The following is a 57671-nucleotide window of genomic DNA, read 5'->3' as shown; positions in this document are numbered from 1 at the left end:
CCAGACCGATGATCACGATCAGACCGTGCCGTTCCGCGAAGTGCTTCGCGGAATTGACTCGCCAGCCCTGGTTACCGATGGCCAATGTTCCCCCGTAGTCGACGACCACGGCCACGCACCACAGCACGGTCTGCGTGGCCCCGTCCATGGAGCCGGCGGCGAGGAGCAGAGCTGTGGAGCCTGCCATGGTCCCCGCGAACAGGAGCACTTGCCGTCGCAGATGCGGATCACCGCGACTGGCAACAACGAATTGTGCGACATGGACTGCACGCAGCACGAGATAGGCGCATGCGACGACCGTCGGCCCGCTCAGGCCGCCGGGCAGGTCGGTGAACGCTTCGGGGATAACCAGGGCGATGATGAACATCGCCGCCATAGCGGCGAGCATCGCCGCCCGGGTCACGCCCTCGTCGGCCTTGACGACGTTGGCGAGCCAGGAGTAGTCCACCCAGCACCACCAGACGATCGCAAGGACGAGGAAACCGTGGAGCACTCCGGTACCGGTCAGGTCTGAGGAGATGAGCTTCGTGATCTGTGTGAGAGCGAAGACGAAGACCAAGTCGAAGAAGAGCTCCAAGTTGGTAGCAGCGCTCTGCTCGACCACGTGCTCGACCCGCAGGCCACGCTTTCGTTTCGCCCCTTGACCTTGACTCACGCCATCGCCTTCCACGTCGCTCCGCCCGCAGCAACGACCGTGGAAAACAGGCTGACCGGGGCCCGCACCCATGCCGATGCCTCATGATGACCGCAGCAAAGGGTGCCCCATCCAGTCTCAAGAGTGGCCGCCGCGCGCAACATTTACTCCCAAAATAGTGAAACGGTCAACTTTTCCATCGATGAGCTCTCCGCCGGTGTCCCAGGTGTCACCGATGCCGTCGTCCTCCGGAACGCCGATGTCCGGCATCTCCTCGGCAAGGCGCTCGTCCAGACTCTCCTCTCGCTGTTGCTCCGCTGCCGTGACGCCGGCGTGCTCCACGCCCCAGGGCCTCTCAGGAGGGGAGCAGCCCTCGTCCAGGCTCTGGTCGCCGCCCCGGAAGTCCAGGGTGTCCAAGGCGTCAACACCCCGGCGTCGTCCTGCATCTCAGAACCGTCCGGCTGGTAGACCTCGTCCCCCATGGCCTCATCAGCCATTGGCGCTCCTTCGTCGCTCCCGCCGGCCGCGGACGACAGGCGTCCGGTGAGCCGACAGGGTTCCAGCTCGTCGCACGTTCCGCCGTCCTCAATGGGCCTGCTGACGTCGCAGCAGGTACTTGTGCCGGCCCATCAGCACGAGCTCGCCGTGCTGGTTGTGGATGGTGGCCGACGTGATCACGACACCGTTGTCGCCCTGCTGCTCCAGGCCTCCGTTGCATTACCTCGGTAAGCGGTGCACGAGGCCGCAGAGGCGGCGGATCCCTGCACTCGAACCTAGGACCTGGTCACGGGTGCGGCTTGTCCGGGAGCGCACGGCCCGTGGTCCGCGAAGGAACCCGGCGACCGGAGGGCTGAGACGGGTGCGCTATCGGGCACCAAGCGGTGCGCTGGAAGGCAAGCCGCTCGGCTACGAGCACCTGCGCCACCACGAATTCCGGCACACGGGACTGACCTGGTTCGCCGACGCCGGGGTCCAGGTTCACGTCCTTCGTAGAATCGCCGGCCACGGATCGCTGATGACCACCCAGCGCTACCCGCACCCGGACGTACACAAGATCACGTCCGCTGGCTCAGCGCTCTCCGCGCACCTCAGCGCGCTACGCGCGCCACGCTCCCTGCCGAGCCCGATCGTGGTCACCCGCTGACGTCAGTCAGGGACACGGGTCCCCAACTGGTCCCCTAGAATGATCAAGGACCGGTTTCGGATTTCTCCGTAACCGGCCCTGACCTGCGACTGTCTCCAGTCGGGACGACAGGATTTGAACCTGCGACCCCTTGACCCCCAGTCAAGTGCGCTACCAAGCTGCGCCACGTCCCGCTGCGATTCCCCCCGGTGTTTTCGGGTGGCCGCGCAGGACAAACATTACCTCACTCCGCGGACCTGATTGACGTCCGTGCCTGATGGGCGCGGGTCGCGAGCGCTTCGGCGCCGCACACCGTGGCCAGTTTCTGGGCCAGGGCGAGCTCGCGCGGGGAGCGGATGGCGATGCCGTAGTCGAGACGGGCCAGGGCGTGTTCGTACGCGGACGGGGACGCCTCCAGGTGCCGAACCGCGTCGGCCAACAGACGGTGGGCGTCCTCGGGGCGGGCGAACAGGGCGACGCAGCGCAGAGCCTCTCCGATCGCGGTGTTCGTGCCGAAGCGTTCGGCGTGCACCCGGGCCGAGGTGGCGAGCTGGGCTGCGCGGCCCGGGTCTTCGTCGGCCAGGGCGCGCGCGAGGTCACCCGCCCATGGCGCCCAGATGCTGTTGAACCGGCCGCGCGGCTCAAGAGCCTGTCCGGCTGCTTCGAGCTCGGCGACGGCTTCCTTGGTACGGCCTTCGGCGAGCAGGAGACGGCCACGGACGCTCGGTGCGTCCGGCATGACCATCGCGCTGGGATAGGGCATCCCGAAGTTGTACCGGTCAGCTATCGTACGGGCCTCGGTGACCCGGCCCCGGGCCAGCAGCGTGTCGATGAGCAGGCAGGCGGCGATCCAGTTGACGGGCAGGCCGCTGCCCACACGGTCGGCAAGCCGCAGTCCTTCGCGCAGGAAGCCCTCCGCCTCGGCCAGCCTGCCGCGACGCCGGTGGACGAGACCGAGGAGGGTGTGGGCGAAGGCGAGGTGCGCGCCGCTCCAGCCGGAGATCTCGAAGGCACGGACTGCCTCGCTGAACAGTGCCTCGGCCCGGTCGAGCTGGTCGGTGAAGGCGTAGGTGATACCCACCGTGGTGGGGAACTCGAAGCCCCATTCGGTGTCGGTCCACCCGAGCCCGCGGGCCGGGCGACCGTCGACCAGGGCGCGTTCGCAGAGATCGACGACGAGCTGGGAATCCTCGCCCCGGAGCATGGCGTCGAAGGCGCGCAGCGTGAGCAGGGCGCGTTCGGCGTTGTCGCGGCCGGTGAGGTGGTCGGCGTTGCCGGCGAGCCTGCGGGAGCGGCCGGGGCCGTCGTCCTCGGCGGCCTGCATGCCCTCCCACAGGAAGTGCGCGGCCTGGAGCCGCATCCGGCCCGGTCCGGGGGCGGTGCGCCCGGTCTCGGCGGCGAGAGCCAGTGCCGCTTCCTTCAGCTGGTTGTTGTGGGAGAGGGCGGCGGCGAGCCGGAAGGTGGCGTCGACGCGCACGTCGTCGGCGAGTCCGGGCAGATCGAGGGCGGCCCGAAGATGCTGGACAGTGGTGGGAGGGGAGCTGAGCAGCGTCGCGCAGCCCAGCTCGTACAGCAGCGTGGCCCGCACCTGGGGGCGCGGCGGTTCCTGCAGGGCGCGTTCCAGGCAGCGGCGGGCGGCTTCGGGGGCACCGACCGCGAGATGCTGGCCGGCTGCCTCGCGGAGCTGCTCGACCAGTTCCGGGTCGTCGTCCGGGTGGACTTCCAGGAGGTGGCGGGAGGCCGCGGCGGTGCCGAGTCCGGCGCGGGTGATCGCCCAGGCGGCGCGGCCGTGCATGGCGGTGCGGGTGGCCGGCGGGATGGAGCGGTACACGGCGGTGGCGATCAGCGGGTGGACGAACTCCAGTGGGTCGAAGCCGCTGACGATACGGGCGTCGCGCAGCCGCGCGGTGCAGTCGGCGGCCTCCGCGGGGCTCATTCCGGCGAGGGTGGCGGCGAGGTCCTGGGAAATGTCGGTGCCGAGGACGGCGGCGGCCCAGGCGAACCGGTTGGCGTTGGTGCCGAGCCGTTCGAGCCGGGCGACGAGTCCGCTGCCGCGGGCCGAGGCGCCGAGTTCGCGCAGCAGCCCGGCCGACTCCTCAAGGGGGGCCAGTTCGCGGTCCTGCACCTTGGCGACGAGTTCGACCGCCTCGTACGGGTTGCCGCCGGTGACGGCCCACACCTCGCGGCAGAACGGGTCGTCGGTGTGGTCGCCGAGAATGGCCCGGACCAGTTCCGCGGTGGCCTCGGGGGTGAGCGCGCGCAGTGCGACCCGAACCTGGGCGGGGTGGCTGCCGCCGTCCCCCTCGCGCGCCGATAGTTCCTCCGGGCGGTGCGCCCGGACGACGAGGACCGGCAGCTCGCCGAGGCGCGCGGTGAACGAGGCGAGCCAGGCAAGGGATTCGCCGTCCGCCCAGTGCGCGTCGTCGATGATCAGCAGCGGCGGACGGTGGCTCAGCCGGGAGGCGAGCTGTGACACGACGTGGTCGAGTCCGTCGCGCACACCCTGCGGGTCGGCCTGCGGGCCGCTGGGCTCGGCAAGTCCGAGGGCGGGTGCGGTGATCTCGAACCACGCGCCGAACAGATCGCGTACCTCGTCGGGCGGAAACTGGTCGAGCGCGGGCTGCAGGAGTTGGCGTACGACGTGGAACGGCACGGATGTGACCGTCTCGCCGCCGCGTGCGGACCAGACGGTGCAGCGGTCCGCGGCCATGGCCTGCACCTCGGTGAGCAGAGCTGTCTTGCCGATGCCTGCCTCACCGCTGAAGATCAGCAGCCCGCCGACTGCCTGGGCGCCGCAAAGGGCATCCACGGCTTGTGCGGCGGCAGCGAGTTCCGGTTCGCGCTCGTACAGCGGCCGGGACGGTTTCATGCCTACCCTCCCCTAGTGATACGGATTACTGCCGAGACTAATCGTGCGCGGGGGCCCACAGGCAGTGGTTCGGACAGTTCGCCGCAGGTGCGGGGCACAATCGACGGGTGGACGAGACTCGCAGGGACCGCGATACCGAGGGCCGGGCGCGCAGTGCGCGCCCCCGTGACGGGCTGGGGCGCCCCCTGCCGTACGGGGCGCCGGGGGTGGAGCGGCAGCCGGAGGGCGTGGCGCGCTCCCCCGAGGAGACGCTGTTGGAGGCGCAGCGGCTGCTGGACGCGGGGATGCCGTTCCACGCGCACGAGGTGTTCGAGGACGCGTGGAAGTCGGGCCCGGATGCGGAACGGGAGTTGTGGCGTGGGCTCGCGCAGCTGGCGGTGGGGCTGACGCATGCGGCACGCGGCAATGCGACGGGTGGGGCGCGGCTGTTGCGGCGGGGCGCGGCGGCCCTCTCGGCGTACGGGGAGGCGTCGGCGCACGGGATCGGGATCGATGCGCTGACCGGCTGGGCGGAGGAGTTGGCCGGGCGGGTGGAGGCGGGCGGCGGGCGGACGGTGGACGCGGCCGAGGAGGCGCCCCGGCTGCGGCGTGAGGGCGGATGAGCCGGATGGCGACGTTCGTTTTCGGCAACCGCCGCGCGGAGCGGTGAACACGGCGCCGCGGAACTATTACCATCCCGCGTCATGAGCACTTCTGACCAGACCCAGTCCGTGGACACCCCGATAGCCACCCCCGTCGGCGACACGAACGGCACAGAGACCGACGCCGAGGTCGAGGTCGACGCCGAGGTCGAGGAGGCGGGGACCGGGGACCGCAGATTGACGCCGCGTCAGGCCAGACGGTTGCGGATCGTGCTCTCCTCGGTCGGCATGGCGGCGATGGCGGTCGTACTGGCGCTGCGGATCGCAAGCCGGTCGTCCGTCCTGGTGGTCGGGGTGTACGGGCTGGCGCTGATCCTGTGCGGGATCGTGATCGAGCTCAGCCGGAACGGCCGTACGCGCTTGGGAAGTTGGCTGCTGGCCGTCGGTCTGATGGCGGCGATCGGTTCGGACTGGCTGCTGATCCCCTGACGTCCGGTCGGTTCGGAGTGCTGTGATCCGCACGGTTCCGCCGTGCGGATCGACACGGTCGAGCCAGTCTGCGCGCAACCGGAACGGCCGGTTCGGTTCGGCGGGCAGCAGCAGCCGCTGTCGGTGGAGTAGGTGTCCGTCCTGGCCGACGGGGCCCTGGCACCTGGGCCGCTGATCCAAGCCGATCGGCTGGATCGGCTTGGTGTGGGTGGCCATCGTGACCGTACCGTTCCTGCTCCCGCAGTCGTCGCCGGTGACCATCGACTCCATGAACTACGCGTCGGTCGCGCTGGTCGCCGTGCTGGTCCTGGCCACCGTCCGGTGGTTCGTCGCGCGCCGTTCCTACAGCACGCCGTCGGCGTACGGGAACGCCCGCGAACAGGCGGAGATCGCCGCGGACATCGTCTGACACGACGGCTTCCGCGCTCTCCTCGGACCCTCCTGGAAGGTCCGGTCCAGGGGGGTCTCGTCATACCATGGGGTGCGGTCAGCGCAGCAGCAGCTGGAGTCCGCCGAGCACGGTCGCACCGAGCACCAGTCGCTCGAAGAGCTTCTGGTTGATCCGGTCCACACACTTCCGGCCGATGTACGCGCCCGGGACGACGAACAGCAGCATGGCCGCGTCCAGCAGCAACGACTGCGCGTCGATGAGCCCGAGGCCCACACTGAACGGCACCTTGGAGGTGTTGACGATCAGGAAGAACCATGCCGATGTGCCGAGGAAGCCGAGCTTCCGGAAGCCTGCGGACAGCAGGTAGAGCGACATCACCGGGCCGCCCGCGTTGGCGACCATGGTGGTGAAGCCGCCGAGCACCCCGTACGAACGGGCCTTGAGCCTGCCCGCCCCGGACGGGCCGCCGGACTCGTCCGGAGCCACCTTGCTGTCGGCCCCGGTGCGACGCCGCCAGACGGTGACGCCCGCCATGAAGAGCAGGATCGCGCCGATCGAGGTCCCCACGGCGTCGTCGTCGGCCCACATCATGAAGACGGTGCCCATCACCACGCCCACGGCGACGGCGGGGAACAGCCGCAGCAGCGTCGGCCAGTGGGCGTGCCTGCGGTAGGTGAAGACCGCGAGTGCATCGCCCGCGATGAGGATCGGGAGCAGAACCCCGGTGGACTCGCGGGCCGGGAGTACGGCCGCGAAGACCGCGAGACTGATCGTATTGGCACCACTGACGGCCGTCTTGGAGAAGCCGACGAGCGTGGATGCCGCGGCCAGCGCCGCCAGTTGCCAGAGTGTGAGGGTGTCCATGCCAGGAACAGATGCTAATCGCACGCACTTCCGAATCGCCAACCGGCTCCCCTGCTCGACGCCCACCTTTACATCGACTCATCCGATGTGTTGGCGCAGCGCACACATGACACTCGCATCAATTGCCGCTATTTACCGCCCAGTTGACCGCAGGAGGCCTTGACCCCGGATAGCAGCGTTGCAAGCGTCGGATGTCTTCGTGAGTGGTCTCCCCTGCCCCACGTCGAGGGTGAACGCGGCGGACAACCACATGGCCGTCGTCGTCGGCGGAGTGCGCAGCGACCGTCGCAGCATCCGCCCGCTGGGCGCGGGAGGGGGCGACGGCTGGGGCTGGGCCGCGTCCTGGCACCGCCCCGTCTTCACGTCGGGTGCGCCGATGGTGCCGGGGATGCGGGCGGAGAGCGTGATTGTGGTCCGCGGCCGGTACGAGTTGCGGGTGCACCGGGTGCTGGGTGCCCCAACCGGGGCGCGGGTGGAGCAGACGGGCTGGGCGACCGGTCCGGACAACTCCGTACGGTCCGAGCTGCACGGCCTGAGCGGCTGGGAGACCCGGGACGAGGTACGGGCTCCGCAGGGCACGGCGTACGCCCGGTGGGCGGTGGTGCCGAGGCTGGGCGCGGACGCGGAGGGAACGGTTCTGCTGGTGTCACTCGCGTCGCTGACGGCAGAGCCGGAGACGACGGCACTCGCGGCGGCGGTGAGCGGGGTGAACGTGGACGGCGACACGGTCGAGGTCGGCTGGGCGGACGACGGGTCGACGACCCGTATCGGCTTCGAACCGCTGACGGTCGAGCACCGCTGACCATCTGTCCGCCGGACGGCATCCTCGCCGTCCGGCGGACACCCCCTACGCGTCGACGCGGATCACGACCACCAGCGTGCGCGGACCGTGTACCCCCTCGACCCGTTCCAGCTCGATGTCCGACGTGGCCGACGGCCCGCTGATCAGCGTCGTCGGGCGCTCCGGCACCAATCGCGCCACCGCCTCCGGTACCCCCACCTCGACGGCCGACAGATCGACGACACACACATGCAGGTCGGGGACGAGCGACAGGGCCCGCCGCCCCTGGTCGGGCGAGCCGTCGAGGAAGATCGTGCCGGTCTCGGCGCAGCCGACGGCCGACGCGGTGACAACTCCGTCCAGCGCGTCGAGCCGGGGCGCCGGAATGCCGGCGGAGTCCTGCTGGACGTCACCGTCGTACGCGCCGAGCCACTGCTCGTCGAGCCCGGCGGGGACCCCGATCCTCCGCGCACCGAGCCCGTCCAGCACCTCCGCGATCACCTCGGCGGTGCGGGCGGCGGTGCAGGTGTGCACCTGCGCCTTGTAGTCGACGAGCCGGTCGGTGAAGAGTGCGAGTCGCTCGTCGTCGGGTAGCGTGCGGCCGGTCCGGTAGTCGCGCGGGATGGTGGTGTCCGGGGTGGGGGCGAGGGCCAGGGCGTCCCGGACCCGGCCGAGCACCGTGGCGCGAGCGGTCGTCACTTCTCCTCCTCCTGCTGGTTCCTGTCGTACTCGTCGGCGGCGGCCCGCATGGTCGCGGCGCCCTCGTCCGACGCCAGCCACGACCGGAAGGACTGCTTCGGCGGCGCCGCGGTGTCACGGCTGTCGCTCCATCCGCTGAACGGCGGCGGCAGATGCGAGATCTTCCCGTCCCGCCCACCGAGCACCCGGCCGAGCCCCGCCGCCTTCTGCGCGGCGGTGAACAGTTTCGGCCTCTTCATCACGCCGGCCGCCGCCTTCATGGCCAGCTTCTCGGCCGTCGTACCGGACTGTTCGGTGTGCTGGTGGCGCAGCTCGACCAGCAGCGACGGGATGTCGATCTTGACGGGACAGGCGTCGAAGCAGGCGCCGCAAAGGCTGGAGGCGTACGGCAGGGAGCTGTTGGGGTCGTCCTTGGCGGCGTGCATCCCGGCGAGCTGCGGCGTGAGGACCGCGCCGATCGGCCCGGGGTAGGTCGAGCCGTAGGCATGGCCGCCGGCCCGTTCGTAGACCGGGCAGACGTTGAGACACGCCGAGCAGCGGATGCAGTTGAGCGCCTCGCGCCCGATCCGGTCGGCCAGCGCGGCGGTCCGTCCGTTGTCGAGGAGGACCAGATGGAAGTCCTGCGGTCCGTCGCCGGGGGTCACACCCGTCCACATCGAGGTGTACGGGTTCATCCGCTCCCCGGTCGACGAGCGCGGAAGCAACTGCAGGAAGACTTCGAGGTCCTGATAGCGCGGCAGCACCTTCTCGATACCCATGACGGTGATCAGGGTGTCGGGCAGGGTCAGGCACATCCGGCCGTTGCCCTCGGATTCGACGACGGACAGGGTGCCGGTCTCGGCGATCCCGAAGTTGGCGCCGGAGACCGCCACCTTCGTCGTCATGAACTTCTCGCGCAGATAGGCGCGGGCCGCGGCGGCGAGATGGGCGGGCACGTTGTCGAGCCGCGGGTCGACGCCGGGGATCTCCTTGAGGAAGATCTGCCGGATCTCGTCGCGGTTGCGGTGGATCGCGGGCACCAGGATGTGTGACGGTCTGTCGTGGGCGAGCTGGACGATGAGCTCGGCGAGGTCCGTCTCGTACGGGGTGATGCCGGCCGATTCCAGGTGTTCGTTGAGACCGATCTCCTGGGTGGCCATCGACTTGACCTTGATGACCTCCGTGGATCCGGTCGCCCGGACGAGCCGGGTGACGATCTCGTTGGCCTCGACGCCGTCGCGCGCCCAGTGGACGGTGCCGCCGCACTCGGTGACCTTCTGCTCCAGCTGTTCCAGGAGCTCGGGGAGCCGGTTCATGGTGTCGGTCTTGATGGCCGAGCCGGCGTCGCGCAACTGCTCCCAGTCCGGGAGTTCGCCGGTGACGTTCAAGCGCTTGGCGCGGATCGTGTGGGTGGCTCTGCCCAGGTTGCGCCGCAGTTGTTCGTTGCGGAGCTCGTCGTGGGCGGCCGCGGGAAACGTCCGGTCGCCGCGCAGATGGCCCGTCCCGTACGGGGAGCGGGGCGGGGTGGCGGGCACGCCGAGGAAGGTGCTGCTCATCGGACGGCCTCCGTCAGGACGTACGGCGAGGTGCGGGTGGAGGAGAGGATCTGCGCGAGGTGCAGGGTGCGGGTGCCCGACTTGATACGGGAGAGTCCGCCGCCGATGTGCATCAGACAGGACGAGTCCCCTGCGGTGCACACGTCCGCCTCCGTGGTGGCGATGGTGCGCATCTTGTCCTGGAGCATCGCGGTCGACGTCTCCGCGTTCTTCACGGCGAAGGTACCGCCGAACCCGCAGCAGGAGTCCGCCTCGGGGAGCTCGACGAGGTCGATGGAGTCGACGGCGCGCAGCAGCTTCAGCGGCTTCTCACCGACGCGGAGCATCCGCAGGGAGTGGCAGGTGGGGTGGTACGTGACGCGGTACGGGAAGTAGGCGCCGACCTCGGTGACGCCCAGGACGTCGACGAGGAATTCCGACAGCTCGTACGTCTTGGCCTTGACGGTGGCGACGCCCGCGCGCAACGCCGCGTCGCCGTACCGTTCGGCGACGATCTCGTGCTGGTGGCGGACCGAACCCGCGCACGATCCCGAGGGCATGACGACGGCGTCGATCGACGGGTCAGCGAACTGCCCGGCGAAGTTCCGCACGAGGGGGACGGGCTCGCGCTGGTAGCCGGTGTTGACGTGCATCTGGCCGCAACAGGTCTGCTCCGGCGGGAACACCACGTCATGTCCCAGCCTGGCGAGCAGGACCGCGGTGGATTTCACCGCCTCGGGGAAGAGCGTGTCTCCCAGACAGGTGGCGAAGAGTCCGATGCGCATGGAGCCTCTCCGATCGATTCTGGCCTTTGTATGGTCAGACCATACTAGCCTCGGTCCGGAAGATGAAGGGGCCGCGACATGCGAGAGGGGCGGTGCGCATGCGCACCGCCCCTTGATCGCCCGACGTCCTGCGGGCTATTCGTTCTCGTCCACCAGTGTTCCGTGCAGGCTGCGGATGTGCCGCTCGACCAGATCGGCCGCCTTCGCCCCCTTGCCCGCGCGCACCAGTCGCAGCAGTTCGGCGTGCTGGGCGTTGAGCCCGCCTGCCGTGGCCGGCCAGTCCTCGGCCCCCTCCAGTGCCCGCAGGATCAGCGGACGTACGGACTCGCGCACCGCGGAGGTGAGGGTGGAGGTCAGTTCGTTGCCGGAGCTGCGGGCGATCTGGACGTGGAACCGGGTGTCCAGGTCGTTGAACTCGGAGACTCCGACATCCGGCTCCCCCATGCGCACGAGCAGGTGCTCCGCCTCCTCCAGATCCTCGGCGGAGGCGTGCGTGGCCGCCGCCTCGAAGCTGGATCGCTCCAGCACGACGCGCGCCTCCAGGACGTCCTCCAGGCTGTAGCTGCCGAGCGCGAAGTGGAGCCGCAGCAGCCGACCGAGGGCGTCGTCGGGGTTGCGCACGATCCGCGCCCCGGCATCCGGGCCGCGGCCGGGCTGGGCGACGAGCACCCCGATCGTCTCCAGTACCCGCAGCGCCTCACGCAGTGCGGATCGGCTGACTCCGAGCACCGGTGCGAGTTCACGCTCGGGCGGCAGCCGGTCCCCCGCCTTGAGCTCTCCCGCGAACACCCGCTCCTCGATGCTCTGGAGCACGAGCTCATGCGTACGGGACTGCCGTACGGGTTGCCACTCGACGGGCACCGTTCACCCCCTGCCTCGCTTTGCTCCCACTATGTCACACACACCATGTGGTCGGACCAAAGACTCGGCATACCTTGGCTGCTCCCGTTGCCTCCCGCCGCGCACGGGACGCGGACGGCCTCGGCTGCGCGACACCCAGTGCGTTCACGGCGATGTTCCGCCGGACGCCGGGCTCGACCCCTTCGGCATACTTCGCCGACGGGGAAGGAGCCCGGCTCGGCGGGTGAGGCCTCAGTAGGTGACGACGACGCGGCGGGCGGTCCCGTCGACGCGGATGTGCCCGCCGTACGGAATCACCACCTGCGGGTCCGTGTGGCCGAGGTCGACATCGAGGACGGCCATCGTGTCGGGGGCGTACTCGCTCAACGCGCGCAGGACCGCCTGTCGTTGCTCCGCACGGAACCGGTCCCCCTCCTCGGCGCCGAGTGGCTGTGCGAACGACCAGCACTTGGCCCGCCCCATGATCAGCGCGGGGAACTGCTGGAGGAGCCCACGCTCTCCCATGCCCCGCAGAATCCTGTAGACCTCGTCGGCAGAGGGCATCTCCTCGGACGTCTCCAGGAAGAGCACGCTGCCGGTGTACTCGTCGACCGGCCGGATCTCACGGTCGGCCATGAGCAGCCATGACAGGATCTCCAGGTTGCCGCCCCAGCCGGCCCCCTCGACGACCCGGTCGGCGTTGTGCCAGATCCAGCCGTCGGCGGGGCGCATCTCGGGCTCCGAGTCGAAGGTCCGCGGGTCCTGCCAGGGGCGGTTGACGTGGTCGGTCTCCTTGGCGGGAGTCAGTTCGTAGGTTCCCCGGGTGAAGAGGGCGGCTCGCAAGGAGTCGGCGGTCAGGGGGTGCATCGCGCCGGGGCGTCCGAGTTCGACCATCACCGACCCGCCGTGGTAACCGACGATGCCCAGGTTCCGGAGGAGGACCAGCAGGTTGGTGTTGTCGCTGTACCCGAAGAACGGCTTGGGGTTGGCGCGCAGGAGCTCGCGGTCCAGGTGCGGAAGAACGGTGATCTGGTCGTCACCGCCGATGCTGGCGATCACCGCCTTGATCTCGGGGTCGGCGAACGCCGCGTGGATGTCGGCGGCCCGCGCGGCCGGAGTCGATCCCATGGTGCGCGTCGCCGGATACTCCACCACTTCGAGGCCGAACTCCTCGCGGAGTCTGCGTAACCCCAACTCGTAGGGCAGGGGCAGGATTCCGGGCGGCCCGGAGGACGGGGAGATCACGGCGACGCGGTCGCCGGGGCGGGGCTTGTCCGGGTAACTGGATGTCGTCATCCAGCGAGCGTAGGACCAGCCCGTTCCCGGTGTCAGCCGGGTTTCGGCTCAGTCGGCGAACGAGCCGTGGCGGCCCGCGCGGGTGTGCCGCCGAGGAAGCCGTCCGGCTGGTGCCGCCACAGCCTGGCGCAGGCGCCGCGTGCTGAAGGAGACGACCGTCCCCTCGTACAAGCCTTCATCGCAGCATCCGCGTCCATGACAGGTCGCGGCGACGACCGAACGACGAGAGTGCGTTGACCAGCGGAGCGAGCCCCTCCCAGCACAAGGGCTACGTGAAGGCGTGCCGCGCATGGCCTCATCCCGCGCCTGGACACCGGCATGGTCCGCCGCGCACTCGGGCACGACCCCGTCGGCCTGCTTCACCGACGGGACAGCACCGACATGAGGCGGGCTCACTCGGCGAAGGAACCGTGACGGCCGGCGCCGCTACTGAACCGCTTCGCGCCGGCCTGTGTCTCCCCCGCGGTCAGCGGGACCATCCCGTGCCGGTACTCGGCCGCCAGGGCATCCGGCTCGGAGAGGCCGTGCTGTTCGCGCACGGAGAGTCTGTCGTGACGCATGCACAGCTGCGGGAACACGGCAATCTCCCGGGCGAGTTGTTCCGCCGCGCGGCGGGCCTCCCCGATCGGGACGAGCCGGTTGGCGAGCCCGATGTCGTACGCCTCGGTCGCCGGGACCGGGCGGCCGGTGAGGATCAGGTCCATCGCCCGGCTCTCACCGATCAGGCGCGGCAGCCGCACCGTGCCGCCGTCCACCAGGGGAACGCCCCAACGACGGCAGAAGACGCCGAAGACCGCGTCCTCCTCGGCGACGCGCAAGTCGCACCAGACGGCGAGTTCCAGGCCGCCGGCCACCGCATGGCCGGCGACCGCGGCGATGACGGGTTTGCCCAGCCGCATCCGGGTGGGCCCCATGGGTCCGTCGCCCTCGGCGAGGACCTTGTTCCCCCGCTCGGTACCGATTCCCTTGAGGTCGGCTCCGGAGCAGAAGGTGCCGCCCTCACCCCACAGCACGGCGACGGCCGCGTCCGGATCGGCATCGAACCGGCGGAAGGCGTCGGCGAGTCGGTCGGCGGTCGGCCCGTCGACAGCGTTGCGGACCTCGGGGCGGCTGAGAATCACCGTGAAGACGGGGCCGTCGCGCTCGATCCGTACGGCGGGGTGTTCGGTCGTCATCTTCCCTCCCACAGGGGGTCGCGCAGGGCTCGGCAGAGAATCCTACCGACCGGCGAGTACGGGATGGTCTCGACGAAGTGCACGGTCTTGGGCACCTTGTAGCCGGCCGGCCGGGCGCGCACATGGTCGCGCAGGGCCGCTTCGGAGGCCTCGGCCCCGGGGCGCAGCGTGACGAAGGCGGTGACGGCCTCGACCCAGGTGGTGTCGGGGGCACCGACAACGGCGCACTGCGCGGCCATCAGGTCGAGGTGGCCGGCCGGGTCGGGCCCACCGAGGCGCACGAGCTTGAACTCAGGTACAGCAGCGCGCAGTTCGAGGGCGCGTTCGGCGAGTTCCGGCCCGTACACCAGGAGGGTCGCTCCGGTGTCCTGGAGCATCCGGGTGTGTTCTGCGGCGGGTGTGCTGCGCGAGGACCTCACGGTCGACGACGAGTTGCTGCGTCTGTGGGCGGAGCGGTTCCTGGGAGCTCAGCCCTGAGGCTGCTCGCCCCGCAGATCGTGGACGTACCAGTTGAACAAGGTCCCGTCCGCCTCCGGGACCTGCTTGAGGTAGCTGAAGCCCGCCCGCCGCGCGACCGCCACCGACGCGCCGTTCTCCGGGTCCGCCTTGATCACTCCCTGCGTCGCACCGGCGGCCGCCGCGTATCCGCGGACCAGGGCGACGGCGCGCGTCGCCAGACCCCGGCCGCGCCAGTCGGGATAGAGGCCGTAGGCGATGTTGACCTGCCCGGGCGCCGGGCCCGCCACGTCGAACCGCAGGTCGATGCTGCCTGCCAGCACCTTCCGGTCCCCCACCCGTATCCCGAAGGCACGCAGGGGTCCGTCGGCGGCCCACTGTTCCATGCAGTGCGCGACGTACGTCTCGACACCGGCCCGGGTGCCGGGACCGCCGCTGAGCCAGCGCACCAACTGCTCGTCCTCGCCCGCCAGATGGGCGTCGACATCGTCCAGGCACAAGGCGGACAGGGTGACGACACCGTCCGACAGTTCCACGTCTCGCATGGTGCGACTGTCGGGTCCCCGGTGCCGGGCCCGCAATCGAATATCGCGCCGCACCGGCGGAGGCCGGACCCCGCGTCGGGATCCGGCCTCCGCCGGGTATGCGCGCCCGGCCGGCTCAGCCCGCCGTTCCGGCCGCTGCCGCGGCCTTCAGGGGGCGGCGGCGAAGCCGACGCGCACGGAACCGAGGCCCGAGATCCGGGCCTCGAAGGTGTCACCGGGTGCGGCGACGGCCATCGGGCCGAGCGCTCCGGTGAGGACGATGTCTCCGGCCCGCAGCAGATCGCCCATCGAAGCGAGCGTGGAGGCGAGCCGGACGGCGGCGTTCAACGATCCGTCGAGGCAGTCGGTGCCGCTGCCTTCGGAGACCTTCTCGCCCACCCGGGTCAGCGTCATCCGCACACCGCGCAGGTCCACCGCGCTCAGCGGCACCGGGGCTCCGCCGAGGACGAAGAGCCCGGATGAGGCGTTGTCCGCGACGGTGTCGACGAGGCTGATGTCCCAGTCGGTCACCCGGCTGTCGACGATCTCCAGGGCGGGCAGTGCGAAGTCCACCGCCCGGATCACATCGGCGACCGTCGACTGTGCGTGCGGCAGACCGACAGGGAAACGCCGGTACGGACACCCACCTGCGGGGTGGGTCTGTGCAGAAGGTGGAGGGGAACGGCGTCGGTCATCGCCTCGGCTCGCGTGTCCGGTCCGGCGTTCCACTCGGGCACGGCGCGCTCAAGAAGTCGGACACCACCCCGGTCTCTATCATGGGCAGGGAGAGGCCTGGGACGAGGTGGTGCCGGTGCGCGTACCCAAGGATTCCGGGTGCCTCGACACAGGGCCGGAAGACCCGCTGTCGGGGGCGTGCGCGGCGATCGCCTACGTGGCGGGCAACGGCGCGATCTCCCTGTGGAGCCCGCAGGCGCAAGCACTTCTCGGATACCCCGCGGAAGACGTCTGCGGAAGGCCGGCGGTGGATCTGCTGACAGCCCGGGAGGACCGGGAAGCGGCGGTGGCTGCCCAGGTACGGCATACAGCCGGGTACAGCTGGGACGGCGTCCTGAGCATGAGGCATCGCGACGGGCACGAGGTGTCGGTAGCGGTGCGCGTGCGGCCGTTGCTCGACAAAGAGGGCCGGGCCGGCTGGTCCGTCAGGGCCGCCGACGCGCGAGAGGCGGAACGGGAGGAGGTCGACCGCGCGATCCTGGAGGCGCTCTTCAGCCAGTCCCCGATCCCGGTGACCGTCATGGACACCGAGCTGCGGTACCTGTGGGCGAACGCCGCGGCGGGGCGCGTGACCGCCTTGCCCGCCGAGCGGCTCATCGGCCGGCGCATCGGCGATGACACACCGGACGCGGCCCCGACGATCGACCGGGTCCTGAGCCGGGTGCGGGACACCGGCGAGCCGGTGGTCGACTTCGAGGTGCACAGCCGCCTGGCGTCCGATTCGGACCGCGAGCACGTGTTCTCCGCCTCCTCCTTCCGGCTGACAGACCCGGTCGGCCGCGTCCTGGGAATGTGCCAGACGTACATCGACGTCACCGACGGCTATCAGGCCCAGCAGCGGCTGGCGCTGCTGACCGAGGCCGGCGCGCGCATCGGCACCACGCTGGACGTGGTGCGTACGGCGCAGGAACTGGCTGACGCTGCCGTTCCCGGACTCGCGGACTTCGTCGCCATCGACCTGCTGGAGGCAACGGTGCGGGGCGAGGAACCGGCCCCCGGGCCGGTGGCCGGGCACGTGCATGCCCACCGATCGGGACTCCGTTCCATACGCGAGCATGCCCCGGAGGCCGTGTTTACGGTGGGCGAGACCGTGGCGTTCCACCCGGACACGCCGCAGGTCCGGAGCCTGGCCACCGGGCGGTCGGTTCTGGTGCGGAAACTGGACGCCGACAAGTGGTTCGCCCACGACGCCCGGCGGGCCGAGAAAGTCCGCGAGTTCCGTTTCCACTCGTACATGGTGGTGCCGCTGCGAGCCCGTGGCATCACGCTGGGTGTTGCCACCCTCGGCCGCTACCAGGATCCTCGCTCCTACGACGAAGGGGACCTGTCCCTCGCCGAGGACTTCTCGTCCCGCGCCGCGGTGTGCATCGACAACGCCCGCCGGTACACCCGCGAGCACAACACCGCCCTGGCCCTGCAGCGCAGCCTGCTGCCGCACGACCTGCCCGATTTCCCCGCCGTCGGGACAGCCCACCGGTATCTGCCCGCTGCCGCCCACGCCGGAGCGGGCGGCGACTGGTTCGACGTCCTGCCCCTGTCGGGAGCCCGCGTCGCACTGGTCGTCGGAGACGTCACCGGCCACGGCCTGCACGCGGCGGCCGTCATGGGACGACTGCGCACCGCTGTCCATACACTGGCCGACCTCGACCTCTCTCCCGAGGAGGTCCTCACCCAGCTCGACAACCTCGTCATCCGTCTCACCGAGGAGGATCCCGACTTCGAGGGCGCCACCTGTCTGTACGCCGTCTACGACCCCATCTCCCGAGTCTGCACCTTCGCGCGCGCCGGTCATCCCCCACCCCTCCTGGTGCAGCCCGATGGCGCGGTGGAAATCCTCGACGACCTCCCGCCCGGGCAGGCCCTGGGACTGGGCGGGCTCCCCTTCGAAACTGCTGAACGCCGACTCGCGGAGAGCTCTGTCCTGGCGCTCTACACCGACGGCCTCATCGAAGCACCGGGCCGGGATGTCGACGCCGGGCTCGACCGGCTGTCCCGCACCATGGCCGGCCCCACCCGACCGCTCGAGCAGCTCTGCGATGCCGTAGTGGCTTCCCTGGTGTCAGAGCGCCGATCCGATGACGCTGCCCTGCTCCTTGCCCGCACCCGCGTCCTGGAATCAGGCCGGGTCGTCTCCTGGGAACTGCCGGCCGACCCCTCGCAGGTCGCCCACGCCCGCGCCCTCACTACCCGTCAGCTTGCCATCTGGGGCCTGGAACCACTTGCCTTCACCACCGAACTGATGGTCAGCGAGCTGGTCACCAACGCCATCCGACACGCGCGCGGCCCCATCGCCCTGCGTCTCATCCACACCGCAGCCCTCATCTGCGAAGTCTCCGACGGCAGCCTCAGCGCCCCGCATCTGCGCCGCGCGCGCACCAGCGACGAGGGCGGCCGGGGCTTGTTCCTGGTGGCCCAACTCGCCTCCCGTTGGGGCGCCCGCTACGACCGCGACGGCAAGACCATATGGGCCGAGCAACCTCTTTCTCCTGTCGGAGCACCGGTTCCGGCGATGTGACACTCCAACAGAGGCCCGTGTGACGCGGACCGCGCATCCACGCAACGGACGTACCCGCCGAGTGGTTGCCACGCAGTCCTCCGCACAGTCGGTTCGCAGCGGTGGTGGCCGCCGTCACCGCGTACACGGTCGCCGCCGTGTCATGTCCGAGGAACCCGATCTCGACGGCCTCCCCGACGAACTGCGCGAGCCTCTGACGAAGGCGCTCGCGAAGAACCCCGCCGAGCGAATCAGCGCCGAAGCGGCAGCAGAGGAATGCGCGCGGCTCCTGGCCCGCCAGGTGACCCAGGCCCTCGGCGCTGCCGCCGGACCGGAGCCGATGCGCATCAGCGACTTCCTCACCGCCGAGTGGAGCCTGCCCAGTGTGGAGGACCCTGTAAGCAGGTGTGTGGAAGCGCCCCGACACCACGCTCGCCGACACCGGAACCAGGGTGGAACCCGAGACCACGGTCGCGAAGGTGGAATTGTCCGACGGTGGTTCGGAAAACTTCGCCTCAGTGTCCCGGGGGAACCACACCTTCGGACTCGGCTGGTCCACATCACTTCCTGCACCCCGCCTCAAGGGCGACACCGCGGTCTACGCCGAAGCCGTCCCCGGCGGCGATTTGCATGTGACCGCACTGCCGCAAGGGTTCTCCGAGTCGCTCATTCTCCATGAGCGTCCGACCTCGCCGGTGGAACTGCGTCTCCCGGTCACCCTCGAGGGCATGCGCTTGGAGAAGACAGAGTCGCACCACCTACGTCTCGAGAGCGAGACTGGCACCCTGATCGCCAGTGCCCCTGCTCCGCGGATGTGGGGCAAGGGCATCAACCCGGAGTCCGGCGATCCCCGGCATTCGATGGACATCGCCACTTCCATCGAGGAAGACGCCGACGGCGCCGTTCTTGTGCTGAAGCCCAGCATGGAGTTCCTCACGGATCCCGATGTCGACTACCCGGTGAACATCGACCCCACCACCACGCTTGCAGCCTCTACGGACACCTGGGTGGCGACCAACTACCCCGATTCCCAGCGAGGCTCGACCGAACTGAAGGCGGGGACCTACGACGGGGGCACCACCAAGTCCCGCTCGTAGCCCAACTATGGCCTGCAAGTGCGGGCGGTGGACGAGACCGATTCGCTGAGCTGGCGACGTTTTCGTTCGGCCAACTTCGTCGACGGCTCCCAGGGTCCGACAGAACCCGCACTCACCGTGACCTACAACACCAAGCCTGGCTTGGCAGTCCCGGTGTCACCCGCCAGCGGCACGGTAACTTCGGACACCACCCCTACCCTCTCCGGAAAAGCCTCGGACGTTGATGGGAACACGGTCCGGCTGACCTTCGAGGTATGGGACAAAGACACCACCACCAAGATCGCCAGCGGGACCTCGGCCTTCGTCGCCCCGGGATCCAATGGCTCTTGGACCTCCAGCACGCTCGCAGCCGGCGTCTACAAATGGCGGATTGCGGTGTACGACGGGACCGACTGGAACGGAGGCTGGACCCCGTGGAACACTCTGACCATCGACACGTCAACTCCCGCAGCGCCATCAGTCACCTCCAGCGTGTACCCCGCCGACGGACTGTGGCACGGAAACGCCGGCACGCCAGGAACTTTCACCTTCTCTGACCCTGCGGGCACAGCGGTGACCGCGGAATACTCGCTGAACGGCGGGACAGCAGCCACTGCCGCACTCACCGCCGGCAAGGGGACCGTCACTCTCACACCGGCCAGTAAAGGCGTTCACGATCTTTCCGTAAGGGTAAAGAACGCGGCGGGAACCTGGTCGGAATCCGCAGAGTACAAGTTCTACGTAGGAAGCATCACCGGCCAACTAAGCACAGATTTTATTGCCGAAGTAGCTGAGGCCCACTTCGCGGAGTCGCTGCACCCAGACGACGACAGTGTCGAATTCGTAGAGCCGCCCACCGGCGAGGAATATCCGGAAGTTGACGACACTCCGGCAGGCTACCAGGACCAGCGCGATCCTGAAGTTGTCGAAACCGAAGAGTCCGCTCTCAGCCTTCCCACGGTAGAGCTCCCCGCGAACGCCAACGAAAGCATCATCGGCACTAGCGTAAGCGGAAATTCCCAGACCGTTGTAGACATGCCGACGGGAAGCTCGGCTCCTGCAGAGTTGGGCGCCACCGGCCTCATCGTGTACTCCAATACGCACACTGACGCCGATATTCTGGCGATTCGAACGGCAGTCAATTCCGTCGAGACATTTCACCTGCTGCGCAGCACTAATGCGCCGAAGAGTTACTCCTACAAGCTGCAGCTCCAGCTTGGCCAGACTGCCATCGAGACGGGCGAGAACGGCGTTCTCATATCCGATCAGTCAGGTCACGTGACCATAATCTCTGCACCAGTGGCTTCGGACGCCAAGGGGAATTCCGTTCCAGTTCCCCTCCGCCTGGTCGACGGCAATGTCAACGTCACACTGCAGCCAGATTCCGGACAAGTCATTTCTTATCCGGTGCTGCTCGACCCGAAGTATGCCACGAACTACATGACGGCATCCGAAAACTGGTACTGCCTGATGAATCCCATTGACTGTACCTGGGTGATGGACTCGGCATCAATTGCACTCAGCAAGTCCAAGGAGTGGTACGTAGGCAGCACGCTCTACCAGGGAATCGGTGACGCATTCCGCCACTGCTACTTGGACGCCGCATGGAAATCCGCATCAGCACCGAGGACGCCTACCAGTTCGCAACCCGACACGAGTCAGACTCGACCGGAAAGGACCGGGAAATGGACTTGAAGAACAATTCCATAGGCCGAGGGATCGGGAGGAGCAAAACAGGTCAGCACTGGCTGGCACGAAAGTTCGCGACGCTTGCCGGGCCGCCCAGAGGGACGGAAAGCTATGGATCCTCAAGGGCGGCAACCTCGTCAGGAGCAATAGGTGAAATCTAAAATTATCCGACGGATCGCTGCAGGAGTGATCTTCCTCCAGATAGCATATGTGGTGCTCGCGAAAATCGTGATTGCCATCATGCTCGAAGACACTTCTGCCATCGACCATACGGAACCCCCGACAGGCGAATCAGAATTCTATCGACTGGTGGCGTGGGCAGTCCTGATCGTGCTCCTTGCAGGCGCACTGCTGCTCGCACTTCCAAGGAAATGGGAGCGAGCCCCTCGATGGGGCAAATTCACGCTTCTAGGAACTGTCGCCCTCATCGAATGTTCAGTCATTGTTGGAGTTCTGCTGAACATGTTCACCCAGAGTTTCGGGCCCGACGTAGTCCTGAACATCGGCATGGTCGCACTCTCCGGCGTGGTTGCGTTCGCCTCGGCATCTGAGCTGTTCCAGGAACGTTCCGGAGCTGCGCGGAGCAGCGTCTAACCCAAGGGGTGTCCCGCAGCCCCGCGAGCAATGAGACGACCGGTCGCGCCCGCCAGGGTGTGCCAGTTGTTGACAAGAAGGCGCGCACCGCCAGCCCTCGACAGTGCGCAGTCTCTGAGGGTCCGACGCCCCTATTTTGGCGTCGGGCCCTAGCTGTTCTGCCCATGGAGGTTGGTGACAGTGATCACGGTCGGGTGTTCTTGAACGAGTGAGGGCCTTCCGGGTTCGGTGTGGATTGCGACATCGCCACCGACCAGAGAAGGCCCTCATGCCCCACCGTAATGCACCCCTGACCGAGACCGGCCGCCTGCGTCTGGCCCGCTGCGTCGTGGAAGACGGCTGGCCCCTTCGCCGGGCCGCCGAACGCTTCCAGGTCTCGCCCACGACGGCCCAGCGGTGGGCCGGCCGCTACCGCGAGGCGGGCATGACCGACCGGTCCTCGCGCCCGCATCACAGCCCGCGCCGGACCCCGACCCGTACCGAGCGGCGGATCATCAAGGTCCGCGTCCTGCGCCGCTGGGGACCCGCCCGCATCGCCTGCCTGCTCGGGCTGAACCCGGCCACCATGCACCGCGTCCTGACCCGCTGCAAGCCGGCCCGTCTGTCCCACCTGGACCGCGCCACCGGCCGTAACATCCGGCGCTACGAACACGCCGCCCCGGCGACCTCGTACACGTCGACATCAAGAAACTCGGCAACATCCCCGACGGCGGCGGCCACAAGGTCCTCGGCCGGCAGACGGGCCGCAAGAACCGCGCGAAGGCCGGGAGAGTTTCCTGCACAACGCCGTCAACGACCACTCCCGCGTCGCCTGCAGCGAGATTCAGAACGGCACCGCTAGACCCCGTGGTCCCCAACTGGTCCCCAAGAAACACGGAAAGGCGGTACCGGATTTCTCCGATACCGCCTGCGACCTGCGAAAACACAAGTCGGGACGACAGGATTTGAACCTGCGACCCCTTGACCCCCAGTCAAGTGCGCTACCAAGCTGCGCCACGTCCCGATGCTCGCCTGACCTGGACTTTCCCCCTGGCCGAACGCGCATGAGAACAATACCGCACTCGGGCGGGTGCTCACGAACCTCTTTCCGCCCTCTTTCCGCGCTTGACCTCAACCATGCTTGAGGTTGAATGCTGGGCCCATGACGATCAAGACCGCCGCCGCCGCGACGCACACGTACCGCGACCTGAACCGCCTGATGAGCCTGATGACCGGCGACGAGAAGCACGGGCCCGCCGCCACCTCCACCCTCGACGCCCTCTGGGTTCTGTACGACCAGGTGCTGCGGGTCACACCCGACACCGTCGACGCCCCGGACCGCGACCGGTTCCTGCTCTCCAAGGGGCACGGACCGATGGCGTACTACGCCGTCCTCGCCGCGCACGGCTTCCTCGACGAGGAGCTGCTGCCCGGATTCGGGGGGTACGAGTCGCCGCTGGGGCATCACCCGGACCGGATGCTCGTCCCCGGCGCCGAGATCGGCAGCGGTTCACTGGGACACGGATTGCCGCTGGCTGTCGGCAGCGTGCTGGGGCTCCGGGCGCAGGGGCTGATCGACCCCCGTGTATGGGTGCTGATCGGGGACGCCGAGCTGGACGAGGGCAGCAATCACGAGGCGATCGCCTACGCCGGTCCGGCCGGACTCGAGCAGCTGCACACCTTGGTGGTCGACAACGCCTCCGCCACCTTCGGGTGGCCCGGCGGCATCGCATCCCGGTTCGAAGCGGCCGGCTGGTCGGCCGAGACCGTGGACGGGCGCGACCACGAGGCGCTGTACGCGGCGTACACGGCACCGCATCCCGGGCAGCCGCGGGCCGTGGTCGCCCGCGTCTCCCCCAAGAACTGACCCCCACGCCACAGCACACCAGCGATTCAGCGATTCAGAGCGAGAGAGAACAGACTCATGGACACCATGCGTGACCGCTTCATCACCACCGCGTCGCGACTGCTGGACGAGGACCCCAGGCTGGCCGTGGTGCTGGCCGAGATCAGCCGGGACGGCTTCGACCGCGCCGAGCGCGCCCATCCGGACCGGGTGATCAATGTCGGAATCCGGGAGCAGTTGCTGGTCGGCGCGGGGGCTGGACTGGCGCTGGCCGGGATGCGACCGATCATGCATACGTTCGCCCCGTTCCTCGTGGAGCGGCCCTTCGAGCAGGTGAAGCTCGACTTCGGGCATCAGGGCGTGTCCGGGGTGCTGGTCAGCGCCGGAGGTTCGTACGACTGGCCCGCCGGCGGCGTCACCCATATGGCGCCCGGCGATGTCGCGCTGATGGACACCCTCGACGGCTGGACGGTGCAGGTGCCGGGCCACCCCGACGAGGCGGAGGCCCTGCTGCGGCAGGCTGCCGCCGGGGAGGACAGGGTCTACCTGCGGCTCTCGCTCCAGCAGAACGAGCGGGCCCGGGTGGTCGACGGCGGTACCGGGTTCACACCGGTGCGGGTGGGGAGCAACGGGGCAGTGATCGCCGTCGGCCCCATGCTCGACAACGTCCTGGCAGCGACGGACGGCCTGGATGTGACGGTGCTGTACGCGACGACCGTGCGCCCCTTCGACGCGGCGGGGCTGCGGCGGGCGGCCGGAGGCCGGGGGCCGGCGGACGTGGTGATCGTCGAGCCGTACCTGGCGGGCACGTCGACGGGCGCCGCCAACGACGCACTCGTCGATCTGCCGCACCGGGTGCTGGGACTCGGGGTGGGGAAGGCGGAGCTTCGCCGGTACGGACAGATGGACGAACACCTCGCCGCACACGGCCTGGATCCGCACGGGCTGCGGGAACGGATCACCGGCTTCCTGGGCGGCTGACCGGGGCAGGGGCGGCACGCGCATCCGCCGCCGGTGCCCTTCCGGATCCGCGCCCAACGCGTCCCACTTCCCGGTCCGGAAGCTGTCAGGCGGCGCCCTCGCCGTCGGCGGCGGCCCGGCCCAGCTCCGGATGGGCGTCCCGCAGCTTTCGGGGTGCCGCCTGGCGCCAGGAGTCGGCAAGGATCGCCGTCAGTTCGTCCACGTCGTCCAGTGCGGCGAGCCGCACCCGGAGCCACGCATAGGTGTCGTCGTGGCCCTCGCGGGTGAAGAACTTCTCTGATTCGGCGGCGATCAGCTCCACCCGGTCCTCGACCGGGCACTTCACGCCCATCGTCGCGTCGTCGTCGCCGAGCGCGGCGAAGATCTTCCCGGCCACCCGGAATGTGGGCTGCCCCCAGGCCAGTTTCTCGGCTGTGTCGGGCAGGGCAAGCGCGATCGTGCGGACGTCGTCGGCGGTGGTCATCCACGGTCTCCGATCCGGTGAACCAGTCAGGTGCGGTCGGAATCGACCGTAGCGCCCGGCACTGACAATCGCCCGGAGCGCGGGACCCGGCCGCCGCCCCGAGCCGTCCACAGCAGGGCCGCCCCCCTCACAGCAGAGCCACAGAGAGCCCTGCCGACCCATTGACCCGTGGAAGACGTGAACCTACTCTGAACGGCGTACTTCAGAAAGCGCTTTCTACATCCCGCAGTCGGCATCTACCGCACAGGGAGCGCCCATGAGTCATCATCCGTTCAGCAGACACCCGTCGCGAGGATTACCCTCATCCCTCCTCGCCCTCACCGCACTTCTCGCCCTGGTCCTCGGCCTGTTGGTGGCTTCGCCGCCTCGCGCCCACGCGGCCCCCTTCCGGGTCCTTGTCTACTCCGAGGTCACCAACTTCAGGCACGACTCGATTCCTGCGGGGATCGAGGCGATCAAGAAGCTCGGTACCGAGAACGGCTTCGACGTGGAGGCCACCGACGACTCGGCCGTATTCAATGACTCCGATCTCGCCCGCTTCCAGGCCATCGTCTTCAACAACACCAACTCCACGCCGCAGAGCGGCAACTTGCTGAGTACCGACGAGCGTTCCGCGCTCCAGAAGTACATCCGCGCGGGCGGCGGCTGGGTCGGGCTGCACGCCGCGTCGGCGAGTGAGCGCGACTGGGACTGGTACGAGGGTCTGGTCGGCGCGATCTTCGACCAGCATCCCGCCGTGCAGACCGGCCGGATCAAGGTGCTCGACCATGCGCACCCCTCCACCAAGGGCCTTCCGGACCTCTGGGAGCGTACGGAGGAGTGGTACAACTGGCGTACCAATCCGACCTCCAAGGTGCACACGCTCGCGCAGATCAAGGTGCGCGACGGCATCACCGGTCTGGACGAGGGCGTGGACCATCCGTGGTCCTGGTGCCAGAACTACGACGGCGGCCGCTCCTGGTTCACCGCGGGCGGTCATGCCGCGTCGGCCTTCCAGGAGGAGGGCTTCGTGAAGCATCTGCTGGGCGGCATCGAGTGGGCCGCGGGCGCCAAGTCCGGTGACTGCACGGCGACTCGGACCGGTTCCTTCCAGCGCACGGCACTGGCCACCAGCGACCTCGCCGACCCGTTCGAACTGGCCGTCGCCCCGGACCGCCGGGTGTTCTTCGCCCAGCGCACCGGGAAGCTCAAGGTCATCGACCAGCAGACCATGAAGGTCACGACAGCGCTGGACTTCGCGTACACACCGGAGATGACCAGTCAGTCCGACGGGTTGCTCGGTCTCGCGCTCGATCCGGGCTTCGCCACGAACAACCGGCTCTATCTGCTGCATTCCGACAAGACCGAGAAGCGCCTCAACCTCTCTCGCTTCACGGTCACCGGCAACACGGTCGATCCCGCCTCGGAGAAGAGGCTGCTGACCATTCCGACCTGGCGCGGCGAGGGCCGGGCCAACTCCCATATGGCCGGGTCGCTCGCCTTCGACAAGGACGGGAATCTGTACGCGGCGACGGGTGACAACACCGACCCGTTCGCGTCGGACGGTTTCAGCCCGATCGACGAGGGCGAGGGCCGCCGCGCCTGGGACGCCCAGGGCACGGCGGGCAATACGAACGATCTGCGGGGCAAGATCCTGCGCATCACCCCGAAGGACGACGGCACATACACCGTGCCCGAGGGCAATCTCTTCGCACCCGGTACGGAGAAGACCCGTCCGGAGATCTATGCGATGGGGATGCGCAACCCGTTCCGGATCACCACGGACCCGGTGAGCGGCACGCTGATGGTCGCCGACTACGGCCCGGACGCCAAGGCCGCGGTCGCCGATCGCGGGCCGGAAGGCACGGTCGAGTACACCCGGATCACCAAGGCGGGGAATTTCGGCTGGCCGTACTGCATAGGCGACAACACCCCTTTCAACGAATACGACTTCACGACGAGGACGTCAGGTCCGAAGTTCGACTGTGCGGCGCTCGTCAATGACTCGCCGAACAACACCGGGCTGCGGAATCTGCCGCCCGCCCAACCCGCGACGGTCTGGTACGCCTACTCCGCGTCCGCCGAGTTCCCGGAGCTCGGGACCGGCGGCGGTGGCCCGATGAGCGGTCCGGTCTACGACTACGACCCCGACAACACGTACCGCACCAAGTTCCCCGAGTACTTCGAGGGGAAGTGGTTCACCTACGAGCTGACCCGGCAGTGGTTCAAGACGTTCTCCTTCCAGCAGAAGGACCAGACATTCACCGATCCGCGGTTCGCTCCCGTCAGGGCCGGTGGACTCCAGTCGATCAACGGCGTCTTCGCGGACATGAAATGGAACCAGCCGTTCGATGCCGACTTCGGTCCCGACGGGGCGCTGTACGTCATCGACTTCGGGCTCGGCAGCGGCACCGGCCGTGGCGGCAGCAACGAGGGGGCGGGCATCTACCGGATCGACTACGTCGGTGACGGACGGCTGCCCGACGCGAAGATCACCGCGAGCCGGGACAACGGTCCGGCGCCGCTCACCGTCGCCTTCTCCAGCGCCGGTTCCGGGCTGCCGGACGGCCGACCGGTCACCTATGCCTGGGACTTCGACGGCAACGGCACCACGGACTCGACGGAGCCGAACCCCTCGCACACGTACCAGGCCAAGGGGCTCACCACGGCGCGGCTGACCGTCACCGGGCCCGGTGGCCTGACCGCGCAGGCGGTGCAGGACATCACCGTCGGCAACACCCGGCCCGAAGTGACGATCAAACAGCCGCCGAACGGGGGGATGTTCCGCTTCGGCGACACCATCCCGTTCACGGTGAAGGTGAAGGACAAGGAGGACGAGAGGAACGGACAGCCTATCGACTGCTCGCGGGTGGTCGTGCAGTCACAGCTCGGCCATGACACGCATCTGCATCCACTCGACAACTACACCGGCTGCGCGGGCGAGATCGTCACGGATGCCGGGGACAGCCACGGCCCGGGCCAGAATCTGTACTACGGGATCACCGCCCGCTACGAGGACAAGGGCGCCCCGGACGCCCCGGCGCTCACCGGCTCGACCTCACTGACACTGCGCACCGCGTTCCGTGAGGCGGAGCACTTCACGGCGACGGGCGGAGCCCACGACGGAGTGGTGGTCGGCAACAGGACCGACGCCTCCGGCGGGAAACGGCTGACGGAGATCGAGGACGGTGACTGGATCAGCTTCGATCCGGTGCATCTGAAGAACATCGACTCGGTGACGGTCGGCGCGGCCTCCGGCGGGATCGGTGGCACTGTCGAATTCCGGGCCGGTTCCCCCACGGGGCAGTTGCTCGGGAAGGTGACCGTGCCGAACACCGGGGACTGGGGCAAGGTCGTCTCGCCGACCACGGCCCTGGAGGACCCGGGAAGCAGCGTGAAGCTGTACGCGGTGTTCACCAACCCGGAGTGGTCGAGCGACAAGGCCGACCTGTTCGCCGTGGACTGGCTGCACTTCAACGGGTCCGGCGTCGAGAAGAAACCCGGTACGCAGGTCGCGGTGAAGGCGGACCCGGCCACCGGCACGTCACCGCTCGCCGTCGCGCTGAGCAGTGTGGTCAGGCCGGCGGCCGGGCGCACGATCACCTCCTACCACTGGGACTTCGGCGACAACGCCAAGCCCGCAGGGCCCGAGGGCGCGACGGCGACGCACAACTACGGCCGCAAGGGTGCGTACACCGCGCATCTGACGGTCACCGACGACCAGGGCGACACAAGCACCGGTTTCATCCGCATCGACGTGAGCTGAGCGGCGTCGGCTGAGAGGAGAGAGACGATATGCATGGCACACGACGTGCGTTTCTCGGTACGGCTCTGGGTGTCGCCGCGGCCGCCGGGCTCGGTGCGCACCCCGCGTCCGCCACGGAATCCGGGCGCTCCCGCCGCATCCCGCCGTCCGGGATCGGCATGCACCTGTACACCATGCGGACCCCTCTGGCGAGGGACTTCCGTGGCACGCTGGAGCGGCTGGCGGAGATCGGGTACGCGACGGTCGGGGTGAGTGGCCGGCACGGCAACAGCGCGGCCGACATCCGGCGGATGCTGGACGAAACACGGCTGAAGGCGGTCCTCGAACATGTCGCGTACGACACCGTGAAGGGCGCTGGGCTGCCGAAGGCGCTGGAGGACATCCATACGCTGGGCGGCAAGTGGATCGTCGTACCCAGTCTGCCGGGATCGCTGCACAATCCGGCCGGATACCGCGAGGCGGCCCGGGAGTTCAACAGGGCGGGACTGGCCGCCCGCGAGTCCGGGCTGAAGCTGCTCTACCACAATCACGGCACGGACCATCAGGTGGTGGACGGGGTCAGCCTGTACGACATTCTGCTCGCCGAAACCGATCCGGAACTCGTCGGCTTCGAACTGGATCTGTACTGGGCGGCCAACGGTGGCGCTTCGGCGCCGGGCGAGCTGTTCGTACGCCATCCCCGGCGCTTCCCGGCGCTGCATGTGAAGGACATGGCTCCGAACGGGGACTTCGCCGATGTCGGGTCGGGGGTGCTGGACTTCCCGGCGATGTTCGACACGGCGCGACGGGGCGGGGTGAAGCAGTGGCTGGTGGAGCACGACTCACCGGCTGATCCGTTCGCCTCGGCGCTCGCCAGCTATACGTACCTGTCGCGGCTGCGGTACTGAACGGACCGGCGCGCAGCGGCCCCGGAGAGCGTTCCGCCTCCCCGGGGCCGCTGTGTTCTCAGTGCGCGGCAAGCAGCTGCCCGTACCGGGCGAGGTCGCGTCCACGGTGGCCGGGAGCGGATTCGGGTGAGGCCGTAGGCCTTCTCGATGGCCGAGGAGTCGACAATCTGCGCCTCGGTGTACTGGTAGAACATCTCGGCGTACTCCGCCATGAAGACCTCGTCGAACGGGCAGACCGGTCGCGGCTCGTCGACGACGGTGATGTCGAGCGGGCGACCGGTGCGTTCCTCGATCATCGTGAAGATCTGCCGGGTGGTGGGCGCGGGCGCGGTGGGCAGGTGCCAGATGCGGCCGTCGCCGTCGGGGTGCTCGCCGGGTGTGGCGAGTCCGGCGGCGACATCGCCGATACAGGTGTAGCTGCGCGGCAGGTCGATGTCGCCGAGGCCCGGGACCTGTCCCTGATCCAGGGCGCGCCGGTGCCGGGCCATGTCGCACCGGCCGACACGCTGGACCGGGCCCGAACGGTGCTCGGGCCGTTCCCTCCGGTCTTCGCCGACGGGTCGCCAGGGGCGGGGGTGGCCGTGGTGGTGGACCAGATGGCGGCATGGGCCGGGGCGGACGTGGGTGTGGCCGGCTGGGGGGCCGCATATGTACCGGCCGCCGCCGGCGACGCCGGGATGCCGGGATGCCGGGGCGGGTGCCGGCGGGTGCGGTACTCGCCTGGGCGCAGCTGCACGGCCCGGCCGGTCTCGAGGCGGCCGGCCAGTTCGCGGGCATGGGGCACACCGGCGACCCGCTGCCGGCCGTGCAGACCGAGATGCCGGCGGACGCGTTCGCGCCGGTGTGACGCCGGGGCCGCACCGGGCGCCTTGCCGTGCGCGCCCGGGCGCCCTCGTGTGGTGGCGGGGCGGACCGTCCCGATCAGTCGTGGGCCGACGCCGCGCCGAGCAGATCGCGGATGTGGGACGCCGCATCCCGGAATTCAGGGCGACCCACCGTCTCGCCGTACTCCCGTTCCGCGTCCAGCCCCACCTCGATGATCTCCGTGATGGTGCCGGGCCGGGGGCTCATCACGACCACCCGGTCGGCCAGATAGACCGCCTCCGAGATCGAGTGGGTGACCAGCAGCACCGTGGTGCCGGTCTCCCGCCAGATGCGGTTCAGCTCCATGTTCATCTGCTCGCGCGTGAGGGCGTCGAGCGCGCCGAACGGCTCGTCCATGAGCAGCACCGGCGGTTCGTGCAGCAACGCGCGGCACAGCGCGACCCGTTGCTGCATCCCGCCGGACAGCTCGTGCGGATACGCGTCCTCGAAGCCACCGAGTCCGGTCATCCGGATCAGCTCGTCGGCCCGGTCGCGCGCCCTGGCCGCGGGCATCTTCCGGATCTCCGCCTGCAGCAGGATGTTGCGGCGCGCCGAACGCCACTCCAGAAGGGCGGCACGCTGGAACACGTAACCGATGTCGTGTCGTGGGCCCTTGACCCGTTCTCCGCCGAGCCGGACCTCGCCCGAGGACGGCTTCAGCAGTCCGGCGACCAGCTTCAGCAGCGTCGATTTGCCGCATCCGGACGGTCCGACCAGGGCGATGAACTCGCCCGGCGCCACGTCGAGCGAGACCTCGCGCAGCGCGGTGACATCACGGTTCTTGCCGCGGAACCGGACCGAGACGTCCGACACGCCGACGGCCGGGGTGACGGCGCGACAGGTGCTCGCACCGAGCGGGTCCCGAGGCTTCGCGTCCTGCTTCGGCATCGTCATCCCTTCAGCGCCGTCTTCGCGTCCCAGTACTCCGCGACGGACTTGGGCTTGCTGACCATTCCGGCCTCGGCGAAGACATCAATGGTCTGCTGCCAGTCCGCCTCGTCGTTGACCCCGGGCGCCTTGCCCTCGGTCGACGTGGTGTGCAGCAGCGTGAGCGTCGTCCTGAACTGCTCCGCCAGCACGGTCTTCGGCGGCAGCTGCTCCGACGCCCCGTCCATGGCCGCGACCGCGGGCCCGGGCGCCTTCTCCGCGGCGGACCATGCCTCGCTGACCGCCTGCACCATGCGCCCCGCCAGCTCGGATCTGGAGGCGAGAAGCTTCTGCCCGGCAAGCAGACCGTTGGAGTAGAAGTTCAGCCCGTGCTCGGAGAAGCGCAGATACGAGACGGGCTTCTTGGCCTTCTCCTGCATGGTCGGGCCCTGGTCGCTGGCGTAGCCGAGCAGTCCGTCGGTCTTCCCGGAGATCACCGCGGCGATCTTGCCCGCCGGGTCCGTGTTCTGGACCTTCACGTCCGACTGGTCGATGTTGTTCTTCTTCAGGAAGATCGGGAACGTCTTGGAGAGCGCGTCACCGGCCGTCCCGGCGATCGTCCTCCCCTTCAGATCGGCGGGTGACCCGATGCCCTTGGCGTCGAAGGACTGCACGGACGCGGGGGTGGTCTGCAGGAAGACGCCGAGGCTCTTGACCTGCACCCCCTGGTCGACCGCGGCCAGCAGCGCCGGGGTGTCGGCCCAGCCGAAGTCGGTCTGCCCAGCGGCGGTCGCCTGCACCGTCTTCTGCGAACCCTGGCCGGCCTGGATCGTCAGGTCGATGCCGTGCTTCTCGAAGATCTTCTGCTGCTTGCCGTAGTAGAAGGGCGCGTGTTCGCCGTACGGATACCAGTTGAGCGTCAGCGTGACCTTGTCCAGCTTCTTGCCCGAGTCATTGGTGGAGGTCGACGCGTCGTTCCCGCCGCAGGCCGTGGCCAGCAGGAGGAGAGGTACGACACCGATCAGGAGTCTGCGCGCGTGCATGGGCTGGCCCTTCTCGCAACGGGGTCCGTGACAGCAATCAATGGGTGGTGCTCGGTACGGGACGGGGTGGCGTTCAGTACGAGGTGGTGGCCGGCGCGTCGCGACGGCTGGCGTGCCAGGGGAGCAGGAGCCGCTCGGCGATCTCGACGGCAACGAAGAGGACGACGCCGATCAGGGACATCACCAGCAGCCCGGCGAAGAGCATCGGGGTGTCGAGGTTGCCGTTGGCCTGCAGGATCACATAGCCCAGCCCCTCGTTGGCGCCCACGAACTCGCCGACGACGGCGCCGGTCACGGCCAGGGTGACCGCGACCTTGAGGCCGGAGAAGAGATGCGGAAGGGAGGCCGGGAAACGGATCTTGAGGAAGGTCTGCCAGGGCTTGGCACCCATCGTCGCCGACAGCTGGAGCATCTCCGGGTCGACCGCTTTGAGTCCTGTGACCATGGAGATCACCACCGGGAAGAAGGCGATCAGAACGGCGATGAGGATTTTCGGCGCGATGCCGAAGCCGAGCCAGACCACGAACAGCGGCGCGATCGCGATCTTCGGTACGACCTGGGCGAACAGCAGAACGGGGTAGAGCGTGCGCTCGACGGTCGAGGAGTACACCATGACCACGGCCGCCAGCACGCCGACGGCCACGGCGATCACGAAACCGAGCAGCGTCTCGTACGTGGTCACCCAGCTGTGCTGCCAGAGATAACTCGTCTTCCCCGTGAGGACATCGAGCGTCGCACCGGGCGACGGCACGAGATACGGCTCGACCAGCTCGGCTGCCGAGATCACCCACCAGACGACGAAGCAGACCAGCAGCAGGGCGACGGGGCGCCAGCTCTGCTCGGCCGCCCGCGCCAGTCGCTCCCCCGTCGACGGCCCGGCCCGCCGGGCCACACCCGCCACGTCGGCGGGACTTCTGGTCAACGCGCCCTGACTCACGGTGAACTCCCTGCACTTCGGGGGGCAGTTGTTGAGAGCTGTGCGATCCTGCAATGACGGAGAAGGCGCTTTCAGAAAGCGCTTTCTGGTAAGATGCCGCCACGCTAATGACTGCCTGCACGCACGGTCAATAGGTCGTCCTGAAGTTTCGGGAGCCTGCCGCCACCGCGCCCTTGGGGGTCGAGTTGAGTGAACGCGTGAACCAGGGACGGGCGACGCCGGACCGTCCAGGAGCGCGCCGCACCGTCGCGGCCACGGCCCATGTGACGCTCGACGCCGTGGCCCGGGAGGCCGGGGTCTCACCGGCCACCGCCTCGCGGGCGCTCAACGGTACGGCCACGGTCCGCGACCATCTGCGGCAGCGGGTGCACGCGGCGGCGGACCGACTCGGCTACATCCCCAACGCGCATGCGCAGGCTCTCGCCAGTGCCGCCAACAACCGTACGGTGGGCCTCATCTGTCATGACGTCAGCGACCCCTACTTCGCCGCGATCTCCAGCGGTGTGATGCGGGCGGCAGCGGAACGGGGGCTGCTCGTCATGCTGGCCTCCACGTTCCGGGAGCCGGCGCGGGAGATCAGTTACGTCTCCATGCTGCGGGCCCAGCGCGCGCGGGCGATCCTGCTGATCGGCTCGGGCTTCCAGGACCGTGCGTGGGAGCGAGCGATGGATGCCGAGCTGGAGCCGTACGTCAGGGCCGGCGGGCGGGTGGCAGTCGTCAGCCGGCACCGCAGCCTGCGGGTGGACACCGTACAGCCGGAGAACCGGACGGGGGCGGCCGCACTGGCCCGGACGCTGGTGGGGCTGGGGCATCGGAGGTTCGCGGTGCTCAGCGGGCCGCCCGAGCTGACGACGGTCTCCGACCGGTTGGCGGGGTTCCGGGAAGGGCTCGCCGAGGCGGGCATCGGGCTCGACCAGGTGGTGGCGGGGGCGTTCACCCGTGACGGTGGGTACGAGGCGGCGCGGCGGCTGCTGCTTTCCGCGGCGCGGGCGCCGTCCCGGGCACGGCCGACATGTGTCTTCGCGGTCACCGATGTGATGGCGGTCGGGGCGTTGGCAGCGCTGCGAAGGGCGGGGTTGAGGGTGCCGGAGGATGTGTCGCTGGCCGGGTTCGACGACATTCCGCTGGTACGGGAGTTGTCGCCGCCCCTCACGACGGTGGCACTGCCCCTGACTCAGATGGGCGAGAACGCGATCGCGCTGGCGCTGCGGGAGCTGGGGGCGGCGAGGCGGGCCCGGGTGGTGCGGGTGGAGGGTGAGGTGGTGTTGCGGGACAGTACAGGGGCGCCGGGGGGTGGGGTGCGGTGACCGGGGCCGCTCTGTCCTCGATGGGCGGACGGGCTTGATCGTGCCGGGTGGACTTGAACCTCCGCGCGCCGCGCTGCGGAGAGCGCCAGCCCCGGCCCGTCCGGCGATCGAGGACGGCCCCGTCCGCCATGAGCACGGCAGGACTACGGGCACGAAGGTGCCGGACGGGCTGCGCGCAGCCCGTCCGGCACGGGTGGATCACCCTCGGCGGGACTCGACCTACGGGTGGATCAGGACCTGGGACAGGGCCACGCGGCCCGTTCCCGGCAGGGCGATCTTCACCGTGCGGGTCCGGCTGTCCACGTTCAGCACCGTCGGACGCAGCGCCCTGCCACTGACGTGGACCGTGCCGTCGTCCGTGATGACGTCGAAGTCCGCTGTCGTGGACGACGAGTTGTTCCAGATCTCGATCTGGCGGACATGCTTCGCCGCGCCCAGGTCGACCTGCCACCAGGCACCCGCCTCGGACAGCGTCCGGGTGTCCGTGGTGGTGTCGGCGTCGAGGGCGAGTGCCGCACCCGCGGTGCCCTCGGTCGAGGACTGGGTTGCGGTGCCCGTGCGTGCCAGGTCGGCGCGGAGCTGTTCGACGGGGCCGCCATGGGCGCCGGCCCGTGCGGCTACGGCGAGGGCTTCGGCCGGCAGCCGGTCCAGGCCGGTCGCGTTGTCCGTCATGACGGACCCCGTACCACCGAGCGCGGGCGCCGCGGTGTCGGTCCAGTTGCCGCGGGCGGTGTTCTGGATGCCGTAGTCCGCCCAGTTGGAGACCCACTTGTAGCCGATGCGGGTGATGACGTTGTTCTCGACGGTGATGTACGAGGACTGCTCGTCGAGGTAGATGCCGTTGCCGTCGCGCTCGGTGTTGCCGAAGGCGGAGCGGTTGATGTAGTTGCCGGAGACGACGGTGCCGGGCTGGGCGCCCTGGGTGTAGATCGCCCCGCCGTCGTGCTGCTGGTGGGCGACCTCCATGACGTCGGTGATCCGGTTGTTCGTCACCTTGTTGTCTCGCAGCACGGACTTCCGCGACTCGGGCTGGTTCCAGCCCCAGCCGACCGAGATCCCGGAGTACGGGAGGTGGTCGATGCTGTTGTGGTCGACGGTCAGCTCGGCCTCGTAACCGGCCCAGATGCCGACCGAGTCGGTGTACTCGACTCCGGAGCGGGTGATGGTGTTGTACGCGATCGTGTTCCGCTCCCCCGCGAGGGCCGCCGAGGGCATCGGCTCGGTGTCACCCACGTACACCGCGCCCGAGGACAGGTCGGTGAACGTCGAGCGGGTCAGGGAGCTGTCCTTGGTGCCCGCTTCGAGCGTCGCGCCCGCCCCGCCGAGGTGGCTGAACCGCGCGTTCTCGATGGAGATGTGCTGTCCGGCGCGGACGGTGACCGCGGCGGACGGCTTGGTGTAGAAGCGGCCCGCATGGTCGGCGGGGCCGGTGGCTCCGGTCAGGGTGAGACCGGCCTGCATGCCCGCGTAGCCCTCGTCGGTGCCGGGCTGGCGGTACGCCGCGTACGCGAAGCCGATCCCGCTGACGGTGACGTCGTGGGCGCCGTCGACGACGATCAGCTGTTCGGTGTGCGGAGTGATGGCCTGCGCGCGGTGCATGTCCTCGCCCTTGCGCGGCAGGTAGGTGACGCTGCGGGCCTCCGAGTTCCAGACGAACTCGCCCGGCTGGTCGAGGAGTTCGGGGGCGTTCTCGAAGAAGGCGACACCGCTGTAACGAGTGGAGTCGACCGTCGTGGTGTCCCAGGCGGGTCCGGTGCGGTTGGTACCGCTCGCGGAGTTCGTCCAGCAGGGCTGGGCGAAGGTGAGCAGGTCGCCGCTGACGCCCGCGATCCGGCAGTGGTAGTTGCGCCAGCGGACCCGGATGACGGCCTCGGCGTCCGTGGGGCGCTGCCAGTCGGCGATGCCGGTGGCCTTCGCACCTGTCATGCCGGTCTTCGTGGCGTCGCAGACGCTCGCCGCGCAGGCCTCGCCCCGGGCGCGGGTGGCACGCCTGCCGTCGACGAAGAGCTGACGCGGGGTGACGCCGGCCGGGACCTCGGCGGTCCAGGTGCCGTCGGTGTTCTGCGTCCATCCGGTGAGGGTGCGGCCGCCGGACAGGATGGGGCGCGCGTCGGGCGCCGCGGTCCAGGTGACGGTGTGTCCGTCCGTGCCGGAGTCGTCGGCGCCCAGCCGCAGGGGGGCGTCGAGGTGGTACGTGCCGCCCTTGAGGAGGACGCGGATGTCGCGGCCGGTCTCGGTGCGCGCCTGGTCGCGGGCGCCTTCCGGGGAACACGGGCGGGCGACGGTGCACGAGGTGCCGTGCCCGTCGGGTGCCGCGTACAGGGTGCGGGCACCTGGTGCGGCCTGGGCAATCGGGGCGGCGACCAGGGCGGCGAGAACCGCGGCGGTGATGGCTGCGGCGGTTCCCCGGATGACGTTCATCGGGCGGTTCATGCGGCGGCCTTCCAGTCGGGGTGTCCGGGCATGGGCGGGTTCACGGCTCCGAAGAGCCAGTCGCGCAGGAACGGGTCGAGGGATGCGTCGCCGGTGATCTTGACGGTGTGGGCGATGAACTCCTCGCTGGTGTAGGTGGAGTCCTTGAACCGCTTGACCCACTCCCGCATGACCTGGTCGAACTTCTGCTGCCCGATCTGGAGACCGAGGGCGTACAGGACGAGCGCGCCGCCGTCGTAGATGTTGGTGCCGCCGAGCGCCTTGGGCCGTCCGGGCGGGCCGTCGGCGGCGCGGACCGCGTCGAGTTTCTCGTACGTGGCCTTCATCTTGTCCGCGGAGACCGACCAGCCGCGCTCCTCGCCGTACAGCCCGGCGTAGTACACGGCGGGGCCCTCGTTGAGCCACGCCTGCTGCCAGTCGTTCGGGGTGACGGAGTCGCCGAACCACTGGTGGGTGAGCTCGTGGACCATGGTGGTCTCGTAGCCGGGCTGGCCGTTGGCGTTGAGCTTGAACCAGTTGGTGGAGAAGAGGGAGAGGGTCTGGTTCTCCAGGGCGTCGGTGTAGCCGTCGTAGATGTGGAGGCCGTACACGGAGAACGGGTAGCGGCCGAACTTCTCCTCCAGCCAGGCCAGATGGTCGGCGGTACGGGCGACGATCGGGCCGTACTTCTCTTCCTGTCCCTGCGGGACGATGTGCCGCAGCGGCAGTCCGCGGTGGCTGGTGCCGTACAGATAGGTGCCCTTGACGACGGCGATGCCGATGAGTTCGGTCGCCATCCGCTCGCGCAGGGCGAAGTGCCACACGGTGGAGCCGTCGGCGCGCGGGGTCCTGTCGAGCAGTTCGCCGTTGGCGGTCGCGACATAGCCCTGCGGCGCGCTGATGTGGAAGGTCCAGGTGGCCTTGTCGGACGGGGTGTCGTTGCAGGGCAGGAACGTGTCGGCGCGGGAGGACTGGGCGGCCGAGGCGAAACCGCCGTCGGTGCCGAACTTCCAGCCGGTGAGGCCCAGTCGGGGTGCCTTGCCGTTGCCGTGGTAGCGGATCTCGACGGTGAACGGCTGCCCGTCGTGCAACGCTTGGGCGGGGGTGACGGTGAGCTCCTGGCCGCTCTTGCCGGCCGACAGCGCCCAGGTCGCGGTGCGCCCGGCGACGGTGACGGAGTCGATGGTGTGCCCGTCGGTGTCCAGGTTGAACGCGGACAGGTCCTGGGTCGCCCTGGCATTGATCTTCACGACGGCGGTGAAGTCGTACGTCACCGGGGTGAAGTCGAAGGTCAGGTCGTAGTGGACGACCTGGTAGCCGCCGTTGCCGAGGGTCGGGAAGAGCGGGTCGCCGACGCCGTCGGAGCCGGGCTTCGGGTCGAAGCCGTGCGGCTGTGCGATGGCGGTCGAGCCGAGTGCGGGTACCGCGACGGCCGCTGCCACCGCCGCGCCGCCGAGTCTGAGGGCCGAGCGTCGCGTCGTCACTTCTTCCCCTCCTGGAAGGCGTCCTCGAACTCGCCGCGGGCCTGCTCGCCGCCCTTGGCCAGGTAGTCCTTGACGAGCTGGTCGTAGGCGGACATGGGCTTCCGGCCCGCGATGATGTCCTTGAGCGCGTCCTGCTTGAACGTGTAGAGGCTGCCGGATCCCTTCGAGTCCCAGGTGGGCGAGGAGTATTGCAGCGTCGGGTCCTGCTCCATGATCGGAATCATCTTGGTGAAGGCGTCGTGGACGTGGCGCACGCCCTGTTCCGAGTCGGCGCTGAAGATGGCGGGGACGGCGGAGGCCATGAACTTCCACGGCACGGTGACGTCCTGGGTGCCCTGCTTGGTGAGGGCCGGGTTGCCCTTGGCGTCCCGCGTGAAGTCCTTGCCCTCGACGCCGTAGTTGATGAGCGTGTACTCCTCGCTGCCGAAGGGAGACGCGGCGAAGTCGGCGAGTGCCAGGATCTCCTTGACCCGGTCTCCGGACGCCTTCTTGATGTGGGTGTTCTGCAGCTCGACGTTGTCCATCCAGGCGATGGCGTCCTTGCCGAACGGGACGAACGGGCGAGGGTCGTACTTCTTGTCGATCGCCTTCATGGAGGCGATGTAGCCGACGCCGGGTGCCAGGTAGGTGGGCATGCCGTCGTAGACGTAGGCGCCCTTGCCGTTCTTGAACATGTCCGTGTACTGGGCCTTCTGCGCCCCGGACATCTGCAGGGTTCCCGGATAGAAGCAGCCCGCCTTGTACAGCTCGCGCGCGGTCTCCACGGCCTTGCGGTACTCCGGGGTCTCCAGGTCGGTGGTGAACTTGCCGGTCTTGGCGTCGAGCCGCCAGTAGTAGGGCGCGCCCGCGGACATCGCGAGCATGGTGGTGGCGCCCGCGATGATCGCGTACTGGTCCTTCTTGGGCCGGGTCAGCTCCTTGCAGACCTCGACGAACCTGTCGAGCTCCGAGATCTGGGCGAGGTCGGTTACGCCGACCTCTTCGAAGAGGTCGTGGCGGTAGAAGCCGGCGCCGCCTGTGCCTGTGCGCGCGATCGGGATGCCGTACAGCTTCCCGCCGAAGATGGCGGCCTGCCAGGCGCCCATCGGGATCGCTGCCAGGTTCGGGTAGTCCTTGATCTTGTCCCCGGCGAGGTACGGAGTCAGGTCGGCGCACTTGGCCTGGAGGAAGGGCGCCTTGTTGTCGACGCCCCCGACCTCGGGATACATGAAGAGATCCGGCAGGCTGTCGCTCGCGACCATGGTGGAGAACTTGGTGCCGTAGTCGTCGGCGGGGACGGCGGTGATGTTCACCTGGCCGCCGAGGAGCTTCTCGATCTCCTGCCAGGCGGCGTTCTTGCCGCGGGCGGGCGGCGGCGGGGAGAAGGTCTCCATCGTCGCGCTGATCGGCTTGGCGCCCTTGAGCGGGGTGCCCTTCGTGGCCCGCAGCGGCTTGGCCGGGTAACTGAAGTAGCCCTGCGGAACACCGGCGGCGGTGCCCGCCAGGTCGGGCTTGAGGCCGATGTTGCGGACCGCGGTGTCGGGGAGCAGTGAGGCGCTCTTGGCCTCCGCCTTCGCGGTCGTGCCGCCGTCGCCGCAGGCTGCGAGCAGCGGGGCGGCGGCCAGTCCCAGACCGACGCCCGCGCCCATGCGGAAAAGTGATCTGCGGTTGATGGGGGTGGAGCTCGACACCTGAATCTCCTTGGGATAGGGGAAGGAAGGAGTGGGGGGCGGTGGCTGCGCTCAGCCCTTGATGGCGCCTGTGAGCACGCCCTTGGTGAAGTAGCGCTGGAGGAACGGGTAGACACAGAGGATCGGTACGACGGCGATCACCAGAACCGCCATCTGTACGGCCTGCTGCGGTGCGAGCACCTCGCCGGCCGAGGCGGCGTTCAGGCTCTGGCCCTGGAGGACATAGGTGCGCAGCACCATGGGCAGCGGCCACTTGTCGGAATCGCCCAGGTACAGGAGCGAGTTGAAGAAGGCGTTCCAGTACGTCACCGCGTAGAAGAGGCTGATCACGGCGAGGACGGCCTTGGAGAGCGGCAGGACGATCCGTACGAGGACGCGGAAGTCTCCGGCCCCGTCGACCTTCGCCGCGTCGTACAGCTCTTCGGGCAGGTTCATGAAGAAGGACCGCAGGACGACCAGGTTGAAGGCGCTGACCAGGGTGGGCATGACGAGCGCCGCGTACGTGTCGTACAGCCCAAGTCCTTTGACCAGCAGGAAATTGGGGATGATGCCCGCGTTGAAGAGCATGGTGAACAGGGCGGTCATCAGGATGAAACGGGATCCGGTGACATCGCGGCGGGAGAGACCGTACGCCATGCCGACGGTGACGAGCAGGCTGGCGAGGGTGCCGAACACCGTGATGCCGAGGCTGACCACGAGCGCCCGGGTGACGACTCCGCCGGTGAAGATGGTGCGGTAGGCGTCCAGGGTGGGGTGGTCGGGCCACAGGACCAGTCCGGAACTGCGGATGATGTCGATCTGCGAGGCGAAGCTCGTGCCGATGACGCCGAGCAGCGGATAGGCGACGGCGGCGACCACGACCACGATGGCGAGACCCTTGGCGGCCTGCCCGACGCGGGTCGGCTTCTCCATCCACGGCGGACGGCCGTCGGACTGCTTCTTGCTCCGGGCAGTCTTCTTCGCCGGCGCCGTGGTGGGTACGGACGTGGCGGGCGGCTTCTCAACGGTCAGCACCGCGGTACACCCCTTCGTGGCCGAGGCGGTGGGCGAACTTGTTCGCGCCCAGAACGAGTGCGGTGCCGATGACCGCCTTGACGAGTCCGACGGCGGCGGCGACGCCCCAGTCGTTGTCCTTGATGCCGTGGTAGTAGACGTATGTGTCGAGGACCTCACCGGCGTCCGGGCCGACCGCGTCGCGCTGGAGCAGGATCTGCTCGAAGCCGACGGAGAGGATCTGCCCGAGGTTGAGTATCAGCAGGAGGATCAGGACCGGTGCGATGCCGGGAAGAGTGACGTGCCACAGGCGGCGCCTGGGACCGGCGCCGTCGATCGCGGCGGCCTCGTACTGGCCCCTGTCGATGCCGAGCAGCGCCGCGAGGATGATGATCGTGCCCCAGCCGGCGTCCTTCCAGGCCACCTGGAGGGTCAGCAGCCAGGGGAAGGCGTCGGGGTCGCTCATCATGTCGTAGCGGGGCAGCCCCATCCCCCCGAGGACATCGGGCAACAGCCCGGCGCCGCCCAGGATCTGCTGGAAGATCGAGACGATGATGACCCAGCCGATGAAGTGCGGCAGGTAGACGACGCTCTGCACGAAGCGCCGGATCCGTTCGCTGACGATGCTGTTGAGCAGCAGGGCGAGGGCCACCGGGATCGGGAAGAAGAACACCAGCTGGATGAGGGCGATCTCCAGGGTGTTGAAGGTCGCGGACCAGAAGGCCGGCTCACCGAACGCGGCGGTGAAGTTGGCGAAGCCCACCCAGGCGCTGTGCATGTAGCCGAGGTACGGCTGGTAGTCCTGGAACGCCACGACATAGCCGAGCAGCGGAACGTAGTGGAAGACGATGAAGTACAGCAGGCCCGGCAGGGTCAGCAGCAGCATCACCCGGTCCCGCTTGATCCGCTGCCAGACGGTCAGCCTGCTCTGCGGGAGAACGGTCCGGGTCGACGAAGACGACGACGTTGCAGTCCTCTGTTGCCGTTTTGACCGCTTTTCCCGAGGCAGTGGGGGTGCTGTTTCAGCCATGGTGCGTCCTGTTCGGCCGGTTGGCGCGTGGTGAGCCTTCTGCGGCCGCAAGTTAGTAAGCGGTTAACCCCAGCGTCAAGAGATCTGGAGAATCGGCTCCGTTACGCGGGACTCTCACGGTCAAATCCTGGGGGATGAACCAGCAAATTAACCACGAAACGGGTTAGTTGACCGAGGGTCATGCTTGACGGTCGGGCCTCGGGGTACCTAGCGTGCCGGTCATTCCATAGAACACGCTTACTGTCCGGAGGCAGGGTGCGAACCACCGAAGAGGCACCGGCTCATTCCGGTACCGACGCTGCGGAACTGCCCCCGAGGCGGCCGCGCACGGTCCTGGTCATGAGCCCCGGACTGCTCGACGACGTCTTCCCACCGCCCGTACGGACCCGGCTGGAGGAGTCCGCAGATCTCCTCGTCCCGTCCGCGGTCAGAGATTTCGTCGCGCGGGAGGCCGCCGCGGCGCTGGCCTCGGCCGAGGTCCTGCTCACCGGCTGGGGCTGCCCGCCCGTCGACGCCGCCCTGCTGGACCGGGCCCCACAGCTCCGTGCGGTGATCCACGCGGCCGGCACGGTGAAGACCTTTCTGTCGCCGACGGCGTTCGACCGCGGGATCGTCGTCTCCTCGGCCGCGGCGGCCAACGCCGTACCAGTCGCGGAGTACACCCTGGCGGCGATCATCATGGGCGCGAAACGGGTGTTCCCGCTGGCCGAACTCTTCCGCACCCGACGGACCCACCGCACCGGCGCCGACCTCGACCGGCAGCACTGGCTCGGTACGCACGGACTGACCATCGGCGTCGTCGGCGCGTCCCGGATCGGCCGCCGGGTCATCGAACTGCTCAGGATCCTCGATGCCGAGGTGCTGCTCTACGATCCGTACGTCGACGCCGACGAGGCCGTACGGCTCGGGGTCACCCCGACCGATCTGGACACCCTGGTGGCGACCAGCGATGTCGTCACCGTGCACGCGCCCGACACACCTGAGACCCGTGGGCTGCTCGACGCGCGCAGGATCGGCCTGATGCGCCCCGGCACCCTGCTCGTCAACACCGCGCGCGGCCCCCTCGTGGACACCGAGGCGCTGACCGAGCACCTGGTCAGCGGGCGGCTGGACGCGGTTCTGGACGTCACATTCCCCGAGCCCCTGCCGGACGGTCACCCCCTGTGGGACCTGCCGAACGTCTTCCTCACCCCGCACCTGGCGGGCGCGCAGGGCAATGAGGTGGGGCGGCTCGGGGCGCTCGCCGTCGACGAGCTGGTGCGGTACGCGCAGGGCGCGCCGTTCGCCCATCCGGTCCACCGGGCCGACCTGGGGAGGATCGCGTGAACCCCACCCGCGCCCAGGCTCTAGGCTCGGCGTCACACAACAGTCACCAGGGGGTGAGCCGGATGCGCCGGCAGAGCACGGCCGCGGACGGACCGCGCAGGGCGACCGTCACGGATGTGGCCCGGCGGGCGGGCGTCTCGACCGCCACGGTCTCGCGCGTCATGAACCGCAACTACCCGGTCGCGGAAGCCACCAGGGAGCGGGTCGAGGCCGCGATGCGCGAGCTCGGCTATGTCGTGAACGCGCACGCCCGCGCCCTTGCCGGCGCCTCCGGCCGCACCGTCGGCATCATCGTCAACGAGCTCATCGACCCGTTCTACGCATACATCGCCCGAGGCGTCGAGCGGGAGGCCGCGCTCGGCGGGCGGCTCTGCCTGGTGTGCTGCGCCCAGGGCGACCCCCAGCGCGAGCTGGCCTTCGTCGAGTTGATGCACGAGCGCAGGGCCGACGCGGTGATCGTGGTCGGCGGCAGCGTCGCCGACCACGGCTACACCTCGGAGCTGGCCCGCCGGGCCCGCGAGCTGGACGCCGGCGGATCGAAGCTCGTGCTGTGCGGCAGGCCGCCACTGGGGGAGCAGGCACCGACGGCCGCGGTCGAGTACGACAACGAGGGCGGCGCCTTCGCCATCACCGACCATCTGCTGATGCAGGGGCACGAAAGGATCCTCTACCTGGGCGGCCCGCCGAAGCTCTCCACCACCCGCGACCGGCTGGCCGGACACCGGCGGGCCCTGGAGCTGCGCGGGGTGACACCGGACCCGGAGCTGGCCCAGCCCGGCACCTTCAGCCGGAACTTCGGCTACCGGCGGATGGCGGAACTGCTGCGGGACGGGCTGGACTTCACCGCCGTCTTCGCCGCCAACGACATCGTGGCGGCGGGCGCGGCCCAGGCGCTGGAGGAGGCCGGGGTGCGGGTGCCCGAGGACATCTCCCTGGTGGGGTACGACGACATTCCGGTCGCCCAGGAGCTGCGGCCGCGGCTGACGACCGTTCATGTGCCACTGGAGGAGATGGGGCGGCAGGCCGTGCGGCTGGCCGTCGGCGGTGGGGACGAGGACGACTGGCGCGAGCCGACCACGGGCGCACTGCGGCTCGGCACGCACATCGTGGTACGCGATTCCGTCGCGCCCCGGTCCAGTCGGGCCATCCGGATGTGACCGGTTACTGCACCACTGCCCGTAGTTGACCATAGTAAATAACAGTAACTTCCCGACTCCCCTTGCGGCTCGATAGCAACCGCTTACATGCTGACGGCGAGCTTCACCTGTTCCGCACGCTTCCGCGCATCAATTGTTTCTGCAGGGAGAGTTCCGCATGCGTCAGTCCTCTTTCTCCGCCGTCACGCCGTCGGCCGCCGCCTCCCCCGTCAGCCGCCGTTCGGTTCTCGCCGCCGCGGCAGGCGTCGGAGCGGCAGTCACGCTCGGCGCCACCGCCCCCTCCGCCCGGGCAGCCGGTACCGCTGCCGCGGACACCGCACAGCCCGTCAAGGTGAGCATGACCGCGCGGCCCGCCGCCGAGGTGGAGCGGCTGCGGCTCGGACAGGCCCTGCGCGGCTCCGAGTTCCAGCCCACCGGCCTGTACGTGCCGGCCGCCACCCCGCTCTCGTTCACCGTCCAGCCGAACGACGGCCTGGTACCCACGCTCTGGATCGGCGCGTGGGACTACTACGGCGAGATCACCGAGCCCCGCAGCTACCCGCTGACGGCGGGAGCGAACACCGTGACCGACCCGCACGGCGGCCCCGTCTATCTGACCCTGACGGGGAACGGCGAGCGGGCCGGTGTGGTGTTCCGCTCCGGCGCAGTCCCGATGCCGGTCTTCACGCTGGGCAGCACCTCCGAGGCCGACTTCCAGCACCAGCTCGACACGCTGACCACCTCGCCGTACGTCGAACTCCACGCCCCGCACACCATCATGACCCTCACCCGTGACGGCGCGCTCCTGTACCGCGGCGAGGACCATGCGGCGCTGCTCGAACTGGTCGAGACGATCATCGACTCGCACGCCCGGATCAGCGGTCTCGACGGTTCGAAGCCGGTGCACCGGCGCAAGGCGGGGCCGTACCACTTCACCGAGGTCAGCAAAGTGCCGAGCGGTGTCGGCGCGTACGCCACGCACGGCTACAACGGCTTCCCCCGCGCCTATCTCGACCGGGCCACCACGGTGGAGGGGCTGCGGACCCGCGGCTGGGGTCTGTACCACGAACTCGGCCATCTGCACCAGCAGATGGCGTACAAGCCGGGCGGTCTGACCGAGGTCACGGTCAACATCTACTCGCTCGCCGCGCAGCGCACCCTGAAGCAGCCCTCCAACCTCCTCACGGTCGATCCGAAGACCGGGCTCACCTATTTCCGGTCCGCCCAGCTCAAGTTCGGCACGGCGGGGCTGACGTACGAGAAGTCCTTCAGCGCGTACGAGAAGCTCGTCCCGCTGCGCCAGCTGGAGCTCGCCTTCGGTGACGACTTCTGGCCGCGCCTGCACAAGCTGGTGCGCGAGGAGAACCCGCAGTCGGACTACACGGAGACCGACAAGCGCTACCGGGCGCTCGCCACATATTCCAGCCGGGTCTCCGGCTACGACCTCACGGACTTCTTCGTGAACACCTGGGTGTTCCCGATCGACGCCGTCGGCACGGCGGAACTGGCCGCGCTGAACCTGCCGAAGCCGCCCGTCGACCCGAGCACGCTCACGGACTGACCACAGGCGAAAGGAGACACCCATGAACCTCAGCAGGCGCACCCTGCTCGCCGCGACGGGCGCCACCGCGGCCGTCGCGGCCACCTCCGCCACGACACTCGTCGCCACGGCCGGCGTCGCACAGGCGCAGCCCGTGGCGGCCGGCGAGAGCGCCGGGACCGTGGGTTTCGACGCGCTCCTCCAGCGTGCCGAAACCCTCCTGACCGGCGGCGCGTTCGACCCGTCCGACCCCGACGTCGCCGCCGCGGTCGCCATCCTGGACACCACGGCGAAGGGGCTCTGGGAGACCCTGGACCGCAGCGCCGGACGGACCGCACTCTGGCCGGACCTCTCCCCGGTCACCGAGCCCGGCAACTTCGGCCAGAGCTACACCCGACTCCGTACGCTCGCGACCGCCTGGGCCACCCCCGGCACCTCACTGGCCGGCAGCGAGGAGGCGGCGGACGCCCTCGTCGCCGCGCTGCGCTTCACGTACGACACCGCCTACAACCCGGCCAAGCGCGAGACCGGCAACTGGTGGTTCTGGGAGATCGGCGCCCCGCGGGCTTTGATGGACTGCTCCGTCCTGCTGCGCGGGCGTCTGCCCGCCACCGATCTGGCGGACTATCTGGCAGTGGTCGACCGGTTCTGCCCGAACGCGGACCGTCGCACCAACTCCCCCACGCTCGCCGAGACCGGAGCCAACCGCACCGACAAGGCCGTCATCGTCGCGCTGCGCGGGTTGCTGGGCCAGGACGCGGCCAAGCTGGCATCGGCCCGTGACGCGCTCTCCGACGTGCGTGACTCCGGACGCAACAGCCTCTTCCGGTACACGGGTTCGGGAGACGGCTTCTACGAGGACGGATCGTTCGTCCAGCACGACGTGGTCGCGTACACGGGCACGTACGGCACGGTTCTGCTCGGCGGAGCCGCCTATCTGCTGTCCCTGCTCGCGGACTCCGAGTGGGCGGTCGCCGACCCGCAGGTCTCCGTGATGTACGAGGCAGTCGAGCGGACCTTCTCGCCGGTGGTCTTCGACGGGCTGATGATGGACGCGGTACGCGGCCGGGCGATCTCCCGGGAGCGCGCCGGTGACCACCGGGACGGTGCGGCGACCGTCGCGGCGATCCTGCTCCTGGCGACCGGCGCACCCGCCGCGTACGCGGACCGCTGGCGCGCGCTGGCCAAGGGCTGGCTGACCCGCAACCGCACCACCCCGTTCACGGCTCTCGCCACCCTTCCCCAACTGGCCCTCGCCAAGGCCGTGCTGGCTAACCGGAGCATCCCCGCCGGGGCGCGCACGACCGGTCACTTCGTCTTCGCCGACATGGACCGGGTGGTGCACCGGCAGCCCCGCTGGGCCTGCGCACTGTCGTTGTCGTCGAAGCGGATCTCGGCCTACGAGGCCGGCAACGGCGAGAATCTGCACGGCTGGTACACCGGCGACGGCATGACGTATCTGTACGACGGCGACGACCTGGGACAGTTCAGCAACGGCTTCTGGCCGACCGTCGACCCGTACCGTCTGCCCGGCACCACGGTCGACACCAGGCAGCGGACCGATCTCGGCACCGGCGCCGGCACCTCCACCTACCGGCCGACGAACGCCGTCGCCGGCGGAGCGGTGCTCCACGGCCGTTACGGTGCTTCGGCGATGGAGCTCGTCGGACCCGCGGGCAGCACCCTGCGGGCCAGGAAATCCTGGTTCCTGCTCGACAATGCGGTGATCGCGCTCGGCGCGGGTATCACCGCGAGCGACGGGCGCACGATCGAGACGGTCGTCGAGAACCGCAATCTCAGCTCGGACGGCACGCAGTGGCTGACGGTCGACGGCGCACGTCGGCCGGCGGAGCAGGGCTGGACGGAAGAGTTCGGCGATGCCCGGTGGGCGCATATCGACGGCGTCGGCGGCTATGTCTTCCCCGACCCCACTGCCCTTCAGGCGCTGCGTGAGGAGCGGACCGGGACCTGGCGGGCGATCAACACCGGTGCGGACACCGGCGGCAGCACCGACCCGGTCACCCGCCGCTATGTGACGCTCTGGGTCGATCACGGTGTCTCCCCCACCGATGCGGGCTACGCCTATGTCCTGCTGCCCGGCGCGTCCGCGGCCGCGACCGCCGTCTGGTCGCACGCGCGACCGGTCCGGATCGTCGCCAACGACGTCACCGCGCAGGCCGTGGAGGTCCGCAGGCAGGGGCTGACCGCGGTGAACTTCTGGGCAGCGGCCACCGCCGCCGGGATCACCGCGTCCGGACCCGCCTCGGTCCTGCTCCAGCGCCGGGGCCAGGACCTCTCCGTCGCCGTCGCCGACCCAAGCCGCACGCAGACCACGGTCACGCTGGAACTTCCCTTCCCGGTAGGCCGGGTGGTCGCCGCCGACCCCACCGTGTCCGTCGCACCCGGCCGCCGCCCCGTCCTCACCGTCACGGTCGGCGGATCGCGCGGTCACACGCACACCGCCACCCTCTCCTGAACACGCACCTGCGACCGGTCTTCCCCTCCTTCCTCCGGGAGTACGCATGCACCCTTCCCCCGCCTCGTCACCGTTCAGCCGCCGCAATGCCCTCGCCGTCCTCGCGTGCGCGGGCCCCGCGACCCTACTGGGCTCCGGGACCGCCTCGGCCCGTGCCCGTACCACCGCAGTCCGCGCGACGGCGTTCCCCTCGACGGAGACCGAGCGGCTGCGCCTGGCCACCACGTACCGCGGCAGCGACTTCATCACGACCGGGCGATACACCCCGGCCGGCGCCACCCACTGACGGACTGAGGAGCACCGCCCGCATGACCCCGCCCTTCCTGCACCTCCCCCCGACCGACCGGCTGCTGTCCTCACGGACCGGCTGGACGCGCGCGCACTGGGAAGCCTCGGCCGACCACATGCTCGACGCGCTCGTCCCGTACGCCACACCGGGCTTCGCGCAGTACCGGCTGCCCGGCCGGGCCAGCTGGTCGGGCGTGGTGTCGGACGGGCTCGAAGGATACGCACGCTCCTTCCTGATGGCCGCCTTCCGCATCGCCGGAGCCCGGGGGGACGTCGATCCGAAACTGATCGAACGCTACGCGCAGGGTTTGGTAACGGGCACGGACCCGGCCTCCGCCGAGGCCTGGCCCCGGCTCACCGACTGCTCGCAGCAGATGGTCGAGGCCGCCTCGATCGCCGTCGGTCTGCATGAGACCCGCCCCTGGATCTGGGACAAGCTGGACACCCGGGTCCAGGAGCGGGTCGTCGACTGGTTCTCCGGCTTCGTCGGCGGCCGCACCTGGGACAACAACTGGCGTCTCTTCCAGGTGGTGTCCGAGCAGTTCCTCGCCTCGGTGGGCGCCCCCTACAGCCGCTCCGACATCGAGAGCAATCTGGACAGGATCGAGGACTGGTACGTCGGGGACGGCTGGTACACCGACGGGGACGGCCGGAACTTCGACTACTACATCGGCTGGGCCATGCATCTCTATCCGCTGCTCTGGTCGCGGATGGCGGGCCCGGACGGCGACGGCGGCAGGACCGAGGTCTACCGACAGCGGCTCTCCCGGTTCCTGCAGGACTATCCGCACTTCTTCGGCTCCGACGGTGCGCCGGTCCACCAGGGGCGCTCACTGACGTACCGGCTCGCGGCGCTCGCACCCGTCTGGATGGGGGCGCTGGCCGACTTCACGCCGCTCGCACCCGGACTCACACGCCGGCTCGCGTCGGGCACCCTGCGGCACTTCGTGGAGCGCGGCGTCCCGGACGAGCGGGGGCTGCTGACCCTCGGCTGGTACGACACGTTCCTGCCGAGCACCCAGCCGTACTCCGGTCCCGCTTCCCCGTACTGGGCGAGCAAAGGCTTCCTCGGGCTGCTGCTCCCGGCGGACCACCCGGTGTGGACGGAGCGGGAACTCCCGCTCCCCATCGAGGAGTCCGACCAGTACACCGCGCTGCCCGCACCGGGATGGCTGCTGCACGCCACACGGCACGACGGCATCGTCCGGCTGATCAACCACGGCAGCGACCACAACCCGCCCGCCGCCACCGACGACACCACGGACGCGGACACGGGCGAGGAGGACCCGCACTACGCGAAGCTCGCCTATTCGACAGCGACCGCGCCCGAGTCCGCGCCGCATGCCGTGGCACGCGCCGTCGACGGCCATCTGGCACTCCTCGCTCCGGACGGCACCCCGTCACGGCGGCGCAGGATCCATCCGCTGCGCTGTGAGGACCGCGTCGCCTCGTCCTGGTACGCGGCCCGGCTGCCCGGCGACGACCGCGCGTACCGGATCGAGACGACAAGCGTGCTGCACGGCCCGTGGGAGATCCGGGTGCACCGGGTCGAGGCGCCGGAGGGCGCGGTCGTGCGGGAGGGCGGTCATGCGGTGGCGCACGCCGAGCGGCCGTTCTCCTCGTCAGGACCCGGCTGGGCGCTGACGCGCACCGCCGACGGTCTGACCAGTGCCGTGGTCGCCCTGTACGGCTGGGACACGGCGGCGGGCGGGACGTCCCAGGAGGCGGTGGAAGGGGCCGGCGTCGCGCGGGACGTGCAGTCCAACGCGTACGGGCCGCACTCCGCGATCCCGTATCTCCGGAGCGACCGTCATCCGGGCGGGCGGAGCATCCATGTCTCGCTGGTCGCGCTCTCCCGCGACACCGTCCATCCGCAGGCACTGCGTGAATCGGTGGTGGTTCGGGCCGATGCGCAGTCGGTGGCGCTGACCTTCCTGGACGGCACGACGGTCGAGGTCTGAGCGCAGACGTCCGAGCGTGCTCCCCGGCACGGGCGGCGGCTCGCACGTCCGAGGCACAGGTGGGGCGACGGATCAGAGCGCGATGCTGCCGTTGTCCTCCCGTCGGTGGATGTGGCCGATGAGTTCCTGCGCCAAGGACTTGATCGTGTCGAGACCGGCCTGCCCCCAGGGGCGGGGCACGGTGTCGACGGCGCAGACCGCCCCCAGCACGATGCCCGCAGGGTCGATGAGCGGCGCCCCCAGATAGGAACGGATGCCTATGTCGTCGACGACCGGATTGCCGGCGAATCTCGGGTAGTCGCAGACGTCCTCCAGGGCGAGCGCCTTCCGCCGTGCGACGACATGCGGGCAGTAGCCGTGATCGAGGGCCACGTACCGCCCGCCGCGGCCGCTGCCCGCGGCCGCAACGCCCAGGTAGGAACCGGTGTGTGTGCCGGTCGGTGTGTGCAGTCCGGCGAAGAACTGCCGGTTCGCGTCGATGAAGTTGACCATCGAGAAGGGCACATCGATCATTTCGGCCACCTTGTCCGCGAACGCGTCGAAGCCGGCGAACGATCCACCGGCCCGTTCCCCGAGCGTCGGCAGCCGATGAGCGCGGACGGGGGCGTCGCGGTCGACGGGGGTCGGCAGCAGCCGGCCGTCGATGCGTCCGTTCACGGGTGGGCTCCGAAGGCGGAGAGCGGGGCGGGGGCGGAGGTGGCGTCGATCAGATACTGAACCAGTGTGACCAGCGCTCCGGTACCCGAGTTCGCGATCCTGGCGTCGCAGAGGACGACCGGTACCTCGGGCGGAAGGTCGAGCGCGGCCCGCACCTCGTCGGGGCCGTAACGGTAAGCGCCGTCGAACTCGTTGACCGCGACGATGAATCCGATGCCACGCCGCTCGAAGAAGTCGACCGCGGGGAAGCACTCCTCGAGCCGCCGGGTGTCGGCGAGCACGACCGCTCCCAGCGCGCCCTGGGAGAGCTCGTCCCACATGAACCAGAAGCGCTCCTGGCCCGGGGTGCCGAACAGATAGAGCACGTGCTGCTCGTCGAGGGTGATGCGGCCGAAGTCCATGGCGACCGTCGTGGCGGTCTTCGACTCGATACCCTCAAGGCTGTCGACCGCCGCACTGACCTGGGTCAGCAGCTCCTCCGTGCTCAGCGGCGCGATCTCGCTGACGGCTCCCACGAACGTCGTCTTGCCGACGCCGAAGCCCCCCGCCACCAGGACTTTGAGCGCGACGGGGAAGCACTCGGAGCCTCCGGGGGCGTCGCCTCCGTCCGAGGTGCCGAAGCCGTCAGAGCTGTCGTCGTAAGCCATCGAGCACTGCCTCCAGCAGAGATCGGTCGGTGGGCGTGTGAGGGAAGGCGGGCGGATGCGCGGTGACTGCGCCGCAGTCGACCAGATCGGAGACGAGCACCTTGGTGACAACCGCGGGCAGCCGCAGATGTGCGGCGATCTCGGCCACCGAAGTGGGTCCGCCGCACAGCCCGAGCGCCACGGAGTGCTCGGGGCCGAGATGCGTCTGCGGATCGGTGCCGGTGGCCCTCACCAGGGAGAGCAGATCGAGCACGGCGGTCGGACGGGTACGGCCGTTGCTCACGGTGTACGGACGGATGAGCCGGCCCGCCGCGTCGTCGAGCAACGGCCCGTCCTGCGGGGCCGACACTCTCACAGCCCCGTGGTGGCTGATGCCCCGGCCGCCTGTCTGGCCGGAGTCATCAGATACGGCCGGACGCTCTTGACCAGCATCGTCATCTCGTATCCGAGCACCGCGGCATCTGCCTCGCGTCCGGCGAGGACAGCCAGACAGGTGCCGGAACCGGCGGTGGAGACGAAGAGCAACGTCGAGTCGAGCTCCACCACCACCTGCCGGACCTCCCCGTTGTCCCCGAAGCGCGCCCCGGCGCTGCGACCGAGGGAGTACAGGCCGGCGGCCAGCGCCGCCATGTGGTCGGCGCTGTCCGCGTCCATGCCGTGGAGGGACTTCACCAGCCCGTCGGCGGAAAGCAGGACCGCGTTGCGTGTGTACGGCACACGCTGTACCAGCCCGCTCAGCAGCCAGTCGAGGTCCGCGACCTGACCGGACGGCATATCGGTCGTCATGGTGCATCTACTCCTTCAAGGTGTTCGTTTCGAGGGGGCCCGGTTCGGGAGGGAGCGGGAAGGCGGTCGCGATGGTTCCCCGGACGGGCAGCGGTTCAAGGGGCTGCCGGGCCGGCGGTCCGGACGCGTCGAGGGCGCCGTCCGGGGGCTGTGCGGTGTCGGCGTCCGCGTCGCTCCGGGCCTCCGCGAGCTCGATGCCCCGCCGGAATGACGCCATCAGCCCCGGGTCGTGCAGGGGGGGTTCTGCGTCATCGGCCCGGGGGGCCGGGGCTTCGCGCAGCTGCGGGACCAGGTGTTCCTGGTGGGCGCGCCTGGGGAGTTGAGGCCGCCCCATGGTGCCGCGCACGGTTCCGGGCTCCGGCTGGAGGGCTGGAAGCGCGTCGTCCGGGCGCTGGATGCCGGGTCGGGCATCGGCTGGGGTGGGCCGGGTGACACGCTCGGCGCGCAGCGGCAGCGGCGGCCCCTCACCCTGCCTTCGCGGCTGCTGGGGCGTTTGCTGCAGGCGGAGCGGCTGACTGGGCACCTGGGCCTGCCGGTTCGGGCCCGGGCTCAGTTTCCGCTGGTGCGCGGTGTCGCCCTGGGTCGGTGGCCGGTGTACGGGCCCGGGCGGCGGGACCGGGACGGCGTCGGCCGTGGTGGGTGCGTCGGCGTCGGCGCCGAGCAGGGACTGCGGGAGTACCAGTACGGCCTGGGTGCCGCCGTAGATGTTGCTCTGCAGCCGGACCGCGATGCCGTGCCTGCGGGCCAGCGATGCGACGACGAAGAGCCCGATCCGGCCGTCCTGGAGCAGATGGGCGACGTTGACCCGGTCGGGGTCGGCGAGCAGGGCGTTCATCCGCTTCTGCTCGTTGCCCGGCAGGCCGAGCCCCCGGTCCTCGACCTCCAGGGCCAGCCCGGCGGTGACGTGCTGGGCTCGCAACAGCACCTGGGTGTGCGGGGCGGAGAACACGGTGGCGTTCTCGACGAGTTCGGCCAGCAGATGGATCACATCGGCCACGGCGTGACCGCGCAGGGTGCCGTCGATCGGCGGCACCAGTTTGACCCGCGGATACTGCTCGACCTCGGCGATCGCGGAGCGCAGCACCTCGGTCATGGTGACCGGGTTGCTCCACTGGCGCCGGGAGACGGCTCCGCCGAGTACGGCGAGGTTTTCGGCATGCCTGCGCATGCGGGTGGCGAGGTGATCGACCTGGAAGAGACCCTTGAGGAGATCAGGGTCCTCGACCTCGTGCTCCAACTCGTCGAGCAGCTGGATCTCCCGGTGGACGAGGGACTGGAGGCGGCGGGCGAGATTGACGAAGACCTCGACCCGCTGTTCCTCGCCGGAGCTGTTGCTGAGCCGGGCTGCCTGGACGACGGCGGTGACGGCCCCTTCGTGCGACCGGCCCATTTCCTGGGCGAGCAGGTCGAAGGCGTCGCTGCCGGGGGCGACGGGCCGCGGGGGGCGCCGCGCGGGCACCGGCCCTCCGTTGCGGAGCTGCTCCACCAGTCGCTGCAGGTCGGCCTGGCCCTGGGCACTGGCACGGCGCAGCGCCAGGCAGCGGCCGAGGACGGTGGTCGTGACCCGGTTGGCGCCGAGGAATGCGGCGACCACGGCGGCGGCGGCCAGCGCCCCGGATCCGCCCAGCGCGGTCCAGAGCTGGGTGGTCGGGCGGGCTCCTGTGGAACGGATCGTGTAGATGACGGCTGCGGCACCGCTCAGCACCGCGGCGACGGCCGGAAGCAGGGCGGTACGCAGGATCTGTGGGCGCATGCGGGCGTCAGGAGACGGCTGTGCGGCGCGCGGCCTGGCCGCGGCCGAGTGGGAACGGGCACCCGGCCGGCCGTGCCGCGCGCCCTCTCGGCGTTCCGGTCGCGCTTCAGGTGCGCGAAGTTGAGACATCAGCGTCCTCGGTACATGGGGCACCAGGAATCGGCGTTCATGCGGTGGCACCTACGGTGGTCGGTCAGGCTCGGGTCAACGCCCGGGCATGCTCGAACGATATGAGCACAGCGTTGATCACCGACCACACACAGTAGTCACCAATCGGGCTCCCGCGACAGGCAGTTGTCAAACTTGCCTGCCATCCGTCCCGCTCCGGTATGAACTCTCGTACAAGAGACCGATAACGCTGCATTGACATGGTCGCCCGGCAGCCGGACCGCCGGGGGGCAGTTCGGTCTGGACACACTTGCGGTGGCCGAAAACGAACCGGAACCGCATCCCGAGGGTGACCCGTTCGCAGCCGGCCACCCCAAGTCCCTGGAGCTGCGCCACGCTGCTCCTGCAGTCACGCAGCCACCGCTGCCTCACCGGCGAGACCGATGGCCGCAGTCAAGCCTCGACCGGCAGCGGACGCTCGGCGGATCCTGGGCGGTCCCTCGCCACGGGGCGCCCGCTGCCAGGTGGCTGCGGGCGCCCGGTGCGACTGCTGTCAGCTCACGTTGAGCGCCGTGTCGTCGATGACGAACGAGGTCTGGAGCATGGAGCCCTCGACGCCGGTGAACTTGATGGTCACGGTCTGGCCCGCGTAGCTGCTGAGGTCGAAGCTGCGCAGAGTGTAGCCGCCGGCGGCGTTGAGGTTGGAGTAGGTGGCGAGGGTGCCGAGCACGGTGCCGGAGCTGTTGAGCACCTGGGCCTTGAGGGTGTCGTAGGCGGTGCTGGTGGTGGTCTCGGCGGTGTCGATGTGGAGGTAGAAGCTGAGGGTGGCGGCGCAGCCGGACGGGATGGTGACGGACTGGGAGAGGGTGTCGGTGCTCGCTGAGCCGTAGCCGCCGAGCCAGGCCTTGTAGGAGCCGGTGCGGGCGGCCTCGCCGCTGCTCGTGGTGATGACACCGCTGCTCGCGGTCCAGGAGGTGTTGCCGGACTCAAAGCCGGGGTTGGCGAGCAGTTGGGCGGCGGTGCAGGTACCGGTGCCGCCGCCGCTGCCGGAGAGCCACTCGGTGGCGTTGAGGGCGAGGGTGGCGTTGGTGGCGCCGGAGTCGTTCCAGCCGTCGTACAGAGTGTTGCCGGACTGGCCGGTGCCGTCATCGATCGGCGAGCTGTCGCCCCAGAAGGCGACGCGGCCGCTGCCGAAGGTGCTGGTGGCGAAGAAGGCGCCGGTGTTGCCGGAGTACCCGGTGCGGTAGAGCAGGCCCTTGACGCTGGAGTTGTCGGCCGGCTTGAGGGTGGCGGTCGTACCGCTGGCGATGAGGCTCTTGGTCACCGTGCCGAAGGAGCCGTGCAGCACCGCGTTGGTACTGTCGGTGATCGCCGCCGGGTGGTCGGAGCTGATGCTGAGCGAGTCGACGGAGAAGCCGAACGGGTCGGTGCCGTCGACGGTGTTGTTGGTCATCAGGTCGTTGATGATCTCGACCGCGTCCTCACCGTCGCTGTTGCGGTCGGCGCCGGTGTGGTCGGAGATCAGGAACAGGCCGCCGCCGTTCTTCACGAAGTTCATGACGGCGGCCTTCTCCGCCGCGGTGAGCAGAACGTTCGGCTCGGGCAGCACGAAGGTGTCGAAGTTCATCAGGTCGGTTGCGCTGGTGGTGCCGTAAGTGATCGAACTGCCCGACGGCAGCGTCTTCAGACTGTACTTGCCGGTCTTCTGCAGGGCCACGCCCCAGGAGGAGAGGGCGCCGGTCCAGGAAGTCTCCGAAGTGGGGCTGGAGTTCTGACCCAGAGGGTCCGGCTGGCTGGTGCTGATGATCCAGTCCGCGTTGCCGGCCGTCTCGGCGTGTGCGTTGTCGAACAGCACGCGGTTGGTGGTGGCTGCGGTGGCGCTGGGGGCGGCGTGAACCGCCTGGACGGCGGTGCCGGTGGCGAGCGCGCCCAGGACGGCTATACCGCTGACGAGCCTGCGACGAGGGAACTTACCGGATCCAAGCATCCGCCATACCTCCGGGAGGGGTTGATCTACGAGGGCGCAGCCGCTGGGTACTGAATTCTTCGCGCGTAGAACAGTGACTGGGATGCGACCTGGGCAACAGACCGTTTAAGCGTACATGACAAACGGCAAACGAGTCCCCGCACTCGACGCAGGCCGGGCCTTGGGGCTCCGGCGGGGGACGACGCAGGACGGCCCGCCGGTACATCCGGCGGGCCGTCCACGGTGGGCGTGAGGTCCTACGGTTCGAGCGCCTCGATCAGGACCTCGGAGGCGCCTGCATCAAGCAAGGCCTGCCGGACCCGCTCCAAGTCCGCCGTCGCCGCCCGTTCGGCCTCGTCCGCATCCACGCCTGAGCCGTTGTCCCCGACGCTGTCACACAGCAGCTCCCAGGCCGAGGCGATCTCGCCGTCGGGACCGGACTCCACGTCCTCCGCCTCGTCGGGGAGGACGACCTCGATCTCCCATCGCTCGTTGCTGAGGAACTGCGGGGTCGAGTTGAAGATGCCCAACGCGTCCGCGGTCCGCTGGGCGACGGCGTCCCCGCTCATCCGCCCCATCACTCTCACAGTGAACTGCACGACCGTCTCACTCCGGGTCCGCCGTAACCGACAGTCTCATTGTCACTGTCGGCCCTGCTATCAGCTTCGCGAATGCTTGTTCGTCGCGTACCGCGAGGGCGGCCAGGCCACGTACACCTTCGCGATCCGCGGCAGCCATGTCCAGAGCGCCACGGGCAGCTTCGGTCGCGCCACATGCGCGGGCAGCCTCCCCGGTGAAGCTGGCCGCAACGCCGCCTGAGCTTGACTCTGTCGGGGATCTTGGAATCAGCGGTGTCAACCACGGCTGCTTCTCCAGGACTTCGGCCGGTGGATGTTGTGCTGGTCCAGGA

46 protein-coding genes, 2 tRNA genes and 7 pseudogenes (1 of these 55 running past the window's edge) are annotated in these 57671 nt (G+C 69.4%); 23 read left to right on the top strand and 32 right to left on the bottom strand.

All coding sequences use genetic code 11. The annotated features are described in order from the left end of the window. Positions 1–670 carry the 5' portion of a low temperature requirement protein A gene (locus AB0I23_RS33435; protein WP_359115037.1) on the bottom strand. It extends 575 nt beyond the left edge of the window, so the window shows 670 of its 1245 coding nt (coding positions 1–670); the start codon lies at positions 668–670; the stop codon falls past the left edge of the window. 153 nt (positions 671–823) lie between these two features. Then, a pseudogene (locus AB0I23_RS33430) lies at positions 824–1131 on the bottom strand (DUF5709 domain-containing protein); the annotation flags it as partial. Between the two features lie 404 nt (positions 1132–1535). Between AB0I23_RS33430 and AB0I23_RS33425 the strand changes: the two are divergent. After that, positions 1536–1778 (top strand): annotated as a pseudogene (locus AB0I23_RS33425) (tyrosine-type recombinase/integrase); the annotation flags it as partial. Positions 1779–1877: 99 nt separating this feature from the next. On the opposite strand, the gene AB0I23_RS33420 reads toward AB0I23_RS33425, so the two are convergent. Both AB0I23_RS33420 and AB0I23_RS33415 read right to left on the bottom strand, forming a co-directional pair. Then, positions 1878–1951, bottom strand: a tRNA-Pro gene (locus AB0I23_RS33420). 50 nt (positions 1952–2001) lie between these two features. Next, the gene (locus AB0I23_RS33415) at positions 2002–4626 is read right to left on the bottom strand and encodes an ATP-binding protein (RefSeq protein ID WP_359115034.1); all 2625 of its coding nucleotides are present in this window, start codon (positions 4624–4626) and stop codon (positions 2002–2004) included. 107 nt (positions 4627–4733) lie between these two features. On the opposite strand from AB0I23_RS33415, the gene AB0I23_RS33410 reads away from it, so the two are divergent. The 3 genes and pseudogenes from AB0I23_RS33410 to AB0I23_RS33400 form a co-directional block, all read left to right on the top strand. Continuing rightward, positions 4734–5228, top strand: a complete 495-nt coding sequence (locus tag AB0I23_RS33410) for a DUF309 domain-containing protein (protein WP_359115031.1) — start codon at positions 4734–4736, stop codon at positions 5226–5228. A gap of 81 nt (positions 5229–5309) precedes the next feature. Next, complete coding sequence (locus AB0I23_RS33405; RefSeq protein WP_359115029.1) at positions 5310–5696, top strand: hypothetical protein; 387 nt, start codon at positions 5310–5312, stop codon at positions 5694–5696. A gap of 151 nt (positions 5697–5847) precedes the next feature. Then, positions 5848–6105 (top strand): annotated as a pseudogene (locus tag AB0I23_RS33400) (amino acid permease); the annotation flags it as partial. Between the two features lie 78 nt (positions 6106–6183). Here AB0I23_RS33400 and AB0I23_RS33395 read toward each other — a convergent pair. Beyond that, positions 6184–6951, bottom strand: coding sequence for a sulfite exporter TauE/SafE family protein (locus tag AB0I23_RS33395; protein ID WP_266978567.1), 768 nt, complete (start codon positions 6949–6951; stop codon positions 6184–6186). Between the two features lie 217 nt (positions 6952–7168). Here AB0I23_RS33395 and AB0I23_RS33390 point away from each other — a divergent pair. Beyond that, a pseudogene (locus AB0I23_RS33390) lies at positions 7169–7753 on the top strand (DUF2264 domain-containing protein); the annotation flags it as partial. Between the two features lie 45 nt (positions 7754–7798). Here the strand turns inward: AB0I23_RS33390 and AB0I23_RS33385 are convergent. From AB0I23_RS33385 to AB0I23_RS33345, 9 genes and pseudogenes are all read right to left on the bottom strand, one after another. Then, positions 7799–8431 carry a LutC/YkgG family protein gene (locus tag AB0I23_RS33385; RefSeq protein WP_359115026.1) on the bottom strand — a complete coding sequence of 211 codons (633 nt, stop codon included), beginning with the start codon at positions 8429–8431 and terminating at the stop codon, positions 7799–7801. Next, complete coding sequence (locus AB0I23_RS33380; RefSeq protein WP_359115023.1) at positions 8428–9966, bottom strand: lactate utilization protein B; 1539 nt, start codon at positions 9964–9966, stop codon at positions 8428–8430. The genes AB0I23_RS33385 and AB0I23_RS33380 overlap by 4 nt, the downstream gene beginning before the upstream one ends. After that, positions 9963–10730: a (Fe-S)-binding protein gene (locus tag AB0I23_RS33375; protein ID WP_359115020.1), complete on the bottom strand. Its 768-nt coding sequence runs from the start codon at positions 10728–10730 to the stop codon at positions 9963–9965. The genes AB0I23_RS33380 and AB0I23_RS33375 overlap by 4 nt, the downstream gene beginning before the upstream one ends. Positions 10731–10865: 135 nt before the next feature. After that, positions 10866–11591 (bottom strand): FadR/GntR family transcriptional regulator, encoded by a 726-nt coding sequence (locus AB0I23_RS33370; protein ID WP_359115018.1) that lies wholly within the window; start codon positions 11589–11591, stop codon positions 10866–10868. Between the two features lie 231 nt (positions 11592–11822). After that, positions 11823–12866: a S66 family peptidase gene (locus tag AB0I23_RS33365; protein WP_359115016.1), complete on the bottom strand. Its 1044-nt coding sequence runs from the start codon at positions 12864–12866 to the stop codon at positions 11823–11825. A gap of 392 nt (positions 12867–13258) precedes the next feature. After that, positions 13259–14041 (bottom strand): crotonase/enoyl-CoA hydratase family protein, encoded by a 783-nt coding sequence (locus AB0I23_RS33360; protein WP_359115013.1) that lies wholly within the window; start codon positions 14039–14041, stop codon positions 13259–13261. Further along, a complete protein-coding gene (locus AB0I23_RS33355) occupies positions 14038–14418 on the bottom strand; it encodes an AMP-binding enzyme (RefSeq protein WP_359115011.1) in 381 nt (126 codons plus the stop codon). The genes AB0I23_RS33360 and AB0I23_RS33355 overlap by 4 nt, the downstream gene beginning before the upstream one ends. Before the next feature lie 90 nt (positions 14419–14508). Then, positions 14509–15042 (bottom strand): GNAT family N-acetyltransferase, encoded by a 534-nt coding sequence (locus AB0I23_RS33350; protein WP_359115009.1) that lies wholly within the window; start codon positions 15040–15042, stop codon positions 14509–14511. Between the two features lie 147 nt (positions 15043–15189). After that, positions 15190–15636: pseudogene (locus tag AB0I23_RS33345) on the bottom strand (fumarylacetoacetate hydrolase family protein); the annotation flags it as partial. A gap of 196 nt (positions 15637–15832) precedes the next feature. Between AB0I23_RS33345 and AB0I23_RS33340 the strand changes: the two are divergent. From AB0I23_RS33340 to AB0I23_RS33320, 6 genes and pseudogenes are all read left to right on the top strand, one after another. Continuing rightward, positions 15833–18271, top strand: a complete 2439-nt coding sequence (locus tag AB0I23_RS33340; protein WP_359115006.1) for a SpoIIE family protein phosphatase — start codon at positions 15833–15835, stop codon at positions 18269–18271. Positions 18272–18657: 386 nt separating this feature from the next. Next, on the top strand, positions 18658–19347 hold the full coding sequence (locus AB0I23_RS33335; RefSeq protein WP_359115004.1) for a hypothetical protein: 690 nt from the start codon (positions 18658–18660) through the stop codon (positions 19345–19347). A 27-nt stretch (positions 19348–19374) separates the two neighbouring features. Beyond that, positions 19375–21021: a hypothetical protein gene (locus tag AB0I23_RS33330; RefSeq protein WP_359115002.1), complete on the top strand. Its 1647-nt coding sequence runs from the start codon at positions 19375–19377 to the stop codon at positions 21019–21021. Beyond that, positions 20931–21176, top strand: a complete 246-nt coding sequence (locus tag AB0I23_RS41825; protein ID WP_436847042.1) for a DUF6973 domain-containing protein — start codon at positions 20931–20933, stop codon at positions 21174–21176. The genes AB0I23_RS33330 and AB0I23_RS41825 overlap by 91 nt, the downstream gene beginning before the upstream one ends. After that, entirely contained in the window at positions 21166–21609 is a 444-nt protein-coding gene (locus tag AB0I23_RS33325; protein ID WP_359114999.1) for a hypothetical protein, read from the top strand. The genes AB0I23_RS41825 and AB0I23_RS33325 overlap by 11 nt, the downstream gene beginning before the upstream one ends. Before the next feature lie 268 nt (positions 21610–21877). Further along, positions 21878–22433: pseudogene (locus AB0I23_RS33320) on the top strand (leucine zipper domain-containing protein); the annotation flags it as partial. 105 nt (positions 22434–22538) lie between these two features. Here AB0I23_RS33320 and AB0I23_RS33315 read toward each other — a convergent pair. Beyond that, positions 22539–22612 (bottom strand) — tRNA-Pro (locus tag AB0I23_RS33315). A gap of 138 nt (positions 22613–22750) precedes the next feature. Here AB0I23_RS33315 and AB0I23_RS33310 point away from each other — a divergent pair. Both AB0I23_RS33310 and AB0I23_RS33305 read left to right on the top strand, forming a co-directional pair. After that, positions 22751–23455 carry a transketolase gene (locus AB0I23_RS33310; RefSeq protein WP_359114997.1) on the top strand — a complete coding sequence of 235 codons (705 nt, stop codon included), beginning with the start codon at positions 22751–22753 and terminating at the stop codon, positions 23453–23455. A gap of 57 nt (positions 23456–23512) precedes the next feature. Further along, on the top strand, positions 23513–24415 hold the full coding sequence (locus AB0I23_RS33305) for a transketolase family protein (protein WP_359114994.1): 903 nt from the start codon (positions 23513–23515) through the stop codon (positions 24413–24415). A gap of 85 nt (positions 24416–24500) precedes the next feature. Here AB0I23_RS33305 and AB0I23_RS33300 read toward each other — a convergent pair whose 3' ends face one another. Further along, entirely contained in the window at positions 24501–24878 is a 378-nt protein-coding gene (locus AB0I23_RS33300) for an MmcQ/YjbR family DNA-binding protein (RefSeq protein WP_359114991.1), read from the bottom strand. Positions 24879–25134: 256 nt separating this feature from the next. Here AB0I23_RS33300 and AB0I23_RS33295 point away from each other — a divergent pair, with 256 nt between their 5' ends. Together AB0I23_RS33295 and AB0I23_RS33290 are read left to right on the top strand one after the other, a co-directional pair. Continuing rightward, positions 25135–28623, top strand: coding sequence for a ThuA domain-containing protein (locus AB0I23_RS33295; protein WP_359114989.1), 3489 nt, complete (start codon positions 25135–25137; stop codon positions 28621–28623). A 29-nt stretch (positions 28624–28652) separates the two neighbouring features. Further along, a complete protein-coding gene (locus tag AB0I23_RS33290) occupies positions 28653–29510 on the top strand; it encodes a sugar phosphate isomerase/epimerase family protein (RefSeq protein ID WP_359114987.1) in 858 nt (285 codons plus the stop codon). Positions 29511–29568: 58 nt separating this feature from the next. On the opposite strand, the pseudogene AB0I23_RS33285 reads toward AB0I23_RS33290, so the two are convergent. Next, positions 29569–29980: pseudogene (locus AB0I23_RS33285) on the bottom strand (epimerase); the annotation flags it as partial. Positions 29981–30195: 215 nt separating this feature from the next. On the opposite strand from AB0I23_RS33285, the gene AB0I23_RS33280 reads away from it, so the two are divergent. Next, positions 30196–30357 (top strand): hypothetical protein, encoded by a 162-nt coding sequence (locus tag AB0I23_RS33280; RefSeq protein WP_359114986.1) that lies wholly within the window; start codon positions 30196–30198, stop codon positions 30355–30357. A 74-nt stretch (positions 30358–30431) separates the two neighbouring features. On the opposite strand, the gene AB0I23_RS33275 is transcribed toward AB0I23_RS33280, so the two are convergent. From AB0I23_RS33275 to AB0I23_RS33265, 3 genes are all read right to left on the bottom strand, one after another. Beyond that, entirely contained in the window at positions 30432–31268 is an 837-nt protein-coding gene (locus AB0I23_RS33275; RefSeq protein ID WP_359114984.1) for an ABC transporter ATP-binding protein, read from the bottom strand. Beyond that, complete coding sequence (locus AB0I23_RS33270) at positions 31265–32284, bottom strand: ABC transporter substrate-binding protein (protein WP_359114982.1); 1020 nt, start codon at positions 32282–32284, stop codon at positions 31265–31267. Before AB0I23_RS33270 ends, AB0I23_RS33275 begins: the two co-directional genes overlap by 4 nt. A 73-nt stretch (positions 32285–32357) precedes the next feature. Then, positions 32358–33221, bottom strand: coding sequence for an ABC transporter permease (locus tag AB0I23_RS33265; RefSeq protein ID WP_359114981.1), 864 nt, complete (start codon positions 33219–33221; stop codon positions 32358–32360). Positions 33222–33484: 263 nt separating this feature from the next. Between AB0I23_RS33265 and AB0I23_RS33260 the strand changes: the two genes are divergently transcribed. After that, positions 33485–34528: a LacI family DNA-binding transcriptional regulator gene (locus AB0I23_RS33260; RefSeq protein WP_359115050.1), complete on the top strand. Its 1044-nt coding sequence runs from the start codon at positions 33485–33487 to the stop codon at positions 34526–34528. Between the two features lie 219 nt (positions 34529–34747). Here the strand turns inward: AB0I23_RS33260 and AB0I23_RS33255 are convergent, their stop codons facing one another. The 5 genes from AB0I23_RS33255 to AB0I23_RS33235 all read right to left on the bottom strand — a co-directional run bounded on the left by AB0I23_RS33255 (position 34748) and on the right by AB0I23_RS33235 (position 42117). After that, positions 34748–36961 carry a right-handed parallel beta-helix repeat-containing protein gene (locus tag AB0I23_RS33255; protein ID WP_359114979.1) on the bottom strand — a complete coding sequence of 738 codons (2214 nt, stop codon included), beginning with the start codon at positions 36959–36961 and terminating at the stop codon, positions 34748–34750. Continuing rightward, positions 36958–38424: a M1 family metallopeptidase gene (locus AB0I23_RS33250; protein ID WP_359114978.1), complete on the bottom strand. Its 1467-nt coding sequence runs from the start codon at positions 38422–38424 to the stop codon at positions 36958–36960. The genes AB0I23_RS33255 and AB0I23_RS33250 overlap by 4 nt, the downstream gene beginning before the upstream one ends. Next, on the bottom strand, positions 38421–40094 hold the full coding sequence (locus tag AB0I23_RS33245; protein WP_359114976.1) for an extracellular solute-binding protein: 1674 nt from the start codon (positions 40092–40094) through the stop codon (positions 38421–38423). Before AB0I23_RS33245 ends, AB0I23_RS33250 begins: the two co-directional genes overlap by 4 nt. Positions 40095–40145: 51 nt before the next feature. Continuing rightward, positions 40146–41006: a carbohydrate ABC transporter permease gene (locus AB0I23_RS33240; protein WP_359115047.1), complete on the bottom strand. Its 861-nt coding sequence runs from the start codon at positions 41004–41006 to the stop codon at positions 40146–40148. A gap of 88 nt (positions 41007–41094) precedes the next feature. Next, on the bottom strand, positions 41095–42117 hold the full coding sequence (locus tag AB0I23_RS33235) for an ABC transporter permease (protein WP_359114973.1): 1023 nt from the start codon (positions 42115–42117) through the stop codon (positions 41095–41097). Positions 42118–42456: 339 nt separating this feature from the next. On the opposite strand from AB0I23_RS33235, the gene AB0I23_RS33230 reads away from it, so the two are divergent. The 6 genes from AB0I23_RS33230 (at position 42457) to AB0I23_RS33205 (ending at position 50844) form a co-directional block, all read left to right on the top strand. After that, positions 42457–43443 (top strand): hydroxyacid dehydrogenase, encoded by a 987-nt coding sequence (locus AB0I23_RS33230; protein ID WP_359114971.1) that lies wholly within the window; start codon positions 42457–42459, stop codon positions 43441–43443. 62 nt (positions 43444–43505) lie between these two features. Next, positions 43506–44600 (top strand): LacI family DNA-binding transcriptional regulator, encoded by a 1095-nt coding sequence (locus AB0I23_RS33225; protein WP_359114968.1) that lies wholly within the window; start codon positions 43506–43508, stop codon positions 44598–44600. Between the two features lie 157 nt (positions 44601–44757). Continuing rightward, positions 44758–46140, top strand: coding sequence for a M60 family metallopeptidase (locus AB0I23_RS33220; protein WP_359114967.1), 1383 nt, complete (start codon positions 44758–44760; stop codon positions 46138–46140). 22 nt (positions 46141–46162) lie between these two features. Continuing rightward, complete coding sequence (locus AB0I23_RS33215) at positions 46163–48595, top strand: polysaccharide lyase 8 family protein (protein ID WP_359114965.1); 2433 nt, start codon at positions 46163–46165, stop codon at positions 48593–48595. 46 nt (positions 48596–48641) lie between these two features. Next, complete coding sequence (locus AB0I23_RS33210; protein WP_359114962.1) at positions 48642–48881, top strand: hypothetical protein; 240 nt, start codon at positions 48642–48644, stop codon at positions 48879–48881. A gap of 22 nt (positions 48882–48903) precedes the next feature. Then, positions 48904–50844, top strand: coding sequence for a DUF2264 domain-containing protein (locus tag AB0I23_RS33205; RefSeq protein ID WP_359114960.1), 1941 nt, complete (start codon positions 48904–48906; stop codon positions 50842–50844). A 72-nt stretch (positions 50845–50916) separates the two neighbouring features. Here the strand turns inward: AB0I23_RS33205 and AB0I23_RS33200 are convergent, their stop codons facing one another. The 7 genes from AB0I23_RS33200 to AB0I23_RS33170 all read right to left on the bottom strand — a co-directional run bounded on the left by AB0I23_RS33200 (position 50917) and on the right by AB0I23_RS33170 (position 57360). Further along, positions 50917–51501, bottom strand: coding sequence for a GAF domain-containing protein (locus AB0I23_RS33200; protein WP_359114958.1), 585 nt, complete (start codon positions 51499–51501; stop codon positions 50917–50919). Further along, positions 51498–52148 carry a GTP-binding protein gene (locus AB0I23_RS33195; RefSeq protein ID WP_359114955.1) on the bottom strand — a complete coding sequence of 217 codons (651 nt, stop codon included), beginning with the start codon at positions 52146–52148 and terminating at the stop codon, positions 51498–51500. Before AB0I23_RS33195 ends, AB0I23_RS33200 begins: the two co-directional genes overlap by 4 nt. Then, positions 52126–52497 carry a DUF742 domain-containing protein gene (locus tag AB0I23_RS33190; RefSeq protein WP_359115045.1) on the bottom strand — a complete coding sequence of 124 codons (372 nt, stop codon included), beginning with the start codon at positions 52495–52497 and terminating at the stop codon, positions 52126–52128. Before AB0I23_RS33190 ends, AB0I23_RS33195 begins: the two co-directional genes overlap by 23 nt. Positions 52498–52499: 2 nt before the next feature. Beyond that, positions 52500–52934 carry a roadblock/LC7 domain-containing protein gene (locus AB0I23_RS33185; protein WP_359114953.1) on the bottom strand — a complete coding sequence of 145 codons (435 nt, stop codon included), beginning with the start codon at positions 52932–52934 and terminating at the stop codon, positions 52500–52502. A gap of 7 nt (positions 52935–52941) precedes the next feature. Then, positions 52942–54816 (bottom strand): sensor histidine kinase, encoded by a 1875-nt coding sequence (locus AB0I23_RS33180; RefSeq protein ID WP_359114950.1) that lies wholly within the window; start codon positions 54814–54816, stop codon positions 52942–52944. A gap of 532 nt (positions 54817–55348) precedes the next feature. Beyond that, positions 55349–56782, bottom strand: coding sequence for a hydrolase (locus AB0I23_RS33175; RefSeq protein ID WP_359114948.1), 1434 nt, complete (start codon positions 56780–56782; stop codon positions 55349–55351). A 236-nt stretch (positions 56783–57018) separates the two neighbouring features. Then, entirely contained in the window at positions 57019–57360 is a 342-nt protein-coding gene (locus AB0I23_RS33170) for a hypothetical protein (protein ID WP_359114946.1), read from the bottom strand. Positions 57361–57671: the final 311 nt, after the last annotated feature.

The sequence above is a fragment of the Streptomyces atratus genome, from assembly GCF_040655115.1.
In the GTDB taxonomy this organism is placed as follows: domain Bacteria; phylum Actinomycetota; class Actinomycetes; order Streptomycetales; family Streptomycetaceae; genus Streptomyces; species Streptomyces atratus_D.
This window is presented reverse-complemented; position numbering and strand designations above follow the sequence as displayed.

Bases quoted from the DNA above. Each gene is read 5' to 3' on its own strand.
- AB0I23_RS33235 (WP_359114973.1), bottom strand. From the start codon at position 42,117: ATGGCTGAAACAGCACCCCCACTGCCTCGGGAAAAGCGGTCAAAACGG.
- AB0I23_RS33195 (WP_359114955.1), bottom strand. From the start codon at position 52,148: ATGGCTTACGACGACAGCTCTGACGGCTTCGGCACCTCGGACGGAGGC.
- AB0I23_RS33405 (WP_359115029.1), top strand. From the start codon at position 5,310: ATGAGCACTTCTGACCAGACCCAGTCCGTGGACACCCCGATAGCCACC.
- AB0I23_RS33215 (WP_359114965.1), top strand. From the start codon at position 46,163: ATGAACCTCAGCAGGCGCACCCTGCTCGCCGCGACGGGCGCCACCGCG.
- AB0I23_RS33255 (WP_359114979.1), bottom strand. From the start codon at position 36,961: ATGAACCGCCCGATGAACGTCATCCGGGGAACCGCCGCAGCCATCACC.
- AB0I23_RS33185 (WP_359114953.1), bottom strand. From the start codon at position 52,934: ATGACGACCGATATGCCGTCCGGTCAGGTCGCGGACCTCGACTGGCTG.
- AB0I23_RS33240 (WP_359115047.1), bottom strand. From the start codon at position 41,006: ATGGAGAAGCCGACCCGCGTCGGGCAGGCCGCCAAGGGTCTCGCCATC.
- AB0I23_RS33205 (WP_359114960.1), top strand. From the start codon at position 48,904: ATGACCCCGCCCTTCCTGCACCTCCCCCCGACCGACCGGCTGCTGTCC.
- AB0I23_RS33305 (WP_359114994.1), top strand. From the start codon at position 23,513: ATGGACACCATGCGTGACCGCTTCATCACCACCGCGTCGCGACTGCTG.
- AB0I23_RS33360 (WP_359115013.1), bottom strand. From the start codon at position 14,041: ATGACGACCGAACACCCCGCCGTACGGATCGAGCGCGACGGCCCCGTC.
- AB0I23_RS33180 (WP_359114950.1), bottom strand. From the start codon at position 54,816: ATGTCTCAACTTCGCGCACCTGAAGCGCGACCGGAACGCCGAGAGGGC.
- AB0I23_RS33310 (WP_359114997.1), top strand. From the start codon at position 22,751: ATGACGATCAAGACCGCCGCCGCCGCGACGCACACGTACCGCGACCTG.
- AB0I23_RS33210 (WP_359114962.1), top strand. From the start codon at position 48,642: ATGCACCCTTCCCCCGCCTCGTCACCGTTCAGCCGCCGCAATGCCCTC.
- AB0I23_RS33270 (WP_359114982.1), bottom strand. From the start codon at position 32,284: ATGCACGCGCGCAGACTCCTGATCGGTGTCGTACCTCTCCTCCTGCTG.
- AB0I23_RS33175 (WP_359114948.1), bottom strand. From the start codon at position 56,782: ATGCTTGGATCCGGTAAGTTCCCTCGTCGCAGGCTCGTCAGCGGTATA.
- AB0I23_RS33280 (WP_359114986.1), top strand. From the start codon at position 30,196: ATGCCGGGGCGGGTGCCGGCGGGTGCGGTACTCGCCTGGGCGCAGCTG.
- AB0I23_RS33365 (WP_359115016.1), bottom strand. From the start codon at position 12,866: ATGACGACATCCAGTTACCCGGACAAGCCCCGCCCCGGCGACCGCGTC.
- AB0I23_RS33375 (WP_359115020.1), bottom strand. From the start codon at position 10,730: ATGCGCATCGGACTCTTCGCCACCTGTCTGGGAGACACGCTCTTCCCC.
- AB0I23_RS33350 (WP_359115009.1), bottom strand. From the start codon at position 15,042: ATGCGAGACGTGGAACTGTCGGACGGTGTCGTCACCCTGTCCGCCTTG.
- AB0I23_RS33225 (WP_359114968.1), top strand. From the start codon at position 43,506: ATGCGCCGGCAGAGCACGGCCGCGGACGGACCGCGCAGGGCGACCGTC.
- AB0I23_RS33230 (WP_359114971.1), top strand. From the start codon at position 42,457: ATGAGCCCCGGACTGCTCGACGACGTCTTCCCACCGCCCGTACGGACC.
- AB0I23_RS33295 (WP_359114989.1), top strand. From the start codon at position 25,135: ATGAGTCATCATCCGTTCAGCAGACACCCGTCGCGAGGATTACCCTCA.
- AB0I23_RS33300 (WP_359114991.1), bottom strand. From the start codon at position 24,878: ATGACCACCGCCGACGACGTCCGCACGATCGCGCTTGCCCTGCCCGAC.
- AB0I23_RS33415 (WP_359115034.1), bottom strand. From the start codon at position 4,626: ATGAAACCGTCCCGGCCGCTGTACGAGCGCGAACCGGAACTCGCTGCC.
- AB0I23_RS33395 (WP_266978567.1), bottom strand. From the start codon at position 6,951: ATGGACACCCTCACACTCTGGCAACTGGCGGCGCTGGCCGCGGCATCC.
- AB0I23_RS33275 (WP_359114984.1), bottom strand. From the start codon at position 31,268: ATGACGATGCCGAAGCAGGACGCGAAGCCTCGGGACCCGCTCGGTGCG.
- AB0I23_RS33290 (WP_359114987.1), top strand. From the start codon at position 28,653: ATGCATGGCACACGACGTGCGTTTCTCGGTACGGCTCTGGGTGTCGCC.
- AB0I23_RS41825 (WP_436847042.1), top strand. From the start codon at position 20,931: ATGGAAATCCGCATCAGCACCGAGGACGCCTACCAGTTCGCAACCCGA.
- AB0I23_RS33355 (WP_359115011.1), bottom strand. From the start codon at position 14,418: ATGCTCCAGGACACCGGAGCGACCCTCCTGGTGTACGGGCCGGAACTC.
- AB0I23_RS33220 (WP_359114967.1), top strand. From the start codon at position 44,758: ATGCGTCAGTCCTCTTTCTCCGCCGTCACGCCGTCGGCCGCCGCCTCC.
- AB0I23_RS33380 (WP_359115023.1), bottom strand. From the start codon at position 9,966: ATGAGCAGCACCTTCCTCGGCGTGCCCGCCACCCCGCCCCGCTCCCCG.